Here is a 54217-nt window from a genome sequence, read left to right as displayed (position 1 = left end):
GCTGCCGCACGGCAATGCCCGGCCCTGCTCGTCGCTTGCCGAGCTGCTGGCCGAGGCCGACATCGTGACGCTGCACGTACCGGAGACGCCGGAGACCATCGGCATGATCGGCCGGGCCGAGATCGCCGCGATGAAGCCGGGCAGCATCCTGATCAACAACGCCCGCGGCACGCTGGTGGACCTCGACGCCGTGGCCGATGCGCTGCGGTCCCGCCACCTGCTGGGCTTCGCGGCGGATGTCTTCCCCGAGGAGCCGGCGAGAAACGGCGAACGCTTCACCAGCCCGGTCCAGGGCCTGCCCAACGTCATCCTGACCCCGCATATCGGCGGCAGCACGCAGGAAGCGCAGTCCCGCATCGGCCAGGAAGTCGCCCGCAAGCTGATCGAGTACAGCGACACCGGCGCCACCATGGGCGCGGTGAACTTCCCCAGGTGCAGCTGCCGGCGCGGCCGACCGGGGCGCGCTGGACCCATGTCCACCGCGACGCGCCCGGCGTGCTGTCGCGGATCAACGAGTCCTTTGGCAAGCGTGGCCTGAACATCGCGGCGCAGTACTACCAGACCTTCGGCGACCTCGGTTACGTGGTGGTCGAGAGCGTCGAGGCGCGGGATGCGGCGGAGGCGATCCTGGCCGAGCTGCGGGCGCTGCCGGGGACGCTGCGGGCGCGGCTGATCTACGAGCGGGAATAGGCCGGGCCGGAAATCCGGCTTTCGGACAAAGCCGGACGCGGGACTGGAAGGGCGCTGCCCCTCCAGGCCACCCCGCCAAAGGCCGAAAGGCCTCTGGACACCTTGAGCCGGGGGCGCGGAAACCGCGCTTTCGGACAAAGGCGGGGCGTGGGCGAAGGCCCGGGGCGATTCACGGCGGCAGTCGCGGGATGGCCCGGGCGCGTGCTGCATGGCCGGCCTCCTTGCCGGATGCCGGAACGTATCATGAACGAGCGGAAAACCTCAAGCGCTCAGGCGGCTTCGGGCTGACGCTCGCGGCGGGCGGCTTCCCGCGCCCGGCGGCGGGCCAGGGCCTGCAGCCGGGCGAGATCGGCCCCCGGCAGGCCGAAGGCCTCGAGCGCGGCGAAGCCGCGATGCGTCTCGGTCGTCGCGGCGAAGAAGCCGCGCAGGTCGCCCGAGCAGCGGGCCAGGGCGGCGGCGGCCTCGGCCGCCTCGTACTCGGCGAGCGCGACGCGGAAGGCGGCCTGCAGCTTCGGGCAGCCGGTGAGGCGGAAGGCGGCGCCGCGGCGCGGCCATTCGAGGCCGAGCGGCTGGGGGGCCGCCGGGTCGCGGGGGGAGCGAAGAAGTCGGCGGGCAGGCGTGGCAGGGCCAACGGGCGGATGCCCGGCAGGCGGGTGATCGGTTCCATCCCAGTCGCTCGCTTTATGGTCCAGCGGTTGCGGGGCGCGGGGGGTGCGCCCTGGGCGGGGAAGTTACCCCAGCCCGATCTGTTCGGGGAGTGGGGCTGTGTGGTTTCACTTGTGCTGTGGACGGAATTTCTCGCAGCACGTGTGGCGGTGCAGCATGACTATTTCGATCAATGTTCATTCCGAAAACCGTACGAAGTATCCTGGCGACGCGGCTCGCAAATCGGCCATCGGCGGGCAGGGGAATGGTGGTGCGACGGGTCGTTGCCGCTACGGCAAGGGTCCACCACGGCCGCATTCGCGCCGGTGCGGCGATGCAGCCAGCTCGGTGCGGGGGCAGCCGGATCACCTCCCCAGGTCGTGACCGGAACCCGGCCGCTGCGGGCAGCAGGGCGGCGCCCGCATGGCCGGCGTTGCGCCGGGCACCGAAGCCGCCTAAAACCGCCCCCTCGCCCAGGCCCGCCCCACCGGCGCGGCCTGCGCCCGCTCATTCACTCCACCCGGACAGGCAGCCCACCCATGGCAAAGATGCAGGCCAACCAGATGCGTGCCGGCATGGTCATCAGAATCTGAAGGCCAGCGCTACACCATCATCCGCCAGAACATCATGATCCCTGGCAAGGGCAATGCCATCATCCAGGTGGACATGCGCAACATCAAGACCGGGTCGAAGAAGGACCAGCGCTGGCGCACGGCCGACGTGGTCGAGCGGCTGGAGACCTCGGACGAGGAGTTCACCTTCTCCTATGCCGAGGGCGACAACATCATCCTGATGCACCCCGAGACCTATGAGCAGACCACGGTGCCGAAGGACATCCTCGGCGACCGCCTGCCCTTCCTGGTCGAGAACATGACCGTCCAGGTCCGCATGATCGAGGGCGAGCCGGTGGCGATGACCCTGCCCGAGCAGGTCACGCTGGAAGTCGTCGAGGCCGATCCGGTGGTGAAGGGGCAGACCGCCTCCTCCTCCTACAAGCCGGCCGTGCTCTCGAACGGCGTCAAGACCATGGTCCCGCCCTTCGTCACCCAGGGCGACAAGATCGTGGTGAAGACCGAGGACGCCTCCTACGTGGAACGCGCCAAGGGCTGAGGCCTCCGCGGCCCCTTTGGGGGCCGCGATCCCGTCCCCCGCCCGGGGGTGGGTCGCCGCCCCGCCGCCGGCGGGGATCCCGGGTGGGGCTGGCCCCGCCCCATGCCTGGCCCGCCGCCTTCCGCCGACCTCCAGGAACCCCCGCCGCCATGGCCTCCTCCCCGCGCCTCTCGCCCGCCCTCAACGTCGTCGTCGGCGCCGTCCAGAAGGCCGGCCGCCGCCTGCTCCGCGACTTCGCCGAGGTCGAGCAGCTCCAGGTCTCGGCCAAGGGCCCAGGCGACTTCGTCTCCGCCGCCGACATCCGCGCCGAGGAGACGCTGCGCACCGAGCTCACCCGAGCCCGCCCCGGCTTCGCCTTCCTGATGGAGGAAAGCGGCAGCCACGGCGGCGACGACTGGGAATGGCGCTGGGTGGTCGATCCGCTCGACGGCACCAGCAACTTCCTGCACGGCATCCCGCACTGGTGCGTCTCGGTCGGGATCGAGCGGCGGATCGAGGCGGACAGGACCGAGATCGTCGCCGGCGTCATCTACAACCCGGCCTCGGACGAGCTGTTCTGGGCGGAGAAGGGCGTCGGCGCCTTCCTCAACGACAAGCGGCTCCGCGTCTCCGGCCGGCGGGAGATGAACCACGCACTCTTCGCCACCGGCATCCCCTTCGCCGGCGTGCCGCGGAAGGCGGAATCCAGCCAGATCCTCGGCCGCATCATGCCGCAGGTGGCCGGCGTCCGCCGCTTCGGCTCGGCCGCGCTCGACCTCGCCTGGACCGCCGCCGGCCGCTACGACGGCTATTGGGAGCTCGGCATCAAGAAGTGGGACATGGCGGCCGGGCTCATCATGGTCCGTGAGGCCGGCGGCTTCGCCACCGACCCCGAGGGCGGCGACCCCTACCCCGAGGGCAACATCGTGGCCGGCAACCAGGCGCTGCACGGCAAGCTGCGCGAGGTGGTGCAGGAAGGCATCGCCGCCGCCACGGCCGCCCGCGGCCGCGCCGCGGACGCCGCGAGCCCGCCCGCCGCGGGTTGAGTTTCCAGCGCCGGCCATATCGCCTAGCCTGTGACCGTCCTGGGTGGAAACACTCAGGACGTGAATCGCCGGCTTACGCAAAGCCGGACCGGGATTGGTCTGACAGGGTCAGGCCGACTCCTGTCCTGCCTGCCGGCGCCAGGAACGGGGGCCTTGTCCAGCGTGATGCGCGTCTTGCCAGTCCGGATGGCCCTGCTGGCCGGGGCGCTCCTCGCCGTCGCGCCCGCGGCCGCCCAGCCGGTCCCTTCCGCCGAGGCGCTCCCGGCCGATCCGGCGCCGGCGCCGCCCGACCCTGCCAACCTCGCCGCCCCGCCCGGCCTGGCCCGGCCCGCGCCGGCCGCGCCCGACGCCCGCCCCTTCACCCTGCCGCCGGGGATGGAGGCGCTGCCCGGCGGCGCCTGGCGGCTCCGCTTCGCCGAGGGCCGTGACGTCCCGCCGCGTGCCGCCGATGCGCGCCCTGGCCGAGCTCGGCCGCCGCCTCGCCGCCGGGCCCGAGGGCCGCGTCGTGCTGCTGGCCCAGGCCAGCGGCCCGGCCGATGTCTCGACCGCCCGGCGGTCCAGCCCGGCCCGCGGCCTGGCGGTGAAGGAAGCGCTGGTGGCCGGCGGCCTGCCCGCCACCCGCATCGACATCCGCCCGATGGGCCGGACCGAGGAGGCGGCGGATGCCGTCGACGTCCAGCCGCCGGGCTCCCGGCCCGCCCCCGGTGACCGAACCCAGGAGCACCGCTTCGATGAATCCGGGCCGATGACCCCGCCGCTTCGCTTCCTCTGGCGCATGCTCGGCTTCCTCGCCGTGGTGGCGCTGGTCGCCGCCCTGCTCTCGCCGCAGCTGGCCAGTGCCTTCGCCACCAACCTGGTGCTGAACAGCCTGATCCTCGGCGTGCTGCTGGTCGGCGTGGCCTGGAACCTGCGGCAGGTGCTGACCCTGCGGCCGGAGGTCGACTGGCTCGAGCATTTCCGCAGCCCGAAGCACGGCGCCCCGGCCCAGCCGGCGCCGAGGCTGCTCGGGCCGATGGCCAGCATGTTCCAGGCGCGGCGGTCGGACCGGCTCAGCCTCTCGGCGGGGGCGATGCGCAGCGTGCTGGACGGCATCGGCTCCCGCCTCGACGAATCGCGCGAGCTGTCGCGCTACATGACCGGGCTGCTGATCTTCCTCGGGCTGCTCGGCACCTTCTGGAGCCTGCTGCTGACCATCTCCTCGGTCTCCGACGTGATCGGCGGCATGTCGGTCGGCTCGGGCGACCTGAACCAGCTGTTCAACCAGCTGAAGTCGGGCCTGGCGCAGCCGCTGAAGGGCATGGGCACGGCCTTCTCGTCGTCCATGCTCGGCCTCGCCGGCGCCCTCGTGCTCGGCTTCCTCGATCTCACCGCCGGCCAGGCGCAGACCCGCTTCTACAACGAGCTGGAGGAATGGCTGGCCGGCATCACCCGGCTCTCCTCCGGCGTGCTCGGCGACACGGGCGGCGAGGGCGGCAGCGTCCCGGCCTATGTCCAGGCCCTGCTGGAGCAGACCGCGGAGAACCTCGAAGGGCTGCAGCGCATCCTGGCGCGCGGCGAGGAAGGCCGCACCCAGAACGCCCAGGCGATGATGACGCTGACCGAGCGGCTCTCGACCCTGACCGACCAGATGCGCGCCAGCCAGCAGCTGATGCTGCGGGTGGCCGAGCAGCAGGCCGCGCTCGGCCCGGTGCTGCAGCGGCTGGCCGAGGTCCAGGCCGGGCCGGCGGCGGACGAGGTGGTGCGCGGCCATCTCCGCAACACCGAGATCTACCTCTCCCGCATGCTGGAGGAGATGACCACCGGCCGCGCCCAGTCGACCGCCGAGCTGCGCAGCGAGATCAAGCTGGTCGCCCGCACCATCGCCGCGCTGGCCGAGGAGCAGCCGCGGTGAGGCGGCCCGCCGCATGGCGCTAGGCGGCAACCGGCGCAACCGGGGCGGCGGCGGGCTCGATGCCTGGCCGGGCTATGTGGACGCGCTGTCCACGCTGCTCATGGTCATCATCTTCGTCCTGCTGGTCTTCGTCCTGGCCCAGGGTTTCCTGAGCGTCGCCCTCTCCTCGCGCGACCGGGCGCTCGACCGGCTGAATGCCCAGGTGGCGGAGCTGGCCGAGCTGCTGGCGCTGGAGCGCGGCCAGGCGACCGAGCTGCGCAGCTCGCTCGCCCGCACGACCGAGGAGCTGCGCGCCGCCGCCTCCGCCCGCGACCTGCTGACCGGCCAGCTGCGCGAGGCACGCGAGGCGCGCGACCGTCTCGGCGGCGAGCGCGACGCGGCCCAGGCCGAGCGGGACCGGCTGAGCGCCCGCCTCGCCGACCTGGAGCTCGCCGGGCGCGGCGGCGCGGAGCGGCTGGCCTCGCTCGAACAACAACTGGCCGAGGCGCTGCGCCGGGCCGAGAGCGTCGGTGGCGATGCCGCCCAGACCATCCGCCGGCTGACCGATACCGGCCGGTCGCTCGCCGCCGAGCAGGCGGCGCGGCAGCGGAGCGAGGCACGGGTCGCTGAGCTCGACAAGCAGCTGGCAGACAGCCGCGGCGCGACCGAGACGGCGCGGCGCGAGCTGGCCGCGCTGCAGCGGCAGGTGCAGGACAGCCAGGCGCAACTGGCCGAGGCGCAGCGGCAGCTCGCCGCCATGCGCACCGAGATGGCCGCGCTCGACCGCCAGGTGACGGTCGGCAAGACGACGCTGGAGGCGCGCCTATCCGACCTCGCCCGGCTCGGCGACCAGGTCCGCAGCCTGACCGCGCTGCGCGACCAGCTGGAGCGCCAGGCGCAGGAGGCGCTGAAGCGCGCCGCCGATGCGGACCGTGCCCGGACCACCGCCGAGGCCGCCACCGGCACCGAGGCCGAGCGCCGCCAGGCGGCCGAGCGCGCCGCCGCGGAGCAGGGGCGCCTCGCCGAGAGCGCCCGCGCCCAGGTCGCCCTGCTGACCCGGCAGATCGAGGAGCTGCGCGGCCAGCTCGGCCGGCTCGCCGCCGCGCTCGATGCCGCCGAAGCGGGTGGCCGCGACAAGGACGCGCAGATCCTCTCGCTCGGCACCCGGCTGAACGCCGCGCTGGCGGCGCGGGTCGAGGAGCTGCAGCGCTACCGCAGCGACTTCTTCGGCCGGCTGCGCGACGTGCTGGGCGACCGCGCGGATGTGCGGATCGTCGGCGACCGCTTCGTCTTCCAGTCGGAGGTGCTGTTTCCGCCCGCCAGCGCCGACCTCTCCGCGGCCGGGCAGCAGCAGATCCGCGAGATCGCCCGCGTGTTGCAGGAGATCGCGCAGAAGATCCCGGCCGACGTGAACTGGCTGCTGCGGGTGGATGGTCATGCCGACCGCCTGCCGATCCGCGGCGGCGGGCGCTATGCGACGAATTGGGAGCTTTCGGCGGCGCGCGCCATCGCGGTGGCGCAGCTGCTGATGCAGGAAGGCCTGCCGCCCAACCGGGTGGCGGCGACCGCCTTCGGCGACAACCAGCCGCTGGACCCCGCCGAGACGCCGGAAGCCTATGCCCGCAACCGTCGGATCGAGCTGCGGCTGACCGACCGTTGAATCAAGAAGGGCCGCGGCGTCTCCGCCGCGGCCCCTTCGATGCTGCGTCCGGGCTACTACGCCTGGGCGACCGGGTCCAGCTTGTAGCCGCCGCCCTCGGTCAGCAGCAGGCGGGCATGGGTCGGGTCGGGCTCGATCTTCTGCCGCAGGCGGTAGATGTGGGTCTCGAGCGTATGCGTCGTGACCGCGCTGTTGTAGCCCCAGACCTCGTTCAGCAGGATCTGCCGCGGCACCGGCTTGCCGCCGGCCCGGTAGAGGAATTTCAGGATCGAGCTTTCCTTGTCGGTCAGCCGTACCTTGCGGTTGCGCGCCGGCTCCAGCAGCAGCTTGGCACTGGGACGGAACAGGTAGGGCCCGATGGTGAAGACGGCGTCTTCCGAATTGTCGAAGACCCGCAGCTGGGCGCGGACCCGGGCCAGCAGCTCGGGCAGCCGGAAGGGCTTGGCGATGTAGTCGTTGGCCCCGGCATCCAGGCCGCGCACGACATCCTGTTCGGCATCCGCGCCGGTCAGCATGATGACCGGCATCTTCTTGCCGTCGCGCCGCAGCTTGGCGCAGAGGTCGCGGCCGTCGCCGTCCGGCAGGCCGATGTCGAGCAGGATGGCATCGTAGCGGACATCGCCGTCGGCGAGCTTGGCGGTGGCCTCCGCGGCGCTCTCGGCCTCGTCGGCGGTGAAGTCGCCTTCCATGGCGATCTGCTCGGCGAGGGTTGCCCGGAGCGCGGCATCATCCTCCACGATCAGGATAGGGCGGGGAGTGGCCATGCGGACCTCCGACACGTGATAGGTTACAGGGTCGGTGACATTGCAAACCTGCGCGATGCTCAACCCGTCAGAAGTGATTGAAACCATCGGGTGAGAAAACGCACCTCACGGACGCGTTGAACCGTCAACACAATATTGCGATGAACGGTCCCGTACCGGATTCAGAGCAACTTGCCTTCGAATGGCGGCTTCAGATCCGGTGCGTCGAACTCGACAACCCATAGATCAGGGTCGCGTTTCACCTGCCGCGCGACATAGGCATCGGTGGTCGATCTCGTCGACCGGCGCCGGACCGGTGCCGCGCAGCCAAGCCGGCCGGCCTTCCGAGTCGCGCACCTGGCTGAGGACGACGAGTCCCTCCCTACCCCGCAGGATGCAAAGGATTCCGCCCGGATCGGGGTCCCCCTTGCGCAGCACCGCGCCGCTCCGCCCGGCAATATCCGCCAGCCGCAGCGCCATCGAGACCCAGATCCCCGCCTTCACCCGTGCTTCCATGCGGCGCATAGGGGCCCGATCCGCGCCCCCGTTCAAGCCCTCACCGCTTGCCCCGGCGTGCGGCCTCCGCCACATCTCCGGAGTCGAAGAGGTTCCCATGGATCAACGCAAGATGACCGAGGCCCAACGCGCCTATGAGGCGAAAAGGGCCGCCAAGGCGGGCATGAGCCTGGAGAAGTGGCTCGCCAACAAGGAGAAAGACGCCGCCGCAGAGCGCGCCCAGGCTGAAAAAACGGCAAAAGCCGAGGCCGCGCCCAAGAAGCCGGGCTTCTTCGCCCGCATGCTGGAGAAGGCGCAGAAGCCGCTCTGACGGACCCGTTGCCGGAACGCAGCAGGTGATCGCCGGTTGCCCATCCGAAATCAGACCATCCGCAGCAGCGTGCCGTCGCGGCGGATGGCCTGGTGGTAGATCGCGCCGCCGACATGCAGCACGAGCAGCACCAGGATCGACCAGCCGCCGATCGTATGGAGGGTCTGCAGCACCCCGGCGAGGTCGGTATTCGGCTCCATGAATTTCGGCAGGTCGATGAAGCCGAGATAGGCGGTTGCCCCCTGCATCGGGAAACCCCAGGCATTGGTGGCGAGGAAGCCGAGGATGGGCTGCAGGACCAGCAGCGCATACAGGGTGTGATGCACCGCCGCCGCGGCCTTCCGCAGCACCGGCGGGACATGGGCGGGCAAGGGCGCGGGACGATGGGTGAGCCGCCAGGCCAGCCGCAGCGTCATCACCAGCAGGATCGTCAGCCCCGCCGATTCATGAATGGCATAGGCGCCGTACTTGATGGCATTGGCCGCCGCCAGATAGGCCTGCGCCGCGGCGTCATCCGGCTTCAGGATAGCCTCGTCCGGGGCGGTGAAGTACTGGATGAGCAGGCCGCCCGGCAGGGCGATGCCGACCAGCGCCGCCGTGATCCAGTGGAACCACTTGGCCGGGCTGGTATAGGCCCGGGACGCCACGCTGGCCGTGGCCGGGACCACAGGCTCTGCCATCACCGTCATGACGCTCTCCTCTTCCGCCGCACTCAGCATGGCACGGCCCGCTGCCGCTCCGGATGACATGATCGCCGCGCATGCGGATTGGAGCATCGATCCCCGCAAGCGCTGGATCACCTGGGCCCGGCGCAGGAATGGGCAATGGCGGGCCGTCGCGCCGGCGCCGGTCGGCGACCTCACCGCGCTGCTGCCGCGGCTGCTGGCGCCGGGCCTGCCGGTGGCGCTCGGGCTGGACCTGCCGCTCGGTGTGCCGCGGGAATTCGCCGCGGGGCGGCCGGAGCCGGGCTTCGCCGCCTTCCTGCGCGGCCTGGCCGGGACGCCCGACTTCTTCACGGTCAGCCCCGGGCTCGAGACCGTCTCCCCTGCCCGCCCCTTCTACCCAGCCCGCGGCATCGCCGGGATGACCCGGGCGGCGCATGCGGCGGCGCTCGGCCTGTCGGGCCCGATCGCCCTCAGCCGCTGGTGCGACCGCGCCACCGCCGAACGCCCGGCCGGCGCGCCGCTGTTCTGGACGCTCGGGGCCAACCAGTCCGGCAAGGCGGCGATCACCGCCTGGCGGGACTGGATCGTCCCGGCCCTGGCGGCGGCGGCGCCGATCCGGCTCTGGCCCTTCGAGGGGGCTGCACGACCTGCTGGCGCCCGGCATTGCAGTGCTGGCCGAGGTCTATCCGGCCGAGGCGCTGCGGCATTGCGGGCTGGCGCTGGCCGGCAGCAAGCGGGCCCAGGCGCCGCGTCAAGCCTTGGCACCGGCGCTGCTGGCGGCGATGGCGGCGCGCGAAGTGCGGCCCGACCCCGCGCTGGCCGCCATGGCCGTCGCCGGCTTCGGCGCCGATGCCGCCGGGGAGGACCGCTTCGACAGCGTCATCGGCCTATTGGGCCTGATCGGGGTGCTGGACGGGCTGCGCCCGGATTTCTTGCCGGACGACCCTTGGGTGCGCGGCTGGGAAGGCTGGGTGCTGGGCCAGACCGCGCTGCCGCGCCCCGCCCCGCCGCCGCCCTAGCCGGCTGGTCCAGGCGCATCGTGGCACGATTGCCTGGCCTGGCCGCCCCGGCCCTGCTTCAGCCGGCCCGCTGCAAAGGCGGCCGCAGCCCGGCGAAGGCGGCGATCGCCTCGAAGTCGGCGATGTCGAAGACCGCCTCGCGAGTTGCCTCCGGCGGCCAGGGCGTGCCGCGGCCGGCGCGTGGCGCCCGGCGCCCGAACGCCGTGCCATGCGACGCGGCGAGCCGGCCGGGCCGATCCGCCACATCCTGATCCTGGTTTCGGTCCATAGCCATCCTGTGCGCTGCCTCCTCGGGGTCGGTCCCGCGGGGGCTACGGGACAAAGACGCCGGACGGATGCGTTCCGTTGCGTCCTGGCCGCACAAGATTCACTCGGTAACACCGCTCGCCGCGGCGTCGGTCGCTCAGCCGAGGAAGTCGACCACTGCGTTCAGCGCCGGCTCCGCCGCCACACGCAGCCCGGCCGGACGGGGCGCCGCGGCAACGCCATGGACCCGCAGCAGTGCCGCCGTCGCCGCTGAGATCGGCTACCCGCAGCGCGACCAGCGCCATGTGGTCGCCGCGCCCGGCGGGGTCGGGGGCGGCAGCGCCCAGTTCGGCCGCCACCAGCGCATGCGGCGCCACCTCCACCACGACCGGGCCGCAGGGCAGCAGCACCCGTCCATCGGCCGCGGCGGTGACCGCCGCCTCCCCGAACATCCGGCGGAAGCTCGCCGCCTGTCGTTCCGGGTCGCGCACCGAGAGCAGCACGCGGGCGACCGCGGTCGCGCCGTTCGGGTGCGCTCGCCATTCCGGCCGCCAGACATGCTCAGGCGTCAGGTGCTCGCACCAGTAGACCCGGCCGTCGAAGGCGGCGGCGCGGTCGAGCCGCACGGTGCGGAACCGGGCATCGTCCCGCCTGCCGTCCGGCAGGTCCACCGGCCGGTGGAAGGACTGCGCCGGCAGCGCCGGGACGCCGGCGCCGAGCAGACGGGCGGACAGCGCCACGGCGTCGTCCGTCTTGAAGACCAGCCCGTTCAGCCCGACCGGGTAGCTGGCGATGTCCGGCCGCAGCGCCCCGCCGGGGATGTCGGTGCCGAGCAGCTCCAGGTAGTCGTCCCGGAAGACCGCCAGGTGGTTGGCCGAGCCGAGGCTGTGCTTGCCCATCGGCGTCAGCTGGAAGCCGAGCGCGGCCATGCGCGCCGCGCCCTCGGCCATCCGGTCGCGGACGTCGAAGACGAGATGGTCGAGGACGGGGACCATCGGCTCAGGCCGCCGGCCGCAGCGGGCCGGCGCCTTCTGCGGGCTGGTAGAGGCCGGCGGCCTCCGCCACCTGGGCCATCAGCGCCACCGTCAACGCCAGCATCGGCGCGGGCACGCCCTTCTCCCGCGCCAGCCGCAGCGGCACCTGGAACAGCGCATCGACCTCCATCGGCCGTCCGGCCTCGAGGTCCTGCAGGATGGAGGGCTTGTGGTGGATCTGCGCCGCCATCTCGATCCGCTCCGGCGCGCCGCCGGGGATGGGCTGGCCCATGGCGGCGGCGATGGCGATGCCTTCCTCGACCAGCTGGGTCGCCGCGGCGCGCACCACCGGATCGGCCAGGCTGTCCCGCATGGTCCGGCGGTTCAGCGAGCAGATCGGCCCGCTGAGCAGGTTGTTCAGCAGCTTGGCCCAGACCTCGACGCGGATCTTCTCCGAGACGCTGCAGGGCAGGCCGCCGGCCTTGAACAGCCCGGCCAGCGCCAGGGCGCGGTCGGAGCGGGTATTGTCCGGCTCGCCGATGATCAGCTTGCTGCTGGCGCTGGCCACCTGGGTGACGCCCGGCTCCGGCTGGGCGCAGGCGGAATAGATGACGCCGCCGATGGCGCGGGCCGGGCCGACCAGGTCCCAGACCAGGTCGCCCGGATCGGCCTCCGGCACCCGCCGCCCCTCCTCGGCGCCGCCATGGCTGGCGTAGTACCACCAGGGGATGCCGTTGGTGACGAAGGCCACCGGCGTCTCCGGCCCCAGCAGCGGGCCGATCGCGCGCGCCACGCTGCCGAGCGCCGGCACCTTGGTGCAGACCAGCACGGCATCCTGCGGGCCGAGTTCCGCCGGGTCGGCGGCCAGGCGCGGCCGCACCCGGATCTCGCCGTCCGGAGCGCGGACGATCAGGCCATTCGCCTGCATAGCGGCGAGGTTGGCGCCGCGCGCGACGATGGAGAGATCGGCGCCCCCTTGGCCAGCCGCCCGGCGAGATGGCCGCCGATCGCGCCGGCGCCGACGATGCAGACCTTCATGCGGCGCTTCCTTGCTTTGAGTGCAGCCCGGCCTCGATCGCCGCGCGGGGTGACCAGGGCGACCGAGAGGTCGAGCACCGGGGTGGGCACGCCCGCTTCCCGCGCCATTTGCAGCGGCACGGCGAAGAGCGCGTCGATCTCCATCGCCCGGCCCATGTCGAGGTCCTGCAGGATCGAGGGCCGGTGCGGGATCTGCGACGACCGGGCGATGCGGTCCTCGGGCGTCTGGCCGGTGATGGGGTGGCCATAGGCGGCGGCGATCGCCATCACCTCGCGCGCCGCGGCGATGGCGGCGTCGCGCACCACCGGGATGGACAGCGTGTCCCGCATCGAGGACCGCGCCAGCGAGCAGAGCGGCCCGTTCATCATGTTGCCGAGCAGCTTGGCCCAGACCGCGTTGCGGATGTCGGGCACCGCGAGGCCGCCCATGCCGCCGGCCTCGATCGCCCCCGCCAGCGCCCGCAGCCGCGGCGTCATGGCGCCGTCCAGCTCGCCGAGGATCACGCGGTTATCGGGCGCCAGCGCCTCGACATGGCCGGGGCGGGTCACCGTTGCCGAGGAATAGACCACGCCGCCCAGGGTGCGCGCGACGCCGACGGCCTTGCGCACCGCATCGCCGGGATCGAGCGCCGGCAGCCGCCGCCCTTCCTGCGGGGTACGGTCGAAATACCACCAGGGGATGCCGTTCATGACGAAGGCGACGGCGGTCTCCGGCCCCAGCAGCGGGCCGATCCCGGCGGCGACCGAGGGCAGCGCCGGCGCCTTTGTGGTGACGATCACCGCATCCTGCACGCCGAGCGCCGCCGGGTCGTCGCTGGCCCTGGGACGGCAATGCAGCGTGCCGTCCTTGGCAGCGACGCTGAGGCCATCCGCCTGCATCGCCCGCAGATGCGCGCCGCGGGCGACGACCGAGACCTCCGCCCCGCCCTTGGCCAGCCGCGCGGCGACATGGCCGCCGATCGCGCCGGCGCCGTAGACGCAGATCCTCATGCCACGGCCTTCAACTCGGGACAGCATGGCGGCGCCGGCCTCGACCAGGCGGGCGACGATGCGGGCGCCGTGCTCGGCACTGCCGGGACGGCTGTCGGCGCAGGCGACGCCGCCCGGCGCCACCTCCTCCACCTCCATCGGTACGTTGATCTCGACGCCCGCGACGCGGAGCGTGCCGAAATTGGCGACGGGCAGCCCGAGGATCGGCGGCACCGGGGCCTTCTCCCGCGCCGCCTCCGGATCGCAGAGGTCCGGCCGCAGCGCCAGCGCCACCGACCAGACGGGGTCGCCGCCATGGCCGAAGCTGGAAGGGCTGCCGCCGAGCTCGGCATGCAGGGAGCCGGCGATGCGCCAGAGATGCATGGCGGGAACCAGCAGGTCGTGCCGCCGCCGCAGCCCGCGCGCCGCGGCATCGACCGGGGCGATGGAGCCGGCATGGCCGTTGAGGATCAGGATGCGCCGCGTGCCGGTGCGGATCAGGGTGTCGCAGGTCTCCTCGACCACGGCCTGCAAGGTGGCGGGCGAGAGCACGATGCCGCCCGGGACGCATGAAAAGTAATCGACGCCGCCGAAGGGGATGGCCGGCAGCACCAGCGCATCGGTGCCCTCCGCGGCGGCCGCGGCGGCCATGCGGTCGGCCAGCGCCTCGGCCAGCAGGAAGTCGCCCATCGGCGCCTGCGGGCCATGGGTCTCGAGGCTGCCCATGGGAAACAGCACGGCGGCACCGGCAGCGAGCCGCCCGGCCACCTCGGGCGCCGTCAGTTCGGCAATCCGGTGGGTCACGCCAGGATGTCCAGCGCGATCCGGCTCAGCGCCTGTACGCCGAGGCCGATGCAGCGCTCGTCCGGCTGGTAGCGGTCGTTGTGCAGGTGGTCGTGCCGGCCGGAGCGCGCCGCTGCCGATCCGCAGCTGGAAGGACGGCACCCGCTCGGCGAATTCGGCGAAATCCTCGGCGCCCATGCTCGGGCGGCCCTCGGCCACCACGTCGCCGAGCTGCCGCGCCACCGCGGCGACGGCCGGGTCCAGCACGCTGTCGGCATTGATCAGCGGCGGCACGCCGCGGCGATAGGTCAGCGTGCTGGTGGTACGGTGCATTGCGTCCAGCCCGGCGGCGAAGCGGCGCAGCGCCGCTTCCGCCGCATCGCGCGAGGTCTTGTGCAGCGTGCGCACCGTGCCGCGCAGCTCGACCGTCTCGGGGATGATGTTGGGCGCGCTGCCGCCATGGATCATGCCGATGGTGACCACCGCCGGCAGCAGCGGGTCGATCTCCCGGCTCACCACGGTCTGCGCCGAGGCGATGAAGGCGCCGGCGGCGACGATGGGATCGACCGCCAGCTCCGGATGCGCCGCATGGCCGCTCTTGCCGCGGATCACCAGGTCGAAGCGGTCGGCGGCGGCGAGCGTCGAGCCGCGCACATAGCCGAAGCGGCCGACCGGCATGTCCGGCTGGTTGTGGAAGCCGAGCGCCATGTCGACGCCCTCCAGCACGCCGTCGGCGACCATGGCGGCGGCGCCGCCCAGCGCTTCCTCGGCCGGCTGGAACACAAGCACGACACGCCCGGCGAGTTGCGGCGCCAGATCCTTCAGCACTTCGGCGACGCCGAGCAGCGTCGTCGTGTGGATGTCATGGCCGCAGGCATGCATCTTCCCGGCGACGGTGCTGGCGAAGTCAAGCCCGGTTTCCTCATGGATCGGCAGCGCGTCCATGTCGGCGCGGATGGCAATGGTGGGACCCGGCCGGCCGCCCTCGATGGTGCCGACGACGCCGGTGCGGCCCACGCCGGTGCGGTGCGGGATGCCCAGCCGCGCCAGTTCGGCCGCGACGATTCCGGCGGTGCGGACTTCCTCGAAGGCCAGCTCGGGATGCGCGTGGATGTCGCGGCGGATCGCCACCAGCCCCGGCTCGATCGCCGCGACGGCGTCGCGGATGCGGGTCTCGGGGTCGTTGGAGAGACGTTCCGAACTGCTGGTCGACATGCTGGCATCCCGCGCGCTGAATCCACCCGGAGGATCGCGGCAAGCCCCCGGCTGTCCAGCGCCCGGCCCCGCTTCGTTCCGCGGAATTCCGCGGTGCAACAAGGCTGTGGGGCGGCTTGCCCCTCTCGGCATGCCATGCGATACGCAAGGCACCTGTCTGGGGAGGAGAATGTCCGGGATCCTGCCGCGCCGAGCCCTGCTCGTCGGCAGCGCCGCTTTGGCGCTGCCCTTGGCCGCGCATGCGCAAGGCGCACCGGCATTTCCGAGCCAGCCAATCCGCCTGGTGGTGCCCTTCGCACCCGGCGGCACCACCGACCTGGTCGCCCGGCTGCTGTCCCAGGGGCTGCAGGAGCAGCTCGGCCAGCCGGTGATCATCGAGAACCGGGCCGGCGCCGCGGCGACCGTCGGCAGCCTCGCGGTGGCGCAGGCGGCGCCCGACGGCCACACGCTGCTGATGTCGAACATCGCCAGCCATGGCGCGGCGCCCTCGCTCTATCGCAGCCTGCGCTACGACGCGGTGCGCGACTTCACCCATATCGCCCTGGTGGTCGACAACCCGCTGGTCTTCGTGGCGACGCCGCGCTTCCCGGCGGCGACGCTGGCCGATCTGGTGCGGCTGTCGCGGGAGGACGCGCGCGGGATCGACATCGCCTCCTCCGGCTCCGGCTCGACCAACCATCTCCTGATCCTGCATCTCGCCCAGGCGACCGGCGCGCATGTGAACCACGTGCCCTATCGCGGCGCCGGCCCGGCGATGACGGACACGATCGCTGGCGTGGTGCCGATGATGTCGGACAGCCTGCCATCCGCCGCCGCGCATATCCGTGCCGGCTCGGTCCGCCCCCTTGCGCTTTCGGCCGGGACAAGGCACCCCGCCTTCCCCACGGTGCCGACCTTCCGGGAACAGGGCGTCGATCTGGTCAGCTCATCCTGGTTCGGCCTCTCCGGCCCCGCCGGGCTGCCGCCGCCGGTGACGGAACGCCTGGCCGCGGCGGTGTCGGCAGTGCTGGCCGATCCGGCGCTCCGCGCCCGCTTCGCCGAGATCGGCGGGACGGTCGGGACGCTGGGGCCGGCTGGCTACACGGATTTCATCCGGGCCGAGGTCGCGCGCTGGGCACCGGTGGTGCAGGCCTCCGGCGCGCAGGTGGACTAAGGCCCAAGGGATCGGCAAGCGGTCCGCCCGGCGCAACCCCGGGGCGGATCGCAGGCGCAAGAGAAACCGGACCCCAGGTCCGGCAAGGGTGTCATTGGAAGTAAGCCGCGGGGCGCAGTCCCGGGGTGCTGGGAGCCGAGAAAGGTCGCCGCATGAAACTGAACGCGAAGGACGTCGCCTCGGGCGTCATCCTCATCCTGTTTGCCGCAGTCGCCCTGTGGCTGAACCAGGACCATGCCCTCGGCTCGGCCCGACGCATGGGCCCGGGCTACATGCCCATGCTGGTCTTCTGGGTGCTGATGGGCCTCGGCATCATCATCCTGGGCTCGGCCTTCTTCAACGGGCCCGACCCGCTGGAGCGGTGGTCGGGCGTCGACAGCGCCGCGCTCGCCGCGGCGATCGTCGCCGGCTACGGCACCTTCCTGGTGGCGCCGCATATCAGCTCCTTCTTCGAAACCAGCTACGGCAGCCTCGGGCTCGGCATGCTGGTCGGCTTCCTGGTGATCTGCTGGTCGGCACGCTGGCGGCTGATCGGCTATATCTGCGCCGGCCTCTGCATCTTCTGCCTGCTGCTGGAGAAGGGCGGGCTGCTGCTGGCGCTGCTCGCCACCATCATCATCGCCTGCCTGGCGGAGCCGGAGCACCGGCAGCGGCCGCTCGGCGTGCTCGGCGTGTCGATCTTCCTGCTCGCGCTGTGCTGGTGGGTCTTCATCAAGCAGCTCGACATCCGCGTGGCCGTCTGGCCGCAGTTCTAGCCACGGCGCCAGACAGAAGGACCGACGGGTAATGGATATCATCAACAACCTGGCGTTCGGGTTCGGCGTCGCGCTGAGCCTGCAGAACGTCCTCTTCGCGCTGATCGGCGCGCTGATCGGCACCGCCATCGGCGTGCTGCCGGGCATCGGGCCGGTCGCCACCATCTCCCTGCTGCTGCCGATCACCTTCGGCCAGCCGGCGACGACGGCGATCATCATGCTCGCCGGCATCTACTACGGCGCCCAGTATGGCGGCTCGACCACCGCCATCCTGCTGAACCTGCCGGGCGAGATCAGCTCGGTCGTCACCACGCTCGAGGGCTACAAGATGGCCCGCAACGGCCGGGCGGGCGCGGCGCTGGCGACCTCGGCGCTGGGCTCGTTCTTCGCCGGCTCGGTGGCCACCATCTTCGTCGCCGGCTCCGGCCCGCTGCTCACCTCGGTCGCGCTCTCCTTCGGCCCGGCCGACTACTTCTCGCTCATGCTGCTCGGCCTCATCATCTCGGCCGTGCTGGCGCAGGGCTCGGTGGTCAAGGCGATCAGCATGGTGGCGCTCGGCGTCGCGCTCGGCCTGGTCGGCACCGACGTGCAGACCGGCCAGCAGCGCTTCACCTTCGGCATCCCGGAACTGTCGGACGGCATCAGCTTCGTGGCGCTGGCCATGGGCATGTTCGGCATCGCCGAGATCATCCTGAACCTTGAGCGGCCGGAATCCCGCTCGGTGCTGAAGACCAAGGTCGGCAGCCTCTGGCTGACGCGTGAGGAATGGAAGCGCGCCACCCCGTCGGTGCTGCGCGGCACGGTGCTGGGCTCGGTGCTCGGCATCCTGCCCGGCGGCGGCGCGGCGCTCGCCTCCTTCGGCTCCTACATGATGGAGCGGAAGGTCTCGAAGGGCCGGCACCTCTTCGGCACCGGCGCGATCGAGGGCGTGGCGGGGCCGGAGGCGGCCAACAACGCCGCGGCGCAGACCAGCTTCATCCCGCTGCTGACCCTCGGCATCCCGGCCAATGCGGTGATGGCGCTGATGGTGGGCGCGCTGATCATCCAGGGCATCCAGCCGGGCCCGCGCATGGTGGAAGCGCAGCCGGACCTCTTCTGGGGGCTCATCGCCTCCATGTGGATCGGCAATGTCATGCTGCTGGTCATCAACCTGCCGATGATCGGCATGTGGGTGAAGCTGCTGCAGGTGCCCTACAAGTTCCTCTACCCGGCGATCCTGGTGTTCTGCGCCATCGGCGCCTACTCCGTGAACAACAACGTCTTCGACGTCTACTCGACGGCGATGTTCGCGGTGATCGGCTACCTCTTCAACAAGCTGCGGCTGGAGCCGGCGCCGCTGCTGATCGGCTTCGTGCTCGGCCCGATGATGGAGGAGCACCTGCGGCGCGCCATGCTGCTGTCGCGCGGCGACCCGATGATCTTCGTCCAGCGCCCGATCAGCGCGACGATGCTGGCGATCGGCGCGGTGGCGCTGGCGGCGATGCTGCTGCCCAACCTCCGCAAGGGCAAGGACGCGGCGCTGGCCGGCTGACCCCGGCCGTCGCGCGCGAAGACAGGCAAGCCGCCCCGGGCAACCGGGGCGGCTTTCCTTTGCCCGGGGCGGACGCAGGCTGCGCCGCGGAAACGGAGAGCCTGCGGATGGACCTGCATCTCACGGGCAAGGTGGCGTTGGTCACCGGTGCCTCGGCCGGCATCGGCCGGACCATCGCGCGGATGCTGGCGGCCGAGGGCTGCCGCCTGGCCATCCTCGCCCGCCGCCGGCCGCTGCTGGAAGCGCTGGCGGAGGAACTCCCCGCCGGGGCGGAGACCCTGATCGTCGCCGAGGACCTGACCGACCCCGAGGCGGCGCTGCGCATCCGCGACGCCGTGCTCGGCCGCTTCGGCCGCTGCGACATCCTCATCAACAATGCCGGCGGCAGCCGCGGCCAGCCGCCCGGCGAGCTCGGCCCCGAGGCGGTCTGGCAGGAGGCGATGGAGCTGAACTTCCACGCCGCGCGGAGGCTGACCCATACGCTGGTGCCGGCGATGCGGGCGCAACGCTTCGGCCGCATCGTCAACATCACCGGCCCGGACGAGCCCTTCAGCATCAACCCGGCCAATGCGCCGAACGGGGCCACGCATATCTGGGCCAAGGCGCTGTCGCGCGAGGTCGGGCGGGACGGTATCACGGTGAACTCCATCCCGCCCGGCCGCATCCGGTCCGAGCAGATCGACGCCCGCGTCATGCCGGACGAGGCGAGCCGCCGCGCCTGGGCGGAGCGCGAGGTCCCGGCGGGCTATATCGGGCAGCCGGAGGACCTGGCGGTGCTGGCGGTGTGGCTCGCCTCGCCGCTGGCGCGCTACATCACGGGCCAGGTGATCCATGTCGATGGCGGCACCCGCCGCGCGAGCAGTTGAGGAGAATGCCGATGTTCATCGCCATGAACCGCTTCAAGGTCGCCCCGGGCGCGGAAGCCGAGTTCGAGACCCTGTGGAAGAGCCGCGACAGCCAGCTGCACACGGTGCCGGGCTTCGTCGAATTCCACCTGCTGAAAGGGCCGGCGAAGGACGGGCACGTGCTCTACGCCTCCCACACCACCTGGGTCTCGAGAGCGGATTTCGAGGCCTGGACGAAGTCGGAGGCCTTCCGCATGGCGCACCGCAATGCCGGCACCACGAAGCCGCTCTATCTCGGCCCGCCCGGATTCGAGGGCTTCGAGCCGGTGCAGACCCTGGCGAAGGGGACCGCTGGATAGCCACGCCGGCTTGCGCTGCGGCAAGGCGCGCGGCGCGGCGCCGGCGCAGGCTCGGGCCGGCAGAGAGGAATGGAACCATGTGGGCAAGGCTGGTGCTGGCGGCGGCCGGCGCGATCACCGCCATCTTCGTCGCCCGCGACGCACCGAGATTTCGACGTGATCGAGGGCATGGTCGGCATCGCCCTGATCGCCGCGGTGGTGGTGGCCATGGTGCTGCTGAGCTGGCGTCGCGGGCGTTGACGGCGCCCTACCCCTCCAGCCGTTCCAGCCGCCGCAGCTCCGGGAACAGCCGCATGAACAGGGCGGCGACCAGCAGCGTGCCGACGCCGCCCAGCACCGCGGCCGGCATCGCGCCGAGCAGCGCTGCGACCGAGCCGGCGCGGAAATCGCCGAGCTGGTTGGACGCCCCGACGAACAGCGAGTTCACCGCCGAGACCCGGCCGCGCATCTCGTCCGGCGTCCGCAGCTGAACGAGCGAGGACCGCACCACCACGCTGACCACGTCGGCCGCGCCGACCACCGCCAGCGCCAGGCAGGACAGCGCGAGGTTCCCCGACAGCGCGAAGACCACCGTCGCCAGGCCGAAGGCGCCGAGCGCCGCGAACATCCGCGGCCCGACCGGCGCCCGCAGCGGCCGGTTGGCCAGCCAGACCGATGTGGCCAGGGCGCCTACCGCCGGCGCCGCCCGCAGCATGCCAAGCCCGGCCGGCCCGGTGCCGAGGATGTCGCGGGCGAAGATCGGCATCAGCGCCACCGCCCCGCCCAGCAGCACGGCAAAGAGGTCGAGCGAGATCGCGCCGAGCACGATCCGGTGCCGCAGGACGAAGCCGAAGCCCTCCAGCAGGCCGGCAAGGCCAGGACGCTCGACGCCCGGGACGCGGTGCGCCGGGCGGATCGCCGCCGCCGCGCTGCCGCCGACCAGCAGCAGCGCCGCCGCCGTGCCGTAGGCCGCCTGCGGCCCCAGCGCATAGAGCAGCCCGCCCAGCGCCGGGCCGAGGATCTGCGCGGTCTGCGTGGCGCTCGCCGACCAGGCGGCGGCGCGCGGGAAGAGCGCGCGCGGCACCAGGCCCGGCAGCAGGGAGGCCATGTTCGGCGCCTCGACCGCCCGGGCGCAGCCGATCAGGCCGATCAGCAGGAACATCGCCTCCCGCCCCAGCCAGCCCTGCAGCGTGCCCGCCGCCAGCAGCGCCGCCAGCACCGCCACCGTACCCTGGCAGCAGGCGACGATCAGCCGGCGGTCGCCGCGATCCGCGAGCCAGCCGGCCGGCAGGGTCAGGACGAGGACCGGGATGGATTGCACCAGCCCGACCAGGCCGAGATCCAGCGCCCGGCCGGTCAGCGCATAGAGCTGCCAGCCCACCGCCACGGCCAGCATCTGGAAGCACAGGGTGGAGAGGACGCGGGACGTCCAGAACAACAGGAAGGGACGATGCCGCAGGATGTTCGGCACCTCCCCGGACGTCTCCGACACCAGCGATTCCCCCGGGATGCCGGGCCACCTTACCGGTGATCCGCCCGGCGCGTCAGCCGCGCTCGGCCGGCACCACGCGCAGACGGCGCGGGTCGCCGCGGCGCAGCAGCAGCACCTCGGCCGCCTCCCCCACCCGCTCGCCGGTCAGCCAGCGCAGCAGCGCATCGACGCCGGTGACCGGCAGGCCGGCGATGGTCAGGATCAGGTCACCGCGCTCGATCCCCGCCCGCGCCGCCGGGCCGCCGGGCTGGACCGCCGCGACCAGCAGCCCGGTCGCCTGCTCGACGCCGAGCGGCCGGGCGAAGCGGCGCGGCACCACCTCCGCTGCCCGGTCAGCCCGAGCGCCGCCCGCCGTACCCGGCCGAAGCGCACCAGCTGGCCGAGCACGAGCTGCGCGGTATTGGCCGCGACCGCGAAGCACAACCCTTGGGCGCCGGCGATGATGGCGGTGTTGATGCCGATGACACGGCCGGCGCTGTCGACCAGCGCGCCACCGGGATTGCCGGGGTTCAGCGCCGCGTCGGTCTGCACCAAATCCTCGATCGGCCGGCCTCCCCGCCCGGCCAGGCTGCGGCCGACCGCGCTGACCACGCCGGCCGTGACCGTCGAGGAGAAGCCGAGCGGGTTGCCGATGGCGACGGCGAAGCTGGCCGACGCGCAGCGCCGCGCTGTCGCCGAGCTCGGCCGCCGGCAGCGCCGCGGCGCTCTCGGCCCGCAGCAAGGCGAGGTCGGTATCGGCGTCGGCGCCGAGCAGCCGGGCGGCGAAGGGGCGGCCCTCGGTCGCGGTCACCTGCAGGGCGACCGCCGCGCCGACCACATGCGCATTGGTCAGGATCAGCCCGTCCGGCGAGACCACCACGCCCGAGCCCGCCCCTTGGCCGGCCGCGACATGCACCACCGCCGGCCCGACCCGGTCCACCGCCGCGACCACCGCGCGGGAATAGGCATCGAGCAGGACGGCATCGTCCGGGGCGTAGGGGATGTCCAGCATGATGGCCCCCAGATGGGCAGCCGGACCGTGGCGCACCAACCCGGCCATTCGGCCGAGCCCTGCGGGCAGGTGATGTGCGACGCGCACCAATCCGCGATAGGGACGCCGGATGGACCTCGTCGAAGCCCTTCTCGCCCTTGTCGCCGCCTGCATCGGCTTCGCTATCCTCGCCCGCCGCCTGGCGCTGCCCTATGCGGTCATCCTGGTGCTGGGCGGGATGGCGCTGGCCTTCATCCCCGGCCTGCCGGAGATCCGGCTGAACCCGGAACTGGCGCTCGCCTTCTTCCTGCCGCCGCTGCTGCAATCCAGCGCCTGGCGGACCGACTGGCAGGCCTTCCGGCACAACCTGCGACCGATCCTGGCGCTGGCCCTCGGCGCCGTGCTGTTCACCGCCTTCTGCGTCGCCGGCGTCATGCGGCTGCTGCTGCCGGACATGCCCTGGTCGGTCGCCATCGCGCTCGGCGCCATCGTCGCCCCGCCGGATGCGGTGGCGGCCGAGGCCGTGCTCTCCCGGCTGCGGCTGCCGAAGCGCATCGTCACCGTCCTGCAGGGCGAGAGCCTGGTGAACGACGCCTCCTCCCTCGTGCTCTACAAGCTGGCGGTCGCCGCCGCGGTGGCCAGCACCAGCGTGATGCCGGCCGAGGGCGCGGTCTCCTTCCTGGCGCTCGGCGCCGGGGGCATCGGCATCGGCTGGGTGGTCGGCAAGTTGACCATCGAGGCCTTCCGCCGGCTCGACGACCCGGTGCTGGAGGTGACCACCAGCTTCCTCGCGGCCTATGCCGCCTATCTGGCGGCGGAGGCTGCCGGGGTCTCCGGCGTGCTCTCGGTGGTGACGGCGGGTATGCTGATGGGCCGGGCGCAGCACGCGCTGCTGTCCTCCCGCAGCCGGCTCGGCGCGCAGGCGGTCTGGGGCTTCGTCGAGTTCATCCTGAACAGCCTGATCTTCAGCCTGATCGGCCTGCAGCTCAGCCATGTGTTGGCGCGGATCGCCGGCCGCGGCTCGGAGCAGCTGCTCATGCTCGGCCTGGCGGTCTCCGCCACCGTCATCGTCGCGCGCTTTCTCTGGGTGTTTCCCGCCAGCTGGCTGCCGCGCCAGGTGGCGCGGATCCGCGAGGTCGACCCGCTGCCGCCCTGGCAGCATTCCGTCATCATCTCCTGGGCCGGGATGCGCGGCGTGGTCAGCCTGGCCGCGGCGCTCGCCCTGCCCTTCGCCGTGCCGGAGCGCGACCTGCTCGTCTTCCTTGCCTTCTGCGCCATCCTGGCGACGCTGGTGCTGCAGGGGACCACGCTGGAATGGCTGATCCGCAGGCTCGGCGTCGAGCTGCCGCCGCATGACGGCGGCATCGACCCCGAGGAAGCCGAGGGCCGCCGCATCATCGCCGCCGCGGCGCTCGAGGAGATCCAGGGCTGGCTGGAGGACCCGCTGGAGGGCGCCATCGCCCGCGACCTCCTGCCGGAATACCAGGACCGCGCCGGCCACCTGAACCGCACCGCGGCCAATCGCGGCGCCGCGGCGGCCGAACGCTCGGCCCGGCGGCGGCTGCGGCTGGCGGCGCTCGAGGCCTCACGCGAGCGGCTGATCGGACATGCCGAGGCTGGGCTGCTGCATGCCGAGGGGCTGCAGAAGCTCGAGCAGGAGCTGGACCTCGAGGAGCTGCGGGTCCGCGCCGTGCTGGGCGACGAGCGCAGCGCGGCGGAGAGGGCGGCGGCCCGGGCCCACCGGCGCTCCGCCGCGGGCTGATCCCGCCGGGTTTGACCCGGCGCAAGGCGGCTGCTGCGCAGGCGGTGCAGTCTGCCCCGACCGGCGGGCCTGGCCCGCCAGCCGCAAGGAAGGGCAGCACGATGAAGGTCCGCGACGTCATGACCCGGAAGGTCGTCTCGGTGCCGGCGGACACCCCGGCGATGGCGATCGCCCGGCTGCTGGCGGACCGCGGCATCTCCGCGGTGCCGGTGACCGACAGCTGGGGCATGCTGCTCGGCATCGTCTCCGAGGCCGACCTGATCCGCCGGCTGGCCAGCAGCGACCCGCCGGAGCCTGGCTTCTTCCGCGCGCTCTTCTACAACCGGGAACAGGCGGCGGCGCGCTACGCCGCGGTGCATGGCGCCACCGCCGAGGAGATCATGACGCGCGAGGTGGTGACGGTGACCGAGGAGGTCACGGTCGAGCACGCCGCGAGTCTGATCGAGGCGCACAAGGTCCGCCGCCTACCGGTGGTGCAGGACGGCGTGCTGGTCGGCATCCTGTCCCGCGCCGACCTGCTGCGGGCGCTGCTGGTGCCGCCGCCGGAGACCTCGGACGAGACGATCCGCGCCGCGGTGGCGGCGGAGATCGCCCGGCTGCCATGGGCGGATGCGCCCTACGTCTTCTTCGACGTCGAGGATGCGGTGGTCTCGCTCTATGGCTTCTGCCATTCCGCCGCGGTGCGGAAGGGGCTGGAGGCGATCGCCGCCGGCGTGCCGGGGGTGCGGCGGGTCGAGGACCGGATCACCGACGCGGCGCTGCAGTCCCGGGCCTGAGCGAAGGACGCGGCGCTGCGCGGCGGACCTGACGCTTTCGCCGGCCGGTCCGCCCACCGGCCTCACGCGCCGCGCGCCATGCCCCGGTCGCCGGACCGGCTGTCGCCGTTCTGCGCCTTCAGCTCGTCGCGTATCTCGGCCAGCAGCTTCTCCGTCGGCGTGGCGACCGGCGCCGCCTTGCCGATCTCGTTCAACCGCAACTTCGACAGTGCCTTCACCACCCAGAAGATGGCGAAGGACACGATCAGGAATTTGATGATCGTGTTGAGGAAGCTGCCGATGGCGAGCACCGCGGCACCACCGTCCCGCGTCGCCGCCAGGGAGGCGCGGCGCTCGCCGCTCAGCACCACGAAGATGTTGGAGAAGTCCACGCCGCCGATGGCGAGGCCGATCACCGGATTGATCAGGTCCTCGACGAAGGAGGTGACGATGGTGGTGAAGGCTGCGCCGATCACCAGACCGACGGCCAGGTCCACCACGCTGCCGCGCATGATGAAGGCCTTGAACTCGCGCAGCCAGGCGGGCTCGTGGAGGGAGATGGGAGGTTGCATGCGGGACGACTCCATCGGACAGGGCAGCAACACCCTGCAACCGGCATCGTTCCGTCGCCAGGATCGTCCTGCACGCCGCCGCTGCCGGCCTGGGGAGCAACCAAGCCGGGGCAGGCACGTTCCGGCCTGTGCGGGCAGGCGCGGGCGCCAGGCTGGCAGCAGATCTGGTGGCGTCGGCCCTCCCACAGCATGAGGAGCGCGACATGATTCGCACACTGGTCGGAGCCGCGGCACTGGCAGTGACGCTGGCCGCCTGCGGGACCAACAGCACGGATCGCACCACCGGCGGCGCTGCCGCAGGGGCCGCGACCGGTGCCGGCATCGGCGCGCTGGGCGGGCCCGTCGGCGCCCTGGCCGGGGCGGCGATCGGCGGTGGCGCCGGCGCCATCACCGGCGCGACGACCTCCCCTAGCGACGTGAATCTCGGCAAGCCGGTCTGGAGCAACCCTGAGGTCCGCACGCCGCTCGACGAGGGTCACGGCAAGCGCAGCGCCAGCCACAACCGCAGCGGCCACAGCCAGACCGCGCAGAGCCGGGCGGCGACGCGCGACGCGCGTGACCGTGCCTATATGGGCGGCGGCATGGTCAGCGGAGGCAGCACCAGCGGCACAGCCGCGACCGGAACTGCGGGGACGGGCAACACCGCGGCGAGCAGCGGCGCGACGGGCAACAGCGCGACCGGCGCCACCACCAGCACCACGCCGACCGCCGCCGGCGGCACCGGCAGCGCGGCCGGGACCGGTGCCAGCGGCGTCGGCAACACCGGCTCGACCGCCGGCATCGGCACGCCACCATCCGGCACGACCTCCCCGGGCAGCGCGACCTCGGTCCGGTAGGGCCTGCATCGCGCCCTCCCCGCCGGCCGCGGGGGAGGAGTGCGGGCGGCTAGCGCGCCAGCAGCCAGTCCGGCAGGCCTGTCACCAGCGTCACCGGGAAGAGCGTGCAGAGCACGACGGTCAGCACCAGCATCAGGAAGAAGGGCAGCGAGGCGCGCGCGACCTCGGTCTGCTCTTTCCCCGTCATGGTCTGCATGACGAAGAGGTTGAAGCCGACCGGCGGCGTGATCTCGGCGATCTCGACCAGCAGCACGATGAAGATGCCGAACCAGACGAGGTCGAAGCCGGCCTGCTGCACCAGCGGGATGACGATCGAGGTGGTCAGCACGATCATCGAGACGCCGTCGAGCGCGGTGCCGAGGATGACGTAGACGATCGTCAGCACCGCGATCAGCCCATAGGGGCCGAGATGCAACGCGGCGACGCCCTCGGCGAGCGCCGCCGGGATGCCGGTCAGCGCCATCGCCTTGGTCAGGAAGGCGGCCCCGGCCAGGATGAACATGATCATGCAGGACAGCCGCGTCGCGCCCTTCAGGCTGTCGAGGAAGTTCTGCCAGGTCAGGATGCGCTCCCCGGCGGCAATGCCGAGCAGGGCGAAGAAGCCGAAGGCCGCCGCCTGGTGCAGCACGATCAGGCCGGAGAGCCAGAGCAGCGCGCCCGCCGCCAGCACGCCGAAGCCGACGCGGCGGCCGAGCGCCATCAGCAGCGAGCCCAGCACGCCGAAGGCCGCGGCCTCGGTCGCCGTGGCCCAGCCGGCGAACATGGTGCCGATCACCACGATGATGAGGATGGTGCAGGGGATGAGCTGCGCCGACTGCTTCATCTTGGCGGCGAAGGACATGCGGGCGTCGCGCAGCGGCTGCTTGCCCGGGTTGAGCAGCGCCCAGACCACGATATAGCCGCTGAACAGCAGCATCACGAGCAGGCCGGGGATGCAGCCGGCGATGAAGACCCGGATGATCGAGACCTCGGCCGCCACCGCATAGACCACCATGATGATCGAGGGCGGGATGAGGATGCCGAGCGTCCCCGAGGTGGCGAGCGAGCCGATCGCCACGTCCTCGTCGTAGCCGCGGCGCTTGAGCTCGGGCAATGCGATCTTCGAGACGGTGGCGCAGGTCGCGGCGGAGGAGCCCGAGACGCTGCCGAAGATGCCGCAGGCGAGGATGTTGACGTGCAGCAGGCCGCCCGGGATGCGCCGCACCCAAGGGGCGAGGCCGTTGAACAATTCCTCGGACAGCTTGGTGCGGAACAGGATCTCGCCCATCCAGACGAACATCGGCAGCGCCGCCAGCGTCCAGGACCCGGTCGATTCCCAGAAGGCGGAGGCGAGGAAGAGCCCCGGGCTCGGATGCACGAAGGTCATCGCCACCCAGCCGACGGCGGCGAGCGACATCGAGATCCACAGCCCCGCGCCGAGCAGCAGGGCAGAGCAGGACGAGGAGCAGCAGGGCGAAGGTGAGCAGGTCCATGGCTCAGACCTCCGCCGAGAAGTCGCCGGCCGCGGCGCGTTCCTCGGCCGCCACCACGTAGCCGGGCTTCGATCCGCGCAACACGGTGACGAACTCGTCGAGGATGGCGACCAGCAGCAGCCCGGCGCCGAGCGGCATGGCGAGCTTCGGGATCCAGAGCGGGATGGCGACCGTGCCCTGCGCCACCTCCTCGATCTCCCAGGAGAAGAGCATGTCGGCGAAGGTCCAGCGGGTGACATAGGCCATGATGGCGGCGGCGAGCGCCAGGACCAGCAGCTCGGCGATCCGTCGGCCGGCGGGCGAGAGCCGGTCGATCCCCATGCCGACGCGGATCAGCTCTGCCCCGCTTGAAGGTTGCGGCCAGCGCGAAGAAGGTGGTGGCGACGCAGAGATAGGCGCTGATGTCGTCGGCGGCGGGCAATTGCCGCTCGAGCTCCCGCATCACCACCTGGGCCATCATGATGAGGAAGATGCCGAGCAGGGACAGCGCGGCGAGGCCGGCGCCGAGGGCATAGAGGGCGTCGAGAATGCGGCGCATCCGGTCAGGCGCCCCGGCGGGTCGGTGGCATGCGGGGATCCCCTTGGCGAGATTGGCTCAGCGGACGATGCGCTGCGGTGTCGTGGCGGCGCAAGGCCCCCACCCGGCGCTTAAGCCGAGGCGCGGCGGTGCCTGCCGCGGCTTTGGGCAGGCGCTGCCGCCGGAGCGGGCGGCAGCGCCTGCGATCCGCGCCTCGGGCGCGGACGTCGAGGACAGTCGCGCGCGGACGAGGCGGCGATTCACGTCCCGGGCGCGAGCGCCCGGGACGATCGCGCGCGGACCAGGCGGCGATTCACGTCCCAGGCGCGAGCGCCCGGGACGATCGCGGCCTCAGGCAGCCCGCATTGCGTCCACCAGCTTGCGGCCGTCCTCGCCCACCTTGGCGACCCATTCCTCGGCCATGGTGGCGCCGATCTGCTTGAGTTCCGCCAGCACCGCGGGCGGCGCGGTGCCGATGGTGAGGCCCTTCTCCGCCAGCCGCGCCTGGGTCTGGTCCTGCGCCTCCCTGGCATAAGCCCAGCCGCGATCCTCGGCGCGCTTGGCAGCCGCCAGGACGGCGGCCTGGACATCAGCCGGCACGCTCTCCATGGCGCGGCGGGAGACCAGGACGGCGTTCTTGGTCATCGAGAAATTCACCGGGGTGAAGACCTTGCAGTAGTCCCAGGCCGAGGTGTCGACGCCGGTCTGCGCGCTGGTCACCATCGCCGTGGCAATCCCGGTGGCGAAGGCCTGGGCCAGTTCCGCCTGCTGCACCAGCACCGGGCTGGCCTGGATCAGCGCGGCGAAGCGGTTGGTCATCGGGCTGAAGGTGCGGAAGCGGCTGCCCTTGAACACCTCAAGGCTGGTGACCGGCACCTGGGTGTAGAACCCCGCTGCCGGCCAGCCGACGGTATAGAGCAGGGAAACGCCCTGCCGGGCGAAGCGCGCCTCGATATAGGGGCGCTGCAGGCCGGCCAGCTTGCGCGCGCCGTCGAGGTCGGGAGCCAGGAAGGGCAGCGAATCCGCCTCGAAGAAGGGGTCTTCGTTAGAATAGGCGGCCAGCAGGATCTCGCCCGCTGCACCTGGCCGGATTGCACGCCGCGCTTGATCTGCGGCATCGGCAGCAGGGAGGCATTGCTGTGGATGGTCAGCGACAGCCGGCCACCGGTCGCCTGTTCCAGGTCGGCGGCGAACTCCTTGATGTTGCGGGTGTGGAAGTTCCCGTCCGGATAGGGCGTGGCCATCTGCCACTTGATCTGGGCGCCCTGGGCACGGGCGCCGGCGGCGAGGAGAAGCGCGGGCGCCGCGAGCGCGGCGCGGCGGGTGATGGTCATGGTCGGTGCCCCCGGTCGTTGTCCAGCGCGACAGATGCGCGGCCGGGCGCAGCCGGGCAAGCCCCGTGCCGTGGCTGGGCTAGAGCGGCCAGTCCCGCGCCGGGTCCACCCCGGCGCCGCTGAGGAATTTCCGCAGCGCCGCCACTTCCTCCTTCGACAGGCTGTGCTGGGTGTCGTGGAAGCCCTGGGTGTGTCCGTTCAGCTTCACCAGGATCTGGCCATGGCCGCCGTGGCTGACATCGGCGCCCAGTTCCTCGAGCGCCGAGAGCACGTGCTTCGGGTCGATATTGGCGCTGACCGGATGGGCGAAGAGCGCATGCAGGGTCTTGCGGTGGTGATGGTTCATCGGGATGGCTCCGTTGCGGGGTCGCAGCCATGCCACCACGCCCGCCTGGCCGCGTCCTTGCGTCAGGTCAAGATTGCGGCCGCGCCGTCAGGCCTCGCCGCGACCTGCCCTACCCCGCAGCGGTGACATAGGCCTTCTAGCTCCTCGGCCTCCTGCTCCGCCTCCTCGATCCGCGCCTTCACCAGGTCGCCGATGGAGACGAGGCCGGCCAGCCGGTCGCCCTCCAGGACCGGTAGGTGCCGCACCCGCTTCTGGGTCATCAGCCCGAGCGCCTGGATCACCAGCGTCTGCGGCGTCACCGTCACCAGGTCGCGGGTCATGAACTGCTCCGCCTTCAGCCCGGTGGTTCCGGGGCCATGCGCCGCCATGCCGCGGACGATGTCGCGTTCCGAGATGATGCCGAGCATGGCACCCGCGGCGTCGCGCACCAGCGCCGCGCCGATGCGGTGCTCGCCCAGCGTGCGGGCGACGGTCAGGACGGTGTCCTCGGGCCGGACCGAGACGATCTCGGTCCCCTTCCCCTTCAGGATCGAGCCAATGATCATGCGCCAACCTCCCCGGATCCCGGCGGGGCTGCCCCCGCGGGACCTAACGGAGGCTGCGCCACGTGGCTGCGCGGTTGCAAGAAAAACACATGCTGCAACCGCACCCGCAATGGTTGGGGCGCGGCGGCTACTCCGCCGCCTTCACCGCGGCAGCCGCCGGCTCGGAGGTGTTGAGCTGGGTCCGCACCAGTTCGGCGAAGCGGCCGCCCAGGCGTACCAGCTCGTCGAAGCTGCCGCGCTCGGCGATCTGGCCGGACTCGAAGACCATGATCTCGTCGGCATCGCGCACGGTGGAGAGGCGGTGGGCGATGATGAAGGTGGTGCGGCCCGCCATCAGCGCCTTCAGTGCCTTCTGCACCCGCGCCTCGGTCGCGGCGTCGAGGGCGCTGGTTGCCTCGTCGAGGATGAGGATCGGCGGGTCCTTCAGCAGGGCGCGGGCGATCGCCAATCGCTGCCGCTGGCCGCCCGACAGGCTCGCGCCACGCTCGCCGACCATGGTGTCGTAGCCGCGCGGCTGGCGGGTGATGAAGTCGTGCGCCTCGGCCATGCGGCAGGCCCGTTCGATCTCCTCCTGCCTCGCGCCGGGGCGGCCGACCAGCAGGTTGTCCCGGATGGTGCGGTTGAACAGCATGCTTTCCTGGAAGACGACGCCGATATTCTGCCGCAGGCTGTCGATGGTGATGTCGCGCAGGTCGTGCCCGTCGATGGTGACGCGGCCGCCGACCGGGTCCCACAGGCGCTGCAGCAGCGCCATGGCGGTGGACTTGCCGGCGCCGGTCTGGCCGACCAGCGCCAGGGTCCGTCCGGGGGCGGCGCGGAAGCTGACCTCGGACAGGATGCGCGGCCCGCCGGGATAGGCGAAGGAGACATTCTCGAAGGCGACCTCGCCCTCAACGCGGTCGAGCGGCATCGCGCCAGGCTTCTCCGGCACGCTGGTCTCGGCGTCCATCACCTCGAAGAACTGGGCGATGGCGGGCGCCTGGAACACGAGGCGGGAGACGAAGGCGACGGCGGCTTCCAGCTTGCCGATGACCAGGTTGGCGAAGCCCATGAAGCTGACGATCTCGCCGACCGTGGCCATGCCTTCCAGGTGCAGGTAGGTGCCGAGCATGAAGATCGAGATGGTCGTGATGGTGCTGGCGGCGCGCGTCAGCACCGAGACCAGCGCCCACCAATTCAGCACGGGGAACTGGTGGTCCAGCACCTGGCGGACGATGTCGCCGAACATCCGGGCTTCGCTGTTCAGCCGGGTGAAGGCCTGCACCACCACCACGTTGGACAGCGCATCCTGCGCATTGCCGGCCAGCTGGGTCTGGAAGCGTTCGACCTGGCCCTGCGCCGTCTCGGTCTTCTGGATGATGATCGCCGTCAGCACCGAGAAGACCGCGACCAGCACGACCAGCAGCAGGCCGAGCCGCCAGTTCATCGCCAGGGTCAGCGGCATCAGGACCAGGGCGGCGATGAAGGTCGACATGTGGTCGCGGAAGAAGCTGAGCCACATGCTGAACAGGTTGTCCGACCCCGACAGCATCACCTTCATCAGCCGGCCGGACTGCACGTCGCCGTGGAAGGACAGCGGCAGGGACAGCACGTGCTGGAAGAACCGCCCCATCGCCAGCAGGCGGTTGCGGTGCGCCATGCGGTCCGCGAGCAGCGAGACGGCGACATTGGCGCCGATGCCGGAAAGCCCCACCGCGGCCCAGAGCGCCAGCAGCGTCAGGGCCTCGTTCCACACCGCCTCATGCGTCATGTAGACGGCGCGCGTCAGCACATCGACCACCCGGCCGAACAGCACAGGCTCGAGGAAGAGCAGCCCCGCCATGGCGATGTTCGCCACGGTCATGCCGATCGCCACCCAGCGATCCCGGCGCAGCAGGCCGAGCACCCGTCCATACAGTCTGAGTAAGTGCATCAGGCGGCGCCCCTGTTTCCCCCGGAGAGTGCCATGCAAACCAGGCACGGCGCATCGGGGGCACGTCGCGCGCCGGCGTACAGGCCGCAGGCTCCCCTGGGCAAGCCTTGCCAGGCAGGGGCTCGTTGCGGCAGGAACTGCAGGTGATCGGCCGACGGGGACAGGAGTTCCCCGCGGTTGCGGGGGAAGGTCACCATGCCGGAATTGTCGCCAGTGGCGAAGATGTGTAGGCGCCGCAGCCTCCTCGGCGGCGGCGCTGGCCGGCGTGGCGGCAGGCCCTGGCGAGGCCCGGGCGGATCCATGGCCCGGCCGCCCGGTCCGCCTCATCGTCCCCTTCCCGCCCGGCGGCGCCACCGACCTGCTGGCCCGGGTGCTGGCGGAACGGCTCGGCGCCCGGCTCGGCCAGGGCGTGGTGGTCGAGAACCGCGGCGGCGCGGCCGGCGTGATCGCCGCCGAGCTTCGCCTCCCGCGCCGAGCCGGACGGCTACACGCTGTTCTTCGCCTCGATCGGCACCGCCTCGATCAACCCCGGCCTGCATGCGAAGCTGAGCTACCGGCCGGAGGACCTGCTGCCGGTCGCGCTCTTCGCCGACCTGCCGAACGTGATCGTGGTGCGCGGCGACAGCCATTGGAAGACGCTGGCCGACATGCTGGCGGAAGCGAGGGCCAGGCCGGGGCGCTGGCCTATTCCTCCTCGGGCAGCGGCAGCAGCCTGCATTTGTCGGGTGAGATGCTGAAGGCGGATGCCGGGGTCGACATCCTGCACGTCCCCTTCCCGCGGCGGCGCCGACACCGCCAACCAGCTGATGGGCGGTCGGATCGATGTCGGGGTCAACAACCTGCCATCGGTCATCACCCTGCTGCGCGGCGGGCAGCTGCGGGCGCTGGCGGTGACCAGCCCGGACCGCTCCCCGGCGCTGCCGGAGGTGCCGACGGTCGCCGAGAGCGGCCTCCCCGGCCTGGCCAGCTATGCCGCCACGGCCTGGTTCGGCCTGCAGGTGCCGCGCGGCACGCCGGCCGCGATCATCGAGCGGCTGAACGCGGAGGTGAACGCCATCTGCGCCGAGCCGCAGGCGCGCGAGCGAGTCGAGCAGCTCGGCGCCCGGATGCGCGGCGGCAGCGTTGCCGCATCCAACGCTTACATCACGGCCGAGCGCGAGAAATGGGCGGCGGTGATCCGCCGTTCCGGCGCGAAGGTGGATTGAACCGCCGCGCCTGCCAATATGCCGAGACATCTCCGGGAGAAACACCAAGCCATGCTCACCCGCCGTGCCACGCTGGCCGCCACCGCCGGCCTGCTCACATCTGCCGCCATTGGGCCCGCCTTCGCCCAGACCGCCACCTGGCCGACCCGCACCATCCGCCTGATCGTCCCCTTCACCCCGGCCGGGACCACCGACATCGTCGCCCGCATCCTGGCCCAGCGGCTGAGCGAGCGGCTCGGCCAGACCGTAATCATCGAGAACCGCCCCGGCGCCGGCGGCAATGTCGGCTCTGACTACGTCGTGAAGGTGGAGCCTGACGGCTACACCTTCCTGATGTGCACCATTTCCTCCGGCGCCATCAACTACAGCCTCTATGGCAGCAAGATGCCCTACAAGCCCGACGACCTGATCGATGTCGGGCTGATGACCCAGGTGCCGAACCTGATCTTCGTCACCAACGAGCTGCCGGTGAAGACGCTGGCCGAGCTCGTGGCCTATGCGAAGAAGAATCCGGGGAAGCTGAATTTCGGCAGCTCGGGCATCGGCACGTCGCTGCACATGACCGGCGAGCTGCTGAAGACCGAGGCCGGCATCGACCTGCTGCACGTGCCCTTCCGCGGCGCCGGGCCGATGCTGCAGGAGGTGATCGCCGGCCGGATCGAGGTGGCGGTGGACAACCTGCCCTCGGTCATCGGCCATATCCGCGACGGCAGGCTGCGGCCGCTGGCGATCACCGCCGCGGCCCGCAGCGCCGCGCTGCCGGATGTTCCGACCACCGCCGAGGCGGGCTTCCCCGGCGTGCAGGCCACCGCCTGGTTCGGCGTCCAGGCTCCGCTGAAGACGCCGCAGCAGATCATCGACCGGCTCGGCGCCGAAATCGACGCGGTGATGAAGGAGCCGGAGACCCGCGCCAAGGTCGCCGACCTGGGCGGCCTGCCGCCGGGCCTGACGCCGGATGGCGGCACCACCCCGGCCGCCTTCCACGCCTTCGTCCGCAGCGAGATCGCCAAATGGGCGAAGGTGGTGAAGCAATCCGGGGCGACCGCCGAATGAGGCTGCATCGCCGTGCCCTGGTCGCGGCGCCGCTGCTGGCGGCGCCCGGCCTGGCGCAGGCGGAGGAGGCCTGGCCCGCCAGGCCGATCCGCCTCGTCATCCCCTTCACCCCGGCCGGCACCACCGACCTGACCGGGCGGCTGGCGGCGGAACGGCTCGGCGCCCGGCTCGGCCAGCCGGTGGTGGTCGAGAACCGGCCCGGCGCCGGCGGCAATGTCGGCGCCGAGTTCGTCGCCAAGGCGGACCCCGACGGCACCACCCTGCTGCTGACCACGATCGGCACCGGCGCCATCAACTTCGCCGTCTATGGCGATCGGATGCCCTACAAGCCCGCCGATCTCGCCGCGGTCGGTCTGCTGACCCGCGTGCCCAACGTGCTGATGGTGCCGCCCGGCTCCCCGGCGCGGACGGTGGCGGAGCTGGTGGCGCTGGCCAAGGCGCGGCCGGGCGGGATCAACTATGGCACCGCCGGCATCGGCTCCTCCCCGCATGTCTCCATGGAGCTGTTCGGCCTGGAGACGAAGGCACCGCTGACCCATGTGCCCTATCGCGGCAGCGCGCCGATGCTGACCGAGCTGATGGCCGGGCGGGTGTATGTCGGGATGGACAACATCCCCTCCTCCCTCGGCTTTTGCCGCGACGGCCAGCTGCGGGCGCTGGCCACCACCGGCGCGCGGCGCAGCGCCGTGCTGCCCGAGGTCCCGACCATGCGGGAGGCCGGGATTTCGGGATTCGAGGCGACGGCCTGGTTTGGCCTGCTCGCCCCCGCGGGGCTGCCGAAGCCGGTCCTTGCCCGGCTGGGGCGGGAGGTGGATGCGGTCGCCCGCGACCCGGCCTTCCGCGCCCGCATGGCGGAGCTCGGTGCCGACCCGCCCGGGCTGACGCCCGACGGCGGCAGCACGCCGGAGGCCTTCGAGGCCTTCCTCGCGGCCGAGCGCGGCCGCTGGGCGGATGTCGTCCGCCGCAGCGGCGCCAAGGTGGAATAGCCGGATGCGCCGCCGCCACCTGCTCGCCGCCCCCGCCCTGCTGCCAGGCCTGGCCCGGGCGCAATCGCCCTGGCCGAGCCGGCCGATCCGCCTGGTCGCCGGCTTCCCGCCCGCCGGCACCACCGACATCGCCGCAAGGCTGATCGCCGAGCGGCTGGCGCCCCGGCTCGGCCAGCCCGTGGCGGTCGAGAACCGGCCCGGCGCCACCGGCAACATCGCCGCCGACCAGGTCGCCCGGGCCGAGCCGGACGGCTATACCCTGCACGCCACCAATGTCGGCACTGGCAGCATCAACTACACGCTGTTCGGCCCGCGCATGCCGGTGAAGCCCGAGGATTTCGTCGAGCTCGGCCTGCTGATGCGGGTGCCGAACGTGCTCTTCGTGCATCCCTCCGTCCCCGCGCACGCGCTGGCCGAGTTCATCACCCTGGCGAAGGCGAAGCCGGGGGTGCTGAACTACGGCTCGGCCGGCAGCGGCGGCAGCCCGCACATGACCATGGAGCTGTTCAAGGTTCGCGCCGGCATCGCGGTCTCGCACGTGCCCTTCCGCGGCGCCGGGCCGATGCTGGTGGAGGCTGTCGCGGGGCGGCTTGACGCCGGCTGCGACAACATCCCCTCCTGCATCGGCCATGTCCGCGACGGGCGGCTGCGGGCGCTGGCGGTCACCGGGGCGCAGCGCTCGCCCGCCCTGCCGGAGGTGCCGACGGTGGCCGAGAGCGCCGTGCCGGGCTTCGAGGCGACCTCCTGGTTCGGCGTGCAGGGCCCAGCCCGGCTGCCGCCGCCCATCGTCGCCCGGCTGGGCGAGGCGATCGACGCCGGCACGAAGGATCCCGCCTACCGCGCCCGGCTGACCGAGCTTGGCGCCGACCCGCCCAACCTGACGCCGGATGGCGGCACCAGCCCGGAGGCCTTCGCGGCCTTCGTCCGGGCCGAGATCGCCAAATGGGCCGAGGTCGTACGGATTTCGGGGGCGACGGTGGACTGACCCCCGCCTTGCCTGTCCGGCTGGCGGGGCGTAACCCGCCGCCGCATGAGCATCACCCGCCGCGCCATCCTGGCCGCCGCCCCATTCCTCGCCGCGCCCGCCCTGGCCCAATCCCCCTGGCCCAGCCGGCCGATGCGGCTGATCGTGCCCTTCCAGGCCGGCGGCGCGACCGACGTCACCGCCCGCGTCATCGCCGAACGGCTGGGCGAGCTGCTCGGCCAGCCGATGGTTGTGGACAACCGCGCCGGGGCCGGCGGCAACATCGGCGCCGATGCTGTCGCCAAGGCCGAGCCCGACGGCCATACGCTGCTGATGGGCACCATCGGCACCGCCAGCATCAACCAGTTCCTCTATGCGAAGATGCCCTTCGACCCGCAAAAGGACCTGGCGCCGGTCGCGCTGGTGAACGAGGTGGCGAACGGCGTCATCGTCGATGCCAAGGTCCCGGCGCAGAGCCTGGCCGAGCTGATCGCCCTGGCCAAGGGCGACCCGGGCGGGCTGAACTACGGCACGCCGGGCAACGGCACCTCCGGCCATCTCTGCGGGGAGCTGCTGAAGTACCGCGCCGGCATCGACCTGCAGCACGTGCCCTATCGCGGCACCGGCGGCGTCATCCCGGAGATCCTGGCGGGCCGGCTGCAGGTCGCCATCGACAACCTGCCGGCCTACCTGCCGCACCTGAAGTCGGGCGCCCTGCGGCTGCTGGCGGTCACCTCGAAGGACCGCTGGTTCACCGCGCCCGAGGTGCCGACCGTCGCCGAGGCCGGCGCCACGCTCGGCTTGAAGGGCTTCGAGGCGGTGGCCTGGTTCGGCCTGCAGGCGCCGTCGAGGACGCCGAAGCCGGTGGTCGAGTCCGTCGCCCGCGCCACGCTCCAGGCGTTGTCCGAGGCCCCGGTGCAGGCGAAGCTGAAGGAGATCGGCAGCGCGCCTCGGCCGCTCGGGCCGGAGGAATTCGGCCGCTTCATCGCCTCCGAGAACGCGAAGTGGTCCGAGGTGGTGAAGCTCTCGGGGGCGAAGCTGGAGTAGCCGCGGCCTGATAGCAGGGGTTCGCCCTGGCGAAGTCGCGCAGCCGGGCCGGCAGCGGCGCGACGTTGTCCGCCGCCGCCAGCCGCGCCCGGCCATCGGCCGACCAGCGCGCCGGGCGGATGCTGGGCGAGGCGAAGCTGCCGGAGACCCGCACCGGGATGTCGAGCGCCCAGAAATCCGTGGTGCTGCGGACGCTGCCGGCGACCAGGTCCACCTGCCGGCGGTTCAGGTCGAAGCTGGCAGTGCCGGCGATGGTGCCCTCGGCCGAGCGGATGCGGAGCGGCGCGACCTCCCCCACCCCGGCGCGCATCTCCAGCATCCCGAGCAAACATGACACCGGCGTGGTGCCCTGGGCGCTGCGGAACAGCAGGCGCAGGTCGATCGAGGCGGTCTCGATCACCTCCCGCGCGATGCGGCCACCCTGCATGGCGACCACGGCCGAGACCCGCGCGCCGGCCGCGGCGGCGTTCAGCGTCGCGCCCTCCGCCGCCATCGCCACCCAGCCGTTCAGCCGGCCGGACAGCGGCAGGTCGCGCAGTCCGAAGGCGCGGCGCATGGTGTCGAGGTCGCCATCCAGCAGCCGCACCTCGGCGGCGACGGCGCCGCCCTCCCCCTGCGGTCCACCTGGCCCGAGGCGACCACCCGGGCGCCGCTGGTGGTCAGGCCGAAGCTCTCCACCGCGATGCGGCCCGGCATCAGAGACCCCTCGAAGACCACGTCGCGCGCCTGCAGCTTCGAATAGACCAGCTCCTCGATGCTGAGCTTCGCCGCCACCAGCGGGTCAGGCGCGGCGCTGACGGTCAGCGGCAGGTCGGCCTCCGCCGCGCCGGCGCGCTTGCCGGCCGCGAGCCGCCTGTTGAGGTCGAGCCGGCCGAAGCCGAGGTCGATGGCGACGGCATCGGGCCTGCCGGTCTGGCCCTCGGTGAACTGCGCCAGGCGCACCGTCACCGCTTCCCCCGCCAGGTGGCCCTTGGCCGCCGAGAGGCGCCAGACATCGCCGTGCCGCTCGAGCCGGCCGGCGAGTTCGAGCGAGGCGTCGAGCTCGACATCGGACGCCCCGGCGAGCGCCAGGATCGCCGCCGGCGTCGGCGCCCGGAGCACCGCGTTGCCGTCGGCGCCATCGACGTCGAGCGGGTCCGTCATGGTGCCTTCAAAGGCCAGCGTCGTGTCGCCCGAGGCGAGGTGCAGCCTGGTGCCGAAGGGGCGCGCCGCGTCGCGCAGCATGGCGATCGGCTCGAGCGTCGCCGCGAGCGCGACGGGCACGTCGTTGTAGGTCCCGGCGGCGCGCAGCAGCAGCGGCGCCTGGTCGCCCTCGGCGCGGATCGTCGCATCCTGCAGGCGCGTCGTCAGCACATGGCCGCTGCTGGTGCGGAACAGCAGCGCGCTGTCGCGGAGCGTGGCGTCGAGCAAGGTCGGCAGGCCGGAGCGGTCCTCCGGCCCCTCGCGCGCCGGCTTCGGCGCGCCGAAGCGCCAATTGCGGGTGCGGTCGGCGGTGCGTTCCAGCAGCACCGAGAGGCCGTCCACCACGACGGCGCGCAGCACCGGCGGGCCATGCAGCAGGGAAGCCAGCTCGACCTCGGCGCTGGCACGCCCGAGCTCGACCATCTCGGGCCGGCTGCCGCCCTCGAGATTGGCGATGCGCAGGCCGGCGACCTCGATCCGCAGCCAGCGGCCGGGAGTCAGCATGCAGCGAGCCGATCGTCACGCGGCGGCCGAGCGCGGCCTCGGCGCGCGCCGCGGCGAAGCCGGCGAGGTCGAGGCGGCCGAGCAGCAGCAGGCCACCCGCGGCCAGCACGGCGAGCAGCGCGACCAGCGCGGCCAGCCCGAGGAAAACACGGCGAATCACACGGCAACTCCGGACCGGCGCTTGCGCATCGACCTTGGCCTCGCCCGCCGGGAAAGGCCAGTCTCAGCCGCCGCGCAGCAGCGCCGCCAGGGCCGGGTCGATGCCGACCATCTCCCGCCCGCGCGGGGCTGCGTAGCTGCCGGCGGTCGGCTTCGGCGGCTTCAGCGCCACCAGCATCTCCAGCAGCTTGACGCCGCAGGCGATGCCGTCGAGCAGCGGCACCTGCGCCTTCCGCTGCAGCCGCGGCCCCATGCCGGCCAGCGCGGCGCCGCCCAGCACCACCGTATCGGCGCCTTCCGCCACCACCTCGGCGATGGCGGCATCCATCAGCACGGCGACCGCCTCCGGGTCGCGCACCGCATCCTGCGGCGTCAGCGCGATGCCGCGCAGCCCGGCCAGGCGCGCGGCGAGGCCATGCTGGGCGATGCGCTCGCGGTAGACATCGGTGCTGCCCATGGTCACCAGACCGAAGCGGCCGCCGAGCAGGCAGGCGGCGAAGCAGGCGGCCTCGGTCATCCCGACCACCGGGCAGGGCAGCAGCTGCCGCGCCCCTCCAGCGCGGTGTCGTGCGAGACCGCAAGCAGCACGCCGTCCACCTGTCCCGCATGTTCCGCCAGGAGCGAGAGCAGCCCATGCGCGGCGATGGCGCTCTCGGCCCGCGTCGCGATCACCGCCGGGCCGAAGCGCGGCGTGGCCGGGACGATCTCGGTGCCCGGGGCCGCGGCGCCGCGCGCCGAGGCGGCGCAGAGCTCGGTGATCGCCTCGGTCGTGTTCGCATTCGCCACCAGCAAGCGCATCGTCGTCGGTCCCATCCAGGCCGGGCCTCGGGCGGCCCGGGATTTCGCATCCGCCGGCGGCTTTGGCGACCGCAGGCCGCAACGGATCGCCGCCGGGCGTGAATCCGGCCCTGCCGCGGCGCGATGTCGCCGCGGCCAGGCGCGGCCGTGCGCCCTCAGCCGCCGACCAGCCCATGCGCGGCGGCCACCCCGCCGCGCGGCGCGCCGGCCGCAGTGGTGCCGAAGACCGCGCCGAAGCTCTCGGGCAGCGCGCGCGAGCCGGGCGTCGAGAGCCAGAGCCGCAGCAATCTCGCGCGAGGCCTCGTCCGCCGCCGGCGCCGCCCCCGCGACCACCTGCTTCCAGACCAGATGCGGGTTGAGGAAAAGGATGTCGCCCGCATGCAGCGCGAGCGACAGGGCCTGGCCCGGCGCGGCGGCGGCCGCATCGAGCGCGGCGAGCGCCGCCTGCTGCGCCGGCTCCAGCGCCGCCTCCTGCATCGCCTCGCGGTCGTAGCGGCCGACGAAGCTGCCGCTGCTGGTGCTGAAGACCGGCAGCAGCAGGGCCTCGCCGCCACCGTTGCGATGCGGCAGCCCGCCATGCAGGGCGGCCAGCGCGGCGCGGTCGGCCTTCAGCAGCGCATTGTGCAGGGCGGGCGCCGAAACCAGCGTGACCCGCCCGCCAGCGCGCGGCTGGCGCAGGCAGAGCAGCGCCACGGCATCCGCCGGATCGGCATGGAAGCGGACCGGCTCATCCATTTCGGCGCCCGGCCCGGCCAGCCGGCCGACCAGCGCGCCCGCACTGTCCTGCGGCAGGGCGGTGCCGAGATGCACGCCGAGCACCAGCAGCGCCGCCTCGATCGCCGGGCCGCCGATGCGGGCAAGGTCGAGGCCGCGCAGCAGCACGAAGCCGCGGCCATGCTCCAGCCGTTCAGCCACCTCGCGCAGCACCGGTGCCAGCCGCGGCAGCACGGCGTCGGCCGGCCCGGCCGGAGCGCGCCCGGCGAGCGCGATCAGCGCCAGTTCCAGCTCCGCCATCGCCCCGGCGCCGATCGGCACCATCCAGTCGGCCGGGCTGAGGGTGGCACCGGTCCAGACCGACGGGCCGGCCTGGGGGGTGAGGCGGGGGATGGGTTCATGTTTGGCATCCTAGCAGCCGGCGGGCGGGCGAAGGGAAGCCGCGCCGCCTGCCTCGCCCCCCTTGTCGCCTTCGCCGCCACGGGAGAGGCTTGGCCCGACCAGCCCGGAGAGCCCCATGGACGCCCCCGCCCTCGACCTGCCCTTCGACGCCGAGGCGATGATCCCCGGCCTGCGCACCTGGGTCGAATGCGAAAGCCCGACCTTCGATGCGGTGGCGGTGAACCGCATGATGGCGATCGCCGCCCGCGACCTGGCGCTGCTCGGCGCCCGGGTCGAGACCATCCCCGGCCGCATGGGCCTCGGCGACTGCGTCCGCGCCACCTTCCCTCACCCGAACGCGCAGGCGCCCGGCATCCTGGTGATGGGCCACATGGACACCGTGCACCCGGTCGGCACGCTGGAGCCCCTGCCCTTCCGCCGCGAGGGGAACCGGCTCTACGGCCCCGGGGTCTACGACATGAAGGGCGGCAACTACATCGCCATCGAGGCGATCCGCCAGCTGATCAAGGCCGGGATCACGACGAGCCGGCCGGTCACCGTGCTGCTGACCAGCGACGAGGAGATCGGCAGCCCGAGCACGCGCGACCTGATCGAGGCCGAGGCCGCGCGGCACGCCGTGGTGCTGGTGCCGGAGCCGGCGCGGCCGGATGGCGGCGTCGTCACCGGCCGCTACGCCATCGCCCGCTTTAACCTGCGCACCACCGGCAAGCCGAGCCATGCCGGGGCGCGGCTGGCGGATGGACGCAGCGCGATCCGCGAGATGTGCCGCCAGGTCGTGGCGATCGAGGCGCTGACCACCGATGACGTGACCTACTCGATCGGCGTCATCCATGGCGGAGAGTGGGTGAACTGCGTCGCCACCTATTGCGATGCCGAGAGCCTGTCGATGGCCAAGCGGCAGGCCGACCTCGACGCCGCGGTCGAGAAGATGCTGTCGCTGCGGCCGACCGGCAACGACGTGCAACTGACCGTGACCCGCGGCGTGACCCGCCCGGTCTGGGAGCCGGACGAACGCGGCCTGGCGCTGTATGGCACCGCGCGCCGCGTGGCGCAGGCGATCGGCTTCGACATCGCCCACCAGAGCGCCGGCGGCGGCTCGGACGGCAACTTCACCGGCGCGATGGGCATCCCGACGCTGGACGGGCTCGGCGTTCAGGGCGCCGGCGGGCATACGCTGGAGGAGCACCTGCTGCTCGACAGCCTGGTCCCCCGCGCGAAGCTGCTGGCCGGGCTGCTGCAGGTGGCGTGAGGCTCAGACGATGACCTCGCGCGGATAGGCCTCGGCGGTGAAGGGAATGCGCTCCACCGCCTCCCATGGCCCGCCGCGGTAGCGCCAGAGCAGCAGCGTCTCGGCCTGCGCCTCGCGCGGCGTGGGCATCAGCGCCTCGAGGCTGAGCAGCAGCGCCCTGGCCTGGTCCGGCGAGACCTTGTTCTGCACCGTCGCATGCGGCCGCCAGCGCTGCCGGTCCTGCGCGGTTAGCCAGGGGCGCCAGCGTTCCGCCAGCCGCTCGCGCAGCGCTGCCACCACCGGCGCGCCGATCTCGAGCGCCACGCCACGGCCGAGCGAGCGGGCCGGACCGACCCGGACCCGCGAGGGCGGCAGCACCGCGGCCTCGCTGGCCAGCACCGCCTGGATCTCCGCCGCATGCTCCCCGGCAGGGCGTGGAACAGCGTGACATGCGCCGGCACCAGGTTGCGCGCCGGCGGGAAATGCGCCCGGCGCATCGATTCCAGCCAGGCCTGCATCTCGGCATCCAGGCCGAGGGTCAGGATCAGCGGCGCGCTGTCGTCGTCCATGCGGGTCCTTGCGGCGCCGCCCGGCCGCGGCGCATCCGCACCCGCTATGTCTCCCGGGCAGGGGCAAGGCAAGTCACCCTTCAGCCATGCGCCGGGATCGCGGCCGGCACGCCGCGCCCCGGCTTGCCGCATGCGGGGGCTGCCGCAGCCTCAGGCGCATGCGACAGCGAAGGCCGATTCCGGGACGGGCGGGGCGCGGTTCAGCCGCCGGCCAGCGCCGCCTCCAGCGGGGCGGCATCGAAGCCGAAATCGGCATAGCCGCGCCGCAGCCGCTCGACATATTCGGGTGCCGGTGGGCCGGGGCGGTGGACCATCTCCAGGTAGATCCAGGCACGCCTCCCATCCGGCAGCCCGATCTGCCGCCGCGCATAGGTATGCGGCCCTTCGTATCGGTCGAGCGATTCGAGATGCGCGGGCGTCACCCGCCAGAGGCCGACCGGGCAGCTGGCCGCCGGGTCGGGCTCGACCAGGGCGAATTCCGCACCGTCAGCCGCCAACCGGGCAGCAGGACCGCGGAATCGACGGCGGCGCCGGGGCAGCGCAACTGCATCTGCGCGTGCCAGAGATTGCTGCCATAGGCGGCGTAGAGGTCGATCATCGGCGGCGACCCTCCCCCGCCGCGCCGGGCGGCGCAAGCCGTTGACGCTGCTGCTCCAGGCGCTGCCGCTGGTCCTGCTGCTCGGCCTGCTCGGCAGTGGCCGGGCCAGCCCGATCGGCGCCTGCCTCGTCGCGCTGCTGGCGGCGCTGCCGGCGGTGCTGGCCGCGCTGCCCGATGCCGCCGCGCTGCCCGGATTCCTGGCGGAGCAGGCGGCGCGCGGCCTCTTCCTCGGGCTGCAGCCGGTGGCGGTCGTCGCCGGCGGGCTGCTGTTCCACGCCGCGGCGACGCGGGAGGCCGAGGCCGCGCCGCTCGCCCCCAGCCCGGCCAGGGTCTTCGCCGCCACCCTGCCGATGGGCGTCTTCCTCGAGAGTTGCACCGGCTTCGCGGTGGGGACGGTCTTCGCCCTCTCGGCACTGCGGCGGATGGGGATCGGCGGCGCGGCGGCGGGGCGCTCGCCTTGCAGGCGCTGGTGATGGTGCCCTGGGGCGGGCTGGGCCCCGGCACCGCGCTCGGGGCCGCGCTCACCGGCCTCCCGGCGCAGGCGCTGTCGATGGCCGCCGCCTGGGCGACCGCGGCCTGGCTGCTGCTGCTGGCGCCGCTGCTCTGGTCGCTGCAGGCGCGGGCCGGCCTGCCGGTGCCGGGGCGGGAGCGCGTCGCGCAGGTCGCCATGCTGGCGACGCTGGCCGGGCTGCTGCTGGCCTGCGCCGCCTGGGCGCCCTTCGAGCTTGCCGGGATCCTGGCCTCCGGCCCGGTGATGCTCTGGGCCTTGTGGCGGGCCGACCCGCCGCGCGACCCAGGCGCCGCGCTCGGCCGGGCGGCGCCCTACCTGCTGCTGCTGGCCTGCCTTCTGGCGGCGCGGCTCTGGCCCGGCGCGCCAGCCTGGCACCCCTTCCCCGACTATCCCGGCCTGCCCCTCACCCATGTCGCCGTCGTGCTCTGGCTGGTCGCGGCGGGGCTGCTGCTGACCCGGGCGGACGGCCAGGCCCGGGCACGTGCGGCCCTGCTGCGGGCAAGGCGGCCGGCGGTGGCCCTGCTGCTCTATGTCCTGCTCGGCCGGCTGCTGGCCGGCAGCGGCGCCGCCGCGGGTCTGGCCGAAGCGGCGGCCGCGGCGCTCGGCCCGCTCGCGCCGCTGGCCGTCGCGCCGATCGCGCTGCTCTCGGGCGTGGTGACGGGCAGCAATGTCGGCTCCAATGCCGCGTTGATGCCGGTGCAGGCGGCGCTGGGTGCCGCCGCTGGCCTGCCGCCAATACTCGCCCCGGCGGTCCAGAACTTCGCTGGCGCCGCCAGCGTGCAGGCCAGCCTCGGCGTCACCGCCCTGGTCTGCGGCCTGCTGGCGGACGGCACGCGGCCGGCGCAGCTCTGGCGGCTGCTGGCGCCCTCCCTGCTGATCGTGCTCGGCCTCGGCTGGGCCGGGACGCTGCTGTTGCTGCGCTAGACGGCGCTTGCTACGCCGCGGGTAACGTCCAGGCAGGAAATAACCCCGATGCATACCCGCCGCGCCACCCTCGGCGCCGCCGCCGCCGCGCTGCTTGCCGCCCCTGCCCTGGCCCAGGCGCCCTTCCCCGACCGGCCGCTGCGCCTCGTCGTCTCCTACCCGCCGGGCGGCGTCACCGACATCGTCGGCCGCATCCTGGCCGAGCCGCTCGGCCAGCGCCTCGGCCAGCCGGTGATCGTCGAGAACCGTGCCGGCGCCGGCGGCAATATCGGCGCCCAGGCGGCGAGCGCGGCGGAGCCGGACGGCTACACGCTGCTGGTCGGCACCGCCGCGATGTACGGCGTGAACCCGCTGCTCTATGCGAAATCCGGCGTCGACCTGCAGCGCGACTTCCTGCCGCTCGGCACGATCAACGACATGGCGAACGTGCTGTCCGTCAATCCGAAGCGGCTCGACGTCGGCTCGGTGAAGAAGCTCGTGGCACGCGGGAAGAAGGGCGGGCTGGTCTTCGCCTCGGTCGGCAACGGCAGCTCCTCGCATCTCTGCGCCGCGCTGCTGCAGCGCCTCGGCGGCTTCGAGGCGACGCACGTTCCCTATCGCGGCTCCTCCCCGCAGTCGCGGCGCTGCTGGCGGCCGAGGTAGACTTCCTGTTCGACACCACGGCGACCTCGACCCAGCAGATCCGCGCCGGGACCTTCCGGGGCCTGGGCGTCAGCACCGCCACGCGCGCCTCGGCGCTGCCTGAGGTGCCGACCATCGCCGAGGCCGGCATCGCGGGCTACGCGGTCTCGGTCTGGAACACGCTGCTGGTGCATCGCCGCGCGCCGGAGCCGGTCGTGGCGCGGCTTCGCCAGGCCTTCGCCGAGGCGATGGACGCGGCCACCCAGGCCAAGCTGCGCGCCGCCTATGTCGATCCGCTGCTGGTGCCGCCGGCCGAACTCGAGGCCTGGCTGGAGCGCGAGCAGTCCGCCTGGCTGCGGATGTCGCGCGATGCCGGCGTGACGGTGGACTGATGGTCGAGCTTGTCGGCACCGGCGCCCCGCCGGCGAAGACCGGGCCCTGGGCCAAGGCGGAACGCCACCTGCGCCGCGACCCGGTGCTGAAGAAGGTCATCAAGACTATCGGCCCCTGCACGCTGGAGGCGGTGGAGCGCGAGCCCTACGAGGCGCTGGTCCGCGCCATCGCCCACCAGCAGGTGCATGGCCGCGCGGCGGAGGCGATCCTCGGCCGCTTCCTGGCGCACCATCCCGGCCATGACTTTCCGCCGCCCGAGGCGGTGCTGGCGATGGAGGTCGAGGTCATGCGTGCCTGCGGCTTCTCCGGCTCGAAGGTCGCCGCCATCCGCGACATCGCCGAGAAGGCGGCCGGCGGCCTGGTGCCGACGCGGGCGGGCTGCGCGCGGCTGGACGACGCGGCGCTGATCGAGCGGCTGGTGGCGATCCGCGGCGTCGGCCGCTGGACGGTGGAGATGCTGCTGATCTTCACCCTCGGCCGTCCCGACATCCTGCCGGTCGACGATTTCGGCGTGCGCGAGGGCTGGAAGGTCGCGGCGGGCCTCGACGAACAACCGAAGCCCAAGGCGCTGGCGGCGATCGGCGAGGCCTGGGCGCCCTGGCGCAGCATCGCCGCCTGGTACCTGTGGCGGGCGGCGGATGCGGCGAAGCGGAGCACATTCAAGCCGCAGTAAAGGCCGGGGAGAAAGTATTCTCCCCGAACCCCTCATCTATTTCTCTGAGTCTGGCACCCGCCGCGCGGCGGCATCCAACCTACAAAGGGGAAGGGTGGGGTTCGGGGAGGAATACCCTTTCCCTCCCCGACCTTCCTACGCCGGGAGCACCGCCGCGAGCACCCGCGCATAGTTCCCGCCCAGGATCTTCGCCGCGTCCACCGCCGAGAAGCCTTGCGCCAGCAGCGCCTCGGCCAGCGCCGGCGTCTCCCGGTAGTCGCCGAAGGCAGGGGTGCCGAGCAGCCCCAGCATGTCGCTGCCGATGCCGACATGGTCGATACCGATCGCATCCACCATGCGGGCGATCGACAACGCGTAGTTCCGCAAGGTCGGCGCCTCCGCCCCGACCAGCGGCCAGACCCCGACCACCCCGCCCGTCCCGGCGACCAGCCGCGCATGCTCCGGCGTCACCCAACGACTGCGAAGCGAAGGCCGGCCGGACAGCCCGGTATGCGACAGCACCAGCGGCCGCGTCGTCACCTCCGCCGCGCGCCTGACCAGCCAGAAGGTGCCATGCGCGACATCGACCACCACGCCGCGCCGGTTGCAGTCGCGCACGACCTCGGCGCCGAACTCCGTCAGCCCCTCATGCACCGGCGCTGCGGTCTGGATGTCGCCCAGCTCGTTCACCCGGTAATGCACCAGCTGCAGATGGCGCAGCCGGTGCAGGCGGCAGGCCTCCTCCAGCCGCTCCAGCCGCCCTTCAAGCCAGTCGGCGCCTTCCGAGGCGACGACGACCGCGGGGCCGGCCTCCGGCGCCAGCGCGGCGCGCAGCCCGGCCTGGTCGGCGACGACCGAGAGGCCCTGGCGCGAGACCAGCGATTCGAGCCGGGCGAAGGCCGCCTTCGAGTGGTCGTAGAGCTCGCCCGGCGCCGGCGCGCGATAGGCTTCGATCCGCCGGTCCGCCGTGACGGTGGTGGTCGGCGTGTCGGCCACCATGGCCAGCGCGATCAGTCGCATCCCACCCTCGCGCATCGGCACCGCCACGGGCTCGAGCGGCCGCAGCTGGACGCGGGGCAGGATGACCCTGCCGGCATGGCTGTGCAGGTCCATCGGCCTCGCTTCCGCCACCAGGGCGCGGGCCGCGGCCGAGGGCCCCGCGGCATCGGCACAGCCAGCGGTGGCGGCGGCGCAGAGCAGCGGCACCGCACCCAGCAGCGCGCGGCGCCGTAGCCAGGGCGCGGCAGCGCGGCCGGCCAGGGGCCGGGCATCGCGGATCCGCCAGCGCCAGCCGGCGGGGTCGTCTGCCGGCAGCGGCTGCCAGAGGCCGGCGATGCGGTGCGGCCCGGGGCCGGAAGGCGCGGCGCCGGCGAAGATCACCTCGACCGTCGTCGCCGGGTCCGGCCAGCAACCGGCGCAGCAGGCGGCCTCCGGCAGCAGCAGGGCATAGCCGGGCGGCATGGCGTCGGCAGCGAAAGCGGCGCCTTCGATTTCTACCGCCACGCCGGCGGTGGGCAGGCCACGCCTCAGCGCCAACGCGCCCCAGTCGAGTTGCATGCGCTGTTTCTCCACCGTTCGATCCTGCGCCCGGATGGTTCCCAATTCCAGGCCGCTCCCGCATGCTCGGCGGCAGAACAACAAGCCGTCCGGAGATCGTCCATGCAGCCACTCCTCACCCGCCGCGCGCTAGTCGGCGGCGCCGGCCTCGCCGCCCTGCCGGCTGGACGCGGGCGCGCGCAATCCGCGCCGGTGATCCGCATCGGCGTGCTGTCCGACTTCTCCGGCCCCTACCGCGACTGGTCGGGCCCGACCACGCTGGCCTGCGTGCAGCAGGCGGTGGCGGAGGCGATGGCGGCCCATCCCGGCCTCAAGGTCGAGATCGTCCAGGCCGACCACCAGAACAAGACCGATGTCGGGGCCAACACCGTCCGCCAGTGGTTCGACCAGCGCGGCGTGGACGCGGTGGTGGATGCCAACAACTCTGCGGTCGGGTTGGCGGTGGCCGGGGTGGCGAAGGAGAAGGACAAGGTCTTCCTCGCCTCCGGCGCCTCCACCGCCGCGCTGACCGGGGCGCAGTGCACGCCGAACACGGTGCACTGGACCTACGACACCTACATGCTGGCCAAGGCGACCAGCCAGGCCATGGTGAAGGAGCGGCGGGGACAGCTGGTTCTTCATCACCGCCGACTATGCCTTCGGCCACATGATCGAAGGCCAGGCGACGCAGTTCATCAGCCAGGCCGGCGGCAAGGTGCTCGGCGCGGTGCGCTACCCCTTCCCGCAGACCACCGACTTCTCCGCGCAGTTGCTGCAGGCGCAGGCCAGCGGCGCCAAGGTGCTGGGTCTGGCGAATGCCGGGACGGATACGGTGAACTCGGTTAAGCAGGCGCAGGAATTCGGCCTGCCGAAGCGCGGCATGAAGGTGGCGCTGATGCTCGCCTACCTGACCGACATCCACACCATGGGCCTGCCCGTGGCGCAGGGCCTGCGGTTGACCGAGAGCTTCTACTGGGACCTGAACGACCGGACGCGCGCCTTCTGGGGCCGCATGAAGGGCAAGACCGGCGCCTTCTGCCCGAACCAGATGAATGCCGGCGGCTATGCCGCCACCCTGCACTACCTGAAGGCCTGCGCCGACATGGGCGCGGCCCAGGCGAAGCTCAGCGGCCGCGACACCGTGGCGCGGATGAAGGCGATGCCGACCGACGACGACTGCTTCGGCCGGGGCAGCATCCGCGCCGACGGCCGCAAGCTGCACCCCGCCTACCTGTTCGAGGTGAAGCGGCCGGAGGACTCGAAGCAGCCCTTCGACTACTACCGGCTGGTCGCCACCACCCCGCCGGAGGAAGCCTTCCGGCCTTTGGCCGAAGGCGGATGCGTGCTGGCCTGAGGGCGCCGCGGCGAGCCATGCGGCGAAGGTATCCCAGGCAGGCCGCCGCCGCAGCACCGGCTGCCGCTTTCCGTAGCCCTGCCCCGGCGTCTCCTGTAGAAGGCGGACGGCCCCGGGCACCCGGTCTGGCCGAATTCGTTCCATTCGGATTCCGGCAGCAGACCGCGGTGCATATGGGGACCCCGACCCGGGACGCGGCGCCAAGGCCGCCCCGGGCGGGAATCGGCAGTTCGCCCAACCGCGATGCGTCACCACCCCGGCCAGGCCCGGCGTGGCGCGAAGCTTGCCAGCCTGGATGGCAAGCGATGCGGACAGGGCCAGGCGGGGTTTGGCATGGACGGTGATGTGGCGGCCTTCGCTCGCGGATTGCGCGAGCCTGCGGCGCGGGGACCCGGCGGGACGGGCTGGCGGGCGCGGCTGAAGCGGCGGACCCTGCTGCGCTCGGCCGGCGGGGCCGGCGCGCTCGGCCTCGGCCTCGGCGGCTATGCCTTCGGCTATGAGCCAGGGTGCGGCTGCGCGTCGTCGAGCACCACCTCTCCCCCGCTGGCTGGCCGGCCGACCTGCCGCTGAGCATCGCGCTCGTCGCCGACCCGCATTGCGGCGGGCCGCACACCACGCTGGCGCGCCTCGGCCGGGCCGTTGCCCTGACCAATGCGCTGCGGCCGGACCTGATGGTGCTGCTCGGCGACTATCTCGCGGACCACCGCTTCGTCACCAGTCGGCCCAGCTTCCGCGAGGTGGCCGAGGTGCTGGCGGGGCTGCAGGCGCCGCTCGGCGTGCATGCGATCCTCGGCAACCACGACTGGTGGGAGGATGCGGCGACCCAGCGGGGGGCCGAGGGCCTGCCCGCCGCGGCGGCGGATTTCGCCGCGGCCGGCCTGCCGGTCATGCACAACGAGGCGCGCCGACTGGTGCATGGCGGCCGGCCGATCTGGCTCGGCGGCCTCGGCAGCCAGTGGGCCTATCGCGAGCGGCGCGGCGCCTATCGCGGTGCCGACGACCTGGCGGCGACGCTCGGTGCCTTCACCGACGAGGCGCCGGCGATCCTGCTGGCGCATGAGCCGGACATCTTCCCCGCCGTGCCCGGCCGGGTGGCGGTGACGCTGTCGGGGCATACCCATGGCGGCCAGGTGCGGATCGGCGGCTACTCGCCCATCGTGCCGAGCCGCTTCGGCAACCGCTACGCCTATGGCGCGATCGAGGAGGCCGGGCGGCACCTGGTGGTCTCGGCCGGAATCGGCAATTCGATGCTGCCGGTGCGCCTCGGCATGCCGCCGGAGGTGACCATGGTGCGGCTGGGCGGCACGCCGCCGAAGGACCAGCCGATGGCCCGGGCGCCGGCCGACCTGGCGGCCTGACGCGGGGCGGCATCCGCCGGGGGACCGGCCGCACCGCAATCGCGCAGCCGTGCGATCCCCGCAGTTTAGATGGGTCTAATCTAGCGCCTCTGCACAGGCTGCACGAGGCCGCGAGGATGGTCACCCCGCTGACCGGCACCCCTGGACCCGATCTCGCTGGCGGGCACGGACGGGCCCGATCTCATCCGCGGCTTGGCCGGCGCCGATACCGCCGAGGGTCTCGGCGGCGCCGACCTGCTGCTCGGCGGCCGCGGCGCCGACCTCCTCTTCGGCGAGACGCAAAGCTTCCTCAGCCCCTTCCTGCCCGAAGGCGGCAACGACACCTTGCTGGGCGGCGCGGGCGACGACACGCTGTTCGGCGGGCAGCTGCTGTTCGCGGGCGCGCGCGGCGACGGCGACAACCTGCTCCTGGGCGGCCCCGGCGACGACCGCCTGGTCGGCGGCTGGGGAGCCGATACGGTGCTCGGCGGCGCAGGCGACGACGTCATCCTTGGCGCCGGGTCGGCCGGCGGGCTGCCCTTCCGGGGCGCCGAGCTGGCGGCGCGGGCCGACGGGCCCGACCTTCTGCTGGGCGGGGCCGGACGGGACTCGATCGACGGCGGGTCCGGCGCGGACACGATCCTCGGCGGCGTCGGCGCGGATACGCTCCATGGCAACCTCGGCGCCGACCAGCTCACCGGCGGGCCGGGGGCGGACCGCTTCGTCTTCCGGCCGGTGCTGCTGCCCATGGCCAATTCGCTGCTCGATACCGGAAGCGGCGAAGGCGCGCGGGACCTGATCCTGGATTTCCAACAGGGCCGCGACGTTATCGACCTGACCGGCTACGACTCGCCCGAGCGCTTCGCCTTCGCCCGCCAGCAGGCGCTGCCGGTGAACCTGCCCGAGCCGGTCTTCCTCGGCCAGGATGCCTTCACCGCCAGCTTCGCGCTCCAGGTGCGGACCGAGATCCTGGCGAATGGCAACACGCTGGTGCAATCTGCGACGCCCTTCGGGCCGCTTCCGCCGGCGGCGGATGTGGTGCCCGTGGTCCCGGCCGGGCCGACCGGGGAGATCGAGCTTGCCGGCGCGGTCTGCCTCACCGCCCGGGATTTCCTGCTGGACTACCTGCTGTAGGCGGGCCCCGGCGGGTCACCGCGCCGCTAGGAAAGGCTCCAGCAGCCCGAGGAAGCCCTGCGGGTTCTCCGCATGGATCCAGTGCCCGGACCCCGCCACCGTGCCGAATTCGGCGCGCGGGAACAGCGCCAGGATGCGCGCGTGGTAGGCCGGGCGGACGTAGTCCGACCGCTCCCCGTTCAGCACCAGCACCGGGCCTTCGTAGCGCGCGGCGAAGTCGGGAAGCCCTCGATCACCGGCATCGCCGCGGCGATCTCCTCCAGGCCGAGGCGCCAGCCTGGCGCCCCTCCCCGAAGCGCAGATTCTGCAGCAGGAAGGTGCGGATGCCTGGCTCGGGGATCGCCAAGCCGAGGGCTGCATCGGCGTCCCGCCGGGTCAGGCCGGGCCGCAGCGGCACCGCCTGCATCGCCGCGACATAGCCGCGCAGCGCCGGCGGGTAGGTGACCGGGGCGATGTCGGCGACGACCAGACGCTCGACCCGCTCGGGCCGCTCGAGCGCCAGCGCCATCGCCACCTTGCCGCCCATGGAGTGACCGAGCACCGCGGCCGGAGCGGCGCCGAGCGATGCCAGCGTCTCCGCCACATCGGCCGCCATCGCCGGGTAGTCCATGGCGCCGGCGCGGCCGGAGGACCCGTGGTTGCGGAGATCCAGCGCGATCACCCGCCGCCGCGCCGCGAGCCGCTTCTGGATGGCCCCCAATTGCCCGCCGCGCCGAAAAGCCCGTGCAGCAGCACCAGCGGCGGCCCCTCGCCCAGCTCGACCGCGTTCAGCCGCATCGCCCCTGCCCTCCTCTGCTGCCCCAGCCTATCGCGCAGACCGCCTCCTGCCCAAGGCGGGGCGGGCGCGGTCAGCGGCCGGCGGCAGCCGCGGCGGGCGGGCCGACGGCTCGGGCGCGCGGGACGGGGCGACGAGGTTCGCCATCTGAGTCGGGTGGAAGCAGCTCAGCGAGCCAATGCCGTTCGGCCCGTACTGCACATAGGGCTGGCCCGGCCCCTGCTGCCGCAGCAGGGGCGCCGGGATCGGGATGCAGCGGAAGCAGGCCGTCCCATCGATCGGGTCGCGCCAGCGCTGCACCATCGTATCCTTCCAGGCTGCCGGTCCCAAGGGCGAGGCAGATCGCTTTGCTCGCCACCGCGCTCCCGCCGGGCACGGTGGCCTGCGCGCCGCTGGCCCGGGCCTGGTTGCCGCCGGCGAAGGCGGCGCCGCCCGAGGCGGCCGCGGCGGACCCGACGGCCACGGCCTGCAGGCCGGAGGCGCCGGCGACGAGGCCGAGCGCGAGGTTGCCGGTCGAAGGGCTGACCACGCCGGCGAGCAGCGACCGCACGTCACCGACGGTGGCGGCATTCGAAGTGCTGCCCAGCCAGGAGGCGAGATTCGTGATGGCGCCCTTGTTGGCGTTGATCCCGCCGGTGACGGAGAGGCCGTTGCCGGCCTGGAGCGTGCCGGCAATGGTGCTGTTGCCTGCGACGGCGCTGTCGCCGTTCACCGTCACGCCGCCGTTCCGCGTGCTGCCGCCCTGCACCGTGAGCCTGCCGTTCAGTAAGGTCGCGCCGGTGACGAGAGGTCCCGCTGGTGACGGCGAGGCCGTGGCGATGACCGAGCCGCCGTTCATCGTCGTGATGCCCTGCACGAGCAGGGATGACTTCATCGCCACGCTGCCGTCGAAAGTGTTGTCCGCGGCCCGCGCCGGCCCCCAGGCCCGGCTGCCAGTGCCGATGCCCGGACAGCAACA

Annotated in this window: 53 protein-coding genes and 6 pseudogenes (1 of these 59 cut by a window edge); 31 read left to right on the top strand and 28 right to left on the bottom strand. The window is 72.8% G+C overall.

Annotated features, from left to right (window positions below):
* From serA to ACQ86J_RS33310, 5 genes and pseudogenes are all read left to right on the top strand, one after another.
* A pseudogene (serA, locus tag ACQ86J_RS33330) lies at positions 1-690 on the top strand (phosphoglycerate dehydrogenase); it begins 556 nt to the left of the window's first position.
* A 1184-nt stretch (positions 691-1874) separates the two neighbouring features.
* A pseudogene (gene efp, locus ACQ86J_RS33325) lies at positions 1875-2445 on the top strand (elongation factor P).
* 149 nt (positions 2446-2594) lie between these two features.
* Positions 2595-3470 (top strand): inositol monophosphatase family protein, encoded by an 876-nt coding sequence (locus tag ACQ86J_RS33320; RefSeq protein ID WP_431268879.1) that lies wholly within the window; start codon positions 2595-2597, stop codon positions 3468-3470.
* 745 nt (positions 3471-4215) lie between these two features.
* A complete protein-coding gene (locus tag ACQ86J_RS33315) occupies positions 4216-5361 on the top strand; it encodes a flagellar motor protein MotA (protein ID WP_431272625.1) in 1146 nt (381 codons plus the stop codon).
* A gap of 13 nt (positions 5362-5374) precedes the next feature.
* A complete protein-coding gene (locus ACQ86J_RS33310) occupies positions 5375-7000 on the top strand; it encodes a peptidoglycan -binding protein (RefSeq protein WP_431268878.1) in 1626 nt (541 codons plus the stop codon).
* A gap of 56 nt (positions 7001-7056) precedes the next feature.
* On the opposite strand, the gene ACQ86J_RS33305 is transcribed toward ACQ86J_RS33310, so the two are convergent.
* Together ACQ86J_RS33305 and ACQ86J_RS33300 are read right to left on the bottom strand one after the other, a co-directional pair.
* Entirely contained in the window at positions 7057-7764 is a 708-nt protein-coding gene (locus ACQ86J_RS33305) for a response regulator transcription factor (protein ID WP_431268877.1), read from the bottom strand.
* Positions 7765-7925: 161 nt separating this feature from the next.
* A pseudogene (locus tag ACQ86J_RS33300) lies at positions 7926-8259 on the bottom strand (DUF1491 family protein).
* Positions 8260-8356: 97 nt separating this feature from the next.
* Between ACQ86J_RS33300 and ACQ86J_RS33295 the strand changes: the two are divergent.
* Positions 8357-8569 carry a hypothetical protein gene (locus ACQ86J_RS33295; protein WP_431268876.1) on the top strand — a complete coding sequence of 71 codons (213 nt, stop codon included), beginning with the start codon at positions 8357-8359 and terminating at the stop codon, positions 8567-8569.
* Between the two features lie 50 nt (positions 8570-8619).
* Here the strand turns inward: ACQ86J_RS33295 and ACQ86J_RS33290 are convergent, their stop codons facing one another.
* Positions 8620-9258, bottom strand: coding sequence for a cytochrome b (locus ACQ86J_RS33290; protein ID WP_431268875.1), 639 nt, complete (start codon positions 9256-9258; stop codon positions 8620-8622).
* Positions 9259-9316: 58 nt separating this feature from the next.
* Here ACQ86J_RS33290 and ACQ86J_RS33285 point away from each other — a divergent pair, with 58 nt between their 5' ends.
* Positions 9317-10504, top strand: coding sequence for a hypothetical protein (locus ACQ86J_RS33285; protein WP_431268874.1), 1188 nt, complete (start codon positions 9317-9319; stop codon positions 10502-10504).
* Positions 10505-10564: 60 nt separating this feature from the next.
* Here the strand turns inward: ACQ86J_RS33285 and ACQ86J_RS33280 are convergent, their stop codons facing one another.
* From ACQ86J_RS33280 to ACQ86J_RS33270, 3 genes are read right to left on the bottom strand one after another with little or no spacing between them, the layout of a single operon-like run.
* Positions 10565-11494: a VOC family protein gene (locus ACQ86J_RS33280; RefSeq protein ID WP_431268873.1), complete on the bottom strand. Its 930-nt coding sequence runs from the start codon at positions 11492-11494 to the stop codon at positions 10565-10567.
* Between the two features lie 4 nt (positions 11495-11498).
* On the bottom strand, positions 11499-12401 hold the full coding sequence (locus ACQ86J_RS33275; protein ID WP_431268872.1) for a ketopantoate reductase family protein: 903 nt from the start codon (positions 12399-12401) through the stop codon (positions 11499-11501).
* Positions 12383-15478 carry an amidohydrolase gene (locus tag ACQ86J_RS33270; RefSeq protein ID WP_431268871.1) on the bottom strand — a complete coding sequence of 1032 codons (3096 nt, stop codon included), beginning with the start codon at positions 15476-15478 and terminating at the stop codon, positions 12383-12385. The genes ACQ86J_RS33275 and ACQ86J_RS33270 overlap by 19 nt, the downstream gene beginning before the upstream one ends.
* A gap of 169 nt (positions 15479-15647) precedes the next feature.
* Here ACQ86J_RS33270 and ACQ86J_RS33265 point away from each other — a divergent pair, with 169 nt between their 5' ends.
* The 6 genes from ACQ86J_RS33265 to ACQ86J_RS33240 all read left to right on the top strand — a co-directional run bounded on the left by ACQ86J_RS33265 (position 15648) and on the right by ACQ86J_RS33240 (position 20361).
* Positions 15648-16631 (top strand): Bug family tripartite tricarboxylate transporter substrate binding protein, encoded by a 984-nt coding sequence (locus ACQ86J_RS33265; RefSeq protein ID WP_431268870.1) that lies wholly within the window; start codon positions 15648-15650, stop codon positions 16629-16631.
* A 152-nt stretch (positions 16632-16783) separates the two neighbouring features.
* On the top strand, positions 16784-17386 hold the full coding sequence (locus ACQ86J_RS33260; protein ID WP_431268869.1) for a hypothetical protein: 603 nt from the start codon (positions 16784-16786) through the stop codon (positions 17384-17386).
* A 31-nt stretch (positions 17387-17417) separates the two neighbouring features.
* The gene (locus ACQ86J_RS33255; RefSeq protein WP_431268868.1) at positions 17418-18917 is read left to right on the top strand and encodes a tripartite tricarboxylate transporter permease; all 1500 of its coding nucleotides are present in this window, start codon (positions 17418-17420) and stop codon (positions 18915-18917) included.
* Positions 18918-19024: 107 nt separating this feature from the next.
* Positions 19025-19783, top strand: coding sequence for an SDR family NAD(P)-dependent oxidoreductase (locus tag ACQ86J_RS33250; protein WP_431268867.1), 759 nt, complete (start codon positions 19025-19027; stop codon positions 19781-19783).
* A gap of 11 nt (positions 19784-19794) precedes the next feature.
* On the top strand, positions 19795-20121 hold the full coding sequence (locus tag ACQ86J_RS33245; protein ID WP_431268866.1) for an antibiotic biosynthesis monooxygenase family protein: 327 nt from the start codon (positions 19795-19797) through the stop codon (positions 20119-20121).
* A gap of 69 nt (positions 20122-20190) precedes the next feature.
* A complete protein-coding gene (locus tag ACQ86J_RS33240; protein WP_431268865.1) occupies positions 20191-20361 on the top strand; it encodes a hypothetical protein in 171 nt (56 codons plus the stop codon).
* Between the two features lie 7 nt (positions 20362-20368).
* Here ACQ86J_RS33240 and ACQ86J_RS33235 read toward each other — a convergent pair whose 3' ends face one another.
* The 4 genes and pseudogenes from ACQ86J_RS33235 to ACQ86J_RS33220 all read right to left on the bottom strand — a co-directional run.
* Complete coding sequence (locus ACQ86J_RS33235) at positions 20369-21592, bottom strand: MFS transporter (RefSeq protein ID WP_431268864.1); 1224 nt, start codon at positions 21590-21592, stop codon at positions 20369-20371.
* Positions 21593-21644: 52 nt separating this feature from the next.
* Complete coding sequence (locus ACQ86J_RS33230) at positions 21645-21908, bottom strand: PDZ domain-containing protein (RefSeq protein WP_431272624.1); 264 nt, start codon at positions 21906-21908, stop codon at positions 21645-21647.
* Positions 21794-22225, bottom strand: coding sequence for a S1C family serine protease (locus tag ACQ86J_RS33225; protein ID WP_431272623.1), 432 nt, complete (start codon positions 22223-22225; stop codon positions 21794-21796). Before ACQ86J_RS33225 ends, ACQ86J_RS33230 begins: the two co-directional genes overlap by 115 nt.
* A 76-nt stretch (positions 22226-22301) precedes the next feature.
* A pseudogene (locus tag ACQ86J_RS33220) lies at positions 22302-22583 on the bottom strand (trypsin-like peptidase domain-containing protein); the annotation flags it as partial.
* A 109-nt stretch (positions 22584-22692) separates the two neighbouring features.
* On the opposite strand from ACQ86J_RS33220, the gene ACQ86J_RS33215 reads away from it, so the two are divergent.
* On the top strand, positions 22693-24324 hold the full coding sequence (locus ACQ86J_RS33215) for a Na+/H+ antiporter (RefSeq protein ID WP_431268863.1): 1632 nt from the start codon (positions 22693-22695) through the stop codon (positions 24322-24324).
* A 101-nt stretch (positions 24325-24425) separates the two neighbouring features.
* A complete protein-coding gene (locus ACQ86J_RS33210) occupies positions 24426-25100 on the top strand; it encodes a CBS domain-containing protein (protein ID WP_431268862.1) in 675 nt (224 codons plus the stop codon).
* Positions 25101-25162: 62 nt separating this feature from the next.
* Here the strand turns inward: ACQ86J_RS33210 and mscL are convergent, their stop codons facing one another.
* Complete coding sequence (mscL, locus tag ACQ86J_RS33205; protein ID WP_431268861.1) at positions 25163-25651, bottom strand: large-conductance mechanosensitive channel protein MscL; 489 nt, start codon at positions 25649-25651, stop codon at positions 25163-25165.
* Between the two features lie 203 nt (positions 25652-25854).
* On the opposite strand from mscL, the gene ACQ86J_RS33200 reads away from it, so the two are divergent.
* Positions 25855-26487, top strand: a complete 633-nt coding sequence (locus tag ACQ86J_RS33200) for a hypothetical protein (protein WP_431268860.1) — start codon at positions 25855-25857, stop codon at positions 26485-26487.
* Positions 26488-26536: 49 nt separating this feature from the next.
* On the opposite strand, the gene ACQ86J_RS33195 is transcribed toward ACQ86J_RS33200, so the two are convergent.
* The 6 genes from ACQ86J_RS33195 to ACQ86J_RS33170 all read right to left on the bottom strand — a co-directional run bounded on the left by ACQ86J_RS33195 (position 26537) and on the right by ACQ86J_RS33170 (position 32613).
* Entirely contained in the window at positions 26537-27883 is a 1347-nt protein-coding gene (locus ACQ86J_RS33195; RefSeq protein ID WP_431268859.1) for a TRAP transporter large permease, read from the bottom strand.
* Between the two features lie 79 nt (positions 27884-27962).
* A complete protein-coding gene (locus ACQ86J_RS33190; RefSeq protein WP_431268858.1) occupies positions 27963-28280 on the bottom strand; it encodes a TRAP transporter small permease subunit in 318 nt (105 codons plus the stop codon).
* Between the two features lie 547 nt (positions 28281-28827).
* Positions 28828-29727, bottom strand: a complete 900-nt coding sequence (dctP, locus tag ACQ86J_RS33185) for a TRAP transporter substrate-binding protein DctP (protein WP_431268857.1) — start codon at positions 29725-29727, stop codon at positions 28828-28830.
* Positions 29728-29889: 162 nt separating this feature from the next.
* A complete protein-coding gene (locus ACQ86J_RS33180; protein ID WP_431268856.1) occupies positions 29890-30156 on the bottom strand; it encodes a hypothetical protein in 267 nt (88 codons plus the stop codon).
* Between the two features lie 62 nt (positions 30157-30218).
* A complete protein-coding gene (locus ACQ86J_RS33175) occupies positions 30219-30701 on the bottom strand; it encodes a CBS domain-containing protein (protein WP_431268855.1) in 483 nt (160 codons plus the stop codon).
* Positions 30702-30828: 127 nt separating this feature from the next.
* The gene (locus ACQ86J_RS33170; RefSeq protein ID WP_431268854.1) at positions 30829-32613 is read right to left on the bottom strand and encodes a glucan ABC transporter ATP-binding protein/ permease; all 1785 of its coding nucleotides are present in this window, start codon (positions 32611-32613) and stop codon (positions 30829-30831) included.
* Between the two features lie 491 nt (positions 32614-33104).
* Between ACQ86J_RS33170 and ACQ86J_RS33165 the strand changes: the two are divergent.
* From ACQ86J_RS33165 to ACQ86J_RS33145, 5 genes and pseudogenes are all read left to right on the top strand, one after another.
* Positions 33105-33818, top strand: a pseudogene (locus ACQ86J_RS33165) (Bug family tripartite tricarboxylate transporter substrate binding protein).
* 51 nt (positions 33819-33869) lie between these two features.
* On the top strand, positions 33870-34871 hold the full coding sequence (locus tag ACQ86J_RS33160) for a Bug family tripartite tricarboxylate transporter substrate binding protein (RefSeq protein ID WP_431268853.1): 1002 nt from the start codon (positions 33870-33872) through the stop codon (positions 34869-34871).
* Positions 34868-35857, top strand: a complete 990-nt coding sequence (locus ACQ86J_RS33155; protein ID WP_431268852.1) for a Bug family tripartite tricarboxylate transporter substrate binding protein — start codon at positions 34868-34870, stop codon at positions 35855-35857. The genes ACQ86J_RS33160 and ACQ86J_RS33155 overlap by 4 nt, the downstream gene beginning before the upstream one ends.
* A gap of 4 nt (positions 35858-35861) precedes the next feature.
* Positions 35862-36842: a Bug family tripartite tricarboxylate transporter substrate binding protein gene (locus ACQ86J_RS33150; protein ID WP_431268851.1), complete on the top strand. Its 981-nt coding sequence runs from the start codon at positions 35862-35864 to the stop codon at positions 36840-36842.
* A 45-nt stretch (positions 36843-36887) separates the two neighbouring features.
* Positions 36888-37868 carry a Bug family tripartite tricarboxylate transporter substrate binding protein gene (locus tag ACQ86J_RS33145; RefSeq protein WP_431268850.1) on the top strand — a complete coding sequence of 327 codons (981 nt, stop codon included), beginning with the start codon at positions 36888-36890 and terminating at the stop codon, positions 37866-37868.
* Here the strand turns inward: ACQ86J_RS33145 and ACQ86J_RS33140 are convergent.
* The 4 genes from ACQ86J_RS33140 to ACQ86J_RS33125 form a co-directional block, all read right to left on the bottom strand.
* The gene (locus ACQ86J_RS33140) at positions 37804-38454 is read right to left on the bottom strand and encodes a hypothetical protein (protein WP_431268849.1); all 651 of its coding nucleotides are present in this window, start codon (positions 38452-38454) and stop codon (positions 37804-37806) included. The genes ACQ86J_RS33145 and ACQ86J_RS33140 overlap by 65 nt on opposite strands.
* On the bottom strand, positions 38376-39554 hold the full coding sequence (locus ACQ86J_RS33135; protein ID WP_431268848.1) for an AsmA family protein: 1179 nt from the start codon (positions 39552-39554) through the stop codon (positions 38376-38378). Before ACQ86J_RS33135 ends, ACQ86J_RS33140 begins: the two co-directional genes overlap by 79 nt.
* A 223-nt stretch (positions 39555-39777) precedes the next feature.
* Complete coding sequence (locus tag ACQ86J_RS33130; protein ID WP_431272622.1) at positions 39778-40230, bottom strand: aspartate/glutamate racemase family protein; 453 nt, start codon at positions 40228-40230, stop codon at positions 39778-39780.
* Positions 40227-41549: a TauD/TfdA family dioxygenase gene (locus ACQ86J_RS33125; protein WP_431268847.1), complete on the bottom strand. Its 1323-nt coding sequence runs from the start codon at positions 41547-41549 to the stop codon at positions 40227-40229. The genes ACQ86J_RS33130 and ACQ86J_RS33125 overlap by 4 nt, the downstream gene beginning before the upstream one ends.
* A 193-nt stretch (positions 41550-41742) precedes the next feature.
* Here ACQ86J_RS33125 and ACQ86J_RS33120 point away from each other — a divergent pair, with 193 nt between their 5' ends.
* Positions 41743-42876, top strand: coding sequence for a M20/M25/M40 family metallo-hydrolase (locus tag ACQ86J_RS33120; protein ID WP_431268846.1), 1134 nt, complete (start codon positions 41743-41745; stop codon positions 42874-42876).
* A gap of 3 nt (positions 42877-42879) precedes the next feature.
* On the opposite strand, the gene ACQ86J_RS33115 is transcribed toward ACQ86J_RS33120, so the two are convergent.
* From ACQ86J_RS33115 to ACQ86J_RS33105, 3 genes are all read right to left on the bottom strand, one after another.
* Positions 42880-43254: a 2'-5' RNA ligase family protein gene (locus ACQ86J_RS33115; protein ID WP_431268845.1), complete on the bottom strand. Its 375-nt coding sequence runs from the start codon at positions 43252-43254 to the stop codon at positions 42880-42882.
* Between the two features lie 370 nt (positions 43255-43624).
* Positions 43625-43846 carry a hypothetical protein gene (locus tag ACQ86J_RS33110; RefSeq protein ID WP_431268844.1) on the bottom strand — a complete coding sequence of 74 codons (222 nt, stop codon included), beginning with the start codon at positions 43844-43846 and terminating at the stop codon, positions 43625-43627.
* Positions 43843-44022: a hypothetical protein gene (locus ACQ86J_RS33105; protein WP_431268843.1), complete on the bottom strand. Its 180-nt coding sequence runs from the start codon at positions 44020-44022 to the stop codon at positions 43843-43845. The genes ACQ86J_RS33110 and ACQ86J_RS33105 overlap by 4 nt, the downstream gene beginning before the upstream one ends.
* Positions 44023-44063: 41 nt before the next feature.
* Here ACQ86J_RS33105 and ACQ86J_RS33100 point away from each other — a divergent pair, with 41 nt between their 5' ends.
* The 5 genes from ACQ86J_RS33100 to ACQ86J_RS33080 are packed head-to-tail and all read left to right on the top strand — an operon-like array spanning position 44064 to position 47144.
* Positions 44064-44495, top strand: coding sequence for a hypothetical protein (locus tag ACQ86J_RS33100; RefSeq protein ID WP_431268842.1), 432 nt, complete (start codon positions 44064-44066; stop codon positions 44493-44495).
* Positions 44480-45457, top strand: a complete 978-nt coding sequence (locus ACQ86J_RS33095) for a hypothetical protein (RefSeq protein ID WP_431268841.1) — start codon at positions 44480-44482, stop codon at positions 45455-45457. The genes ACQ86J_RS33100 and ACQ86J_RS33095 overlap by 16 nt, the downstream gene beginning before the upstream one ends.
* A 48-nt stretch (positions 45458-45505) precedes the next feature.
* Positions 45506-46099 carry a Bug family tripartite tricarboxylate transporter substrate binding protein gene (locus ACQ86J_RS33090; RefSeq protein WP_431268840.1) on the top strand — a complete coding sequence of 198 codons (594 nt, stop codon included), beginning with the start codon at positions 45506-45508 and terminating at the stop codon, positions 46097-46099.
* Positions 46000-46470, top strand: coding sequence for a Bug family tripartite tricarboxylate transporter substrate binding protein (locus ACQ86J_RS33085; RefSeq protein ID WP_431272621.1), 471 nt, complete (start codon positions 46000-46002; stop codon positions 46468-46470). Before ACQ86J_RS33090 ends, ACQ86J_RS33085 begins: the two co-directional genes overlap by 100 nt.
* Positions 46470-47144 (top strand): DNA-3-methyladenine glycosylase family protein, encoded by a 675-nt coding sequence (locus tag ACQ86J_RS33080; RefSeq protein ID WP_431268839.1) that lies wholly within the window; start codon positions 46470-46472, stop codon positions 47142-47144. The genes ACQ86J_RS33085 and ACQ86J_RS33080 overlap by 1 nt, the downstream gene beginning before the upstream one ends.
* A 135-nt stretch (positions 47145-47279) precedes the next feature.
* On the opposite strand, the gene ACQ86J_RS33075 is transcribed toward ACQ86J_RS33080, so the two are convergent.
* Positions 47280-48680, bottom strand: coding sequence for a dipeptidase (locus tag ACQ86J_RS33075; protein ID WP_431268838.1), 1401 nt, complete (start codon positions 48678-48680; stop codon positions 47280-47282).
* 102 nt (positions 48681-48782) lie between these two features.
* Between ACQ86J_RS33075 and ACQ86J_RS33070 the strand changes: the two are divergent.
* From ACQ86J_RS33070 to ACQ86J_RS33055, 4 genes and pseudogenes are all read left to right on the top strand, one after another.
* Positions 48783-50013, top strand: a pseudogene (locus ACQ86J_RS33070) (ABC transporter substrate-binding protein).
* 333 nt (positions 50014-50346) lie between these two features.
* Positions 50347-50583 (top strand): hypothetical protein, encoded by a 237-nt coding sequence (locus ACQ86J_RS33065; protein WP_431268837.1) that lies wholly within the window; start codon positions 50347-50349, stop codon positions 50581-50583.
* A complete protein-coding gene (locus ACQ86J_RS33060; protein WP_431268836.1) occupies positions 50520-51371 on the top strand; it encodes a metallophosphoesterase in 852 nt (283 codons plus the stop codon). Before ACQ86J_RS33065 ends, ACQ86J_RS33060 begins: the two co-directional genes overlap by 64 nt.
* Before the next feature lie 192 nt (positions 51372-51563).
* Positions 51564-52484 (top strand): calcium-binding protein, encoded by a 921-nt coding sequence (locus tag ACQ86J_RS33055; RefSeq protein WP_431268835.1) that lies wholly within the window; start codon positions 51564-51566, stop codon positions 52482-52484.
* A gap of 15 nt (positions 52485-52499) precedes the next feature.
* On the opposite strand, the gene ACQ86J_RS33050 is transcribed toward ACQ86J_RS33055, so the two are convergent.
* From ACQ86J_RS33050 to ACQ86J_RS33040, 3 genes are all read right to left on the bottom strand, one after another.
* Positions 52500-52676: a hypothetical protein gene (locus ACQ86J_RS33050; RefSeq protein ID WP_431268834.1), complete on the bottom strand. Its 177-nt coding sequence runs from the start codon at positions 52674-52676 to the stop codon at positions 52500-52502.
* 40 nt (positions 52677-52716) lie between these two features.
* Positions 52717-53184: an alpha/beta fold hydrolase gene (locus tag ACQ86J_RS33045; protein WP_431268833.1), complete on the bottom strand. Its 468-nt coding sequence runs from the start codon at positions 53182-53184 to the stop codon at positions 52717-52719.
* A gap of 148 nt (positions 53185-53332) precedes the next feature.
* On the bottom strand, positions 53333-54133 hold the full coding sequence (locus ACQ86J_RS33040; protein WP_431268832.1) for a hypothetical protein: 801 nt from the start codon (positions 54131-54133) through the stop codon (positions 53333-53335).
* Between the last annotated feature and the right edge of the window lie 84 nt (positions 54134-54217).

The sequence above is a fragment of the Dankookia sp. P2 genome, from assembly GCF_050632255.1.
GTDB lineage: Bacteria > Pseudomonadota > Alphaproteobacteria > Acetobacterales > Acetobacteraceae > Paracraurococcus.
This window is presented reverse-complemented; position numbering and strand designations above follow the sequence as displayed.

Excerpts from the sequence above, each read along its gene's own strand:
- ACQ86J_RS33200 (WP_431268860.1), top strand. The coding sequence starts at position 25,855 with ATGATTCGCACACTGGTCGGAGCCGCGGCACTGGCAGTGACGCTGGCC.
- ACQ86J_RS33210 (WP_431268862.1), top strand. The coding sequence starts at position 24,426 with ATGAAGGTCCGCGACGTCATGACCCGGAAGGTCGTCTCGGTGCCGGCG.
- ACQ86J_RS33290 (WP_431268875.1), bottom strand. The coding sequence starts at position 9,258 with ATGACGGTGATGGCAGAGCCTGTGGTCCCGGCCACGGCCAGCGTGGCG.
- ACQ86J_RS33190 (WP_431268858.1), bottom strand. The coding sequence starts at position 28,280 with ATGGGGATCGACCGGCTCTCGCCCGCCGGCCGACGGATCGCCGAGCTG.
- ACQ86J_RS33280 (WP_431268873.1), bottom strand. The coding sequence starts at position 11,494 with ATGGTCCCCGTCCTCGACCATCTCGTCTTCGACGTCCGCGACCGGATG.
- ACQ86J_RS33270 (WP_431268871.1), bottom strand. The coding sequence starts at position 15,478 with ATGTCGACCAGCAGTTCGGAACGTCTCTCCAACGACCCCGAGACCCGC.
- ACQ86J_RS33080 (WP_431268839.1), top strand. The coding sequence starts at position 46,470 with ATGGTCGAGCTTGTCGGCACCGGCGCCCCGCCGGCGAAGACCGGGCCC.
- ACQ86J_RS33240 (WP_431268865.1), top strand. The coding sequence starts at position 20,191 with ATGGAACCATGTGGGCAAGGCTGGTGCTGGCGGCGGCCGGCGCGATCA.
- ACQ86J_RS33150 (WP_431268851.1), top strand. The coding sequence starts at position 35,862 with ATGCGCCGCCGCCACCTGCTCGCCGCCCCCGCCCTGCTGCCAGGCCTG.
- ACQ86J_RS33120 (WP_431268846.1), top strand. The coding sequence starts at position 41,743 with ATGGACGCCCCCGCCCTCGACCTGCCCTTCGACGCCGAGGCGATGATC.
- ACQ86J_RS33195 (WP_431268859.1), bottom strand. The coding sequence starts at position 27,883 with ATGTCGCTCGCCGCCGTCGGCTGGGTGGCGATGACCTTCGTGCATCCG.
- ACQ86J_RS33275 (WP_431268872.1), bottom strand. The coding sequence starts at position 12,401 with ATGCAGGCGAATGGCCTGATCGTCCGCGCTCCGGACGGCGAGATCCGG.
- ACQ86J_RS33160 (WP_431268853.1), top strand. The coding sequence starts at position 33,870 with ATGCTCACCCGCCGTGCCACGCTGGCCGCCACCGCCGGCCTGCTCACA.
- ACQ86J_RS33125 (WP_431268847.1), bottom strand. The coding sequence starts at position 41,549 with ATGGTGCCGATCGGCGCCGGGGCGATGGCGGAGCTGGAACTGGCGCTG.
- ACQ86J_RS33305 (WP_431268877.1), bottom strand. The coding sequence starts at position 7,764 with ATGGCCACTCCCCGCCCTATCCTGATCGTGGAGGATGATGCCGCGCTC.
- ACQ86J_RS33310 (WP_431268878.1), top strand. The coding sequence starts at position 5,375 with ATGGCGCTAGGCGGCAACCGGCGCAACCGGGGCGGCGGCGGGCTCGAT.
- ACQ86J_RS33130 (WP_431272622.1), bottom strand. The coding sequence starts at position 40,230 with ATGACCGAGGCCGCCTGCTTCGCCGCCTGCCTGCTCGGCGGCCGCTTC.
- ACQ86J_RS33285 (WP_431268874.1), top strand. The coding sequence starts at position 9,317 with ATGATCGCCGCGCATGCGGATTGGAGCATCGATCCCCGCAAGCGCTGG.
- ACQ86J_RS33175 (WP_431268855.1), bottom strand. The coding sequence starts at position 30,701 with ATGATCATTGGCTCGATCCTGAAGGGGAAGGGGACCGAGATCGTCTCG.
- ACQ86J_RS33250 (WP_431268867.1), top strand. The coding sequence starts at position 19,025 with ATGGACCTGCATCTCACGGGCAAGGTGGCGTTGGTCACCGGTGCCTCG.
- ACQ86J_RS33215 (WP_431268863.1), top strand. The coding sequence starts at position 22,693 with ATGGACCTCGTCGAAGCCCTTCTCGCCCTTGTCGCCGCCTGCATCGGC.
- ACQ86J_RS33145 (WP_431268850.1), top strand. The coding sequence starts at position 36,888 with ATGAGCATCACCCGCCGCGCCATCCTGGCCGCCGCCCCATTCCTCGCC.
- ACQ86J_RS33040 (WP_431268832.1), bottom strand. The coding sequence starts at position 54,133 with ATGAAGTCATCCCTGCTCGTGCAGGGCATCACGACGATGAACGGCGGC.
- ACQ86J_RS33105 (WP_431268843.1), bottom strand. The coding sequence starts at position 44,022 with ATGATCGACCTCTACGCCGCCTATGGCAGCAATCTCTGGCACGCGCAG.
- ACQ86J_RS33245 (WP_431268866.1), top strand. The coding sequence starts at position 19,795 with ATGTTCATCGCCATGAACCGCTTCAAGGTCGCCCCGGGCGCGGAAGCC.
- ACQ86J_RS33075 (WP_431268838.1), bottom strand. The coding sequence starts at position 48,680 with ATGCAACTCGACTGGGGCGCGTTGGCGCTGAGGCGTGGCCTGCCCACC.
- ACQ86J_RS33255 (WP_431268868.1), top strand. The coding sequence starts at position 17,418 with ATGGATATCATCAACAACCTGGCGTTCGGGTTCGGCGTCGCGCTGAGC.
- ACQ86J_RS33170 (WP_431268854.1), bottom strand. The coding sequence starts at position 32,613 with ATGCACTTACTCAGACTGTATGGACGGGTGCTCGGCCTGCTGCGCCGG.
- ACQ86J_RS33265 (WP_431268870.1), top strand. The coding sequence starts at position 15,648 with ATGTCCGGGATCCTGCCGCGCCGAGCCCTGCTCGTCGGCAGCGCCGCT.
- ACQ86J_RS33090 (WP_431268840.1), top strand. The coding sequence starts at position 45,506 with ATGCATACCCGCCGCGCCACCCTCGGCGCCGCCGCCGCCGCGCTGCTT.
- ACQ86J_RS33315 (WP_431272625.1), top strand. The coding sequence starts at position 4,216 with ATGACCCCGCCGCTTCGCTTCCTCTGGCGCATGCTCGGCTTCCTCGCC.
- ACQ86J_RS33260 (WP_431268869.1), top strand. The coding sequence starts at position 16,784 with ATGAAACTGAACGCGAAGGACGTCGCCTCGGGCGTCATCCTCATCCTG.
- ACQ86J_RS33155 (WP_431268852.1), top strand. The coding sequence starts at position 34,868 with ATGAGGCTGCATCGCCGTGCCCTGGTCGCGGCGCCGCTGCTGGCGGCG.
- ACQ86J_RS33065 (WP_431268837.1), top strand. The coding sequence starts at position 50,347 with ATGGACGGTGATGTGGCGGCCTTCGCTCGCGGATTGCGCGAGCCTGCG.
- ACQ86J_RS33320 (WP_431268879.1), top strand. The coding sequence starts at position 2,595 with ATGGCCTCCTCCCCGCGCCTCTCGCCCGCCCTCAACGTCGTCGTCGGC.
- ACQ86J_RS33135 (WP_431268848.1), bottom strand. The coding sequence starts at position 39,554 with ATGCTGACTCCCGGCCGCTGGCTGCGGATCGAGGTCGCCGGCCTGCGC.
- ACQ86J_RS33180 (WP_431268856.1), bottom strand. The coding sequence starts at position 30,156 with ATGAACCATCACCACCGCAAGACCCTGCATGCGCTCTTCGCCCATCCG.
- ACQ86J_RS33295 (WP_431268876.1), top strand. The coding sequence starts at position 8,357 with ATGGATCAACGCAAGATGACCGAGGCCCAACGCGCCTATGAGGCGAAA.
- mscL (WP_431268861.1), bottom strand. The coding sequence starts at position 25,651 with ATGCAACCTCCCATCTCCCTCCACGAGCCCGCCTGGCTGCGCGAGTTC.